Genomic DNA, 56,432 nt, shown 5'->3' on the forward strand with positions numbered 1-56,432 from the left:
GGCCTCGGTCGGCGCCAGCATCGCCAATCCGGATCGCCCCGTCGTGTGCTTCTCGGGCGACGGCAGTGCGATGTATTCGATTCAGTCGCTATGGACCGCGGCGCATCACAAGCTGCCGCTCAACGTCGTCATCGCCAACAATGGCGGCTACCGTATCATCAAGCAGCGCCTGCTCGCTTTCCATGACGACGACAATTATGTCGGCATGGATTTCGTCGATCCGCCCGTCGATTTCGCCGGCGTCGCCAAGGCGCTCGGCTGCGAGGCGATCAAGGTCAGCGATCCCAGAGAGCTGAAGGCGACACTGGCGTCGGCGTTCAATCGGCCGGGGACGAAGTTGATCGAGGTGATGGTGGACGGGAAGGTGTAGCCCCGCTGTCGTCCCGGCGAACGCCGGGACCCATACCGCGTGATCTATCGATCGCGGCTGCTCCCAATCCCGAACGACCAATCCTCGCCAAAACTACTCCCTGGGGTTATGGGTCCCGGCGTTCGCCGGGACGACACGGCGTGTGTGGCGCCTACCCCTTCCTCCCCACCCGATACCCCGCCGCCGGATGCGGCGCATCCAGCCTTGCGCGACCTTCGCCAAACAGCTTCTCCCGCAGCGTGCCCTTTGCGTATTCCGACTTGTACCGTCCGCGCCGCGTCAGCTCCGGCACCAGCATGTCGGCAATGTCCTCGAAGTCGCCGGGCGAGACCGCAAACGCGACGTTGAGGCCGTCGACGTCGGTCTTCTCGAACCAATCCTCGATCTTGTCCGCGACCATGTCCGGCGTGCCGACCACGACAGGGCCGGCGCCGCCGATGCCGACATGCTCGATGACGTCGCGCACGGTCCAGACGCGGTCCGGGTCGCCCCGGGTGACGTTGTCGAGCGCGCTGCGACCGGCGTCGTTCTGGACGTGACGCACTTGCTGGTCGAGCTCGTAGCCGGAGAAGTCGATGCCGGTCCATCCCGACATCAACGCCAGCGCGCCTTCCGGATTGATATGCGACCGGTAGTCGGCATATTTCGCCGCAGCTTCCGCTTCCGTGTTGCCGAGGATGATCGTCATCATGTTGAACATCAGGATCTCAGCCGGATTGCGGCCGACCGCGGCGGCCTCCTGGCGGATCGCCGACACGCGCGGCCCGATGATCTTGGCCGACGGTCCCGACATGAACACGCATTCGGCGTGACGTGCCGCGAATTGCCGGCCGCGCGGCGAGGTGCCGGCCTGGTAGAGCACGGGCGTGCGCTGGGGCGACGGCTCGCTGAGGTGAATGGTGTTGTTGATGCGATAGTTTGCGCCCTCATGGTTGACGCGATGGACTTTGGCGGGATCGGTGAAGATGCCGCGCTTGCGGTCGCGCAGCACGGCGTCGTCTTCCCAGCTCCCTTCCCACAATTTGTAGACCACCTCCATGTATTCGTCCGCGATGTCGTAGCGGTCGTCATGCCCGGTCTGCTTGTCCTTGCCGGCGCCACGCGCGGCACTGTCGAGATAGCCGGTGACGACGTTCCAGCCGATCCGCCCTTCAGTGAGATGATCGAGCGTCGACATCCGCCGCGCGAACGGGTAGGGCGGCTCGAACGACAGATTGCTGGTGACGCCGAAGCCGAGATTTTGCGTTACCGCGGCCATCGCCGAGAGCAGCAGCAGCGGCTCGTTCGACGGCGTCTGCGCAGCGTTGCGCAAGGCCGCGTCAGGGCTGTTGCCGTAGACGTCGTAGACGCCGAGCACGTCGGCGAGGAACAATCCGTCGAAACGGCCACGCTCCAGCGTCCTGGCAAGATCGATCCAGTAGGGCAGGCGGTTATACTCGGCGGTGCGGTCGCGCGGATGGGTCCACAGGCCCGGCGACTGGTGCGCGACGCAATTCATCGCAAAGGCATTGAGCCTGATCTGCTTGGCCATGATCGTTCCCCGGCGCTCTATACTGAGCGCTCTTCGAATGGTAGATGTGCGCCCGAACTTGGCGAAGTTCTTGCATATAACCTGCGCTTGGCAAGGCCAAAATCAGCGGGCTGCCGCCTTTGGCAAGCCAATCTCAAGAGAGCAAGAACGAAATCCCAAGAGAACTACAAGAGAAGTACAAGAGCTATCCAAGTCCCTGCCACTTTCGAAGGCCACCCTGTCTCGGGTAGGGTCCTTCGCCTCGAAGTCCGAAAAGAAAATCATGACCAGAGCCGACGCCATCGCCCGCGCCCGTGAGGATTTCAAATCCGGTGCGTTCCTCGCTGAACTCGACCGCCGCGTCGCCTTCAAGACCGAAAGCCAAAATCCCGCGCGCGGCCCCGAGCTGCGCGCCTATCTGGAACAGGAGATGGTGCCGGCCTTCGCGGCGCTCGATTTCACCAGCCGCATCGTCGAGTCCCCCAGTGGCAAGTCGCCGTTCCTGTTCGCCGAGCATCACGAAAGCGCCTCCGCGCCGACCGTGCTGATCTACGGCCATGGCGACGTCGTCGACGGCATGGAGGGCGAGTGGCGCGAGGGCCGCGATCCCTGGCGCACGACGGTTGCGGGCACGCGGCTCTATGGCCGCGGCACCGCTGACAACAAGGGCCAGCACAGCATCAACATGGCGGCACTCCGCGCGGTGCGCGACGCCCGTGGCGGCAAGCTCGGCTTCAACGCCAAGTTCATCGTCGAGATGGGCGAGGAGATCGGCTCGCCCGATCTTGGCAAGGTCTGCGACCTCAATCGCGACGCGCTCAAGGCCGACCTGTTCATGGCCTCCGACGGGCCCCGTTTGTCCGCCGACCGCCCGACGCTGTTCCTGGGATGCCGCGGCGGCATCCGCATTCATCTGGATGTGAACCTGCGCGATGGCGGCCACCATTCCGGCAATTGGGGCGGCGTGCTCGCCAACCCCGCGACCATCCTGGTCAACGCGATCTCGACGCTGGTCGACGGCCATGGCCGCCTGCAGCTCGACGCGCTGAAGCCGCCGCGCCTCAGCAACCAGATCCGCAGCTATCTCGCCGACGTGCAGGTGGTGCCGACCGAGGACGAGCCGGCGCTTGCCGAGAACTGGGGCGAGGAAGGGCTGTCGGCCGCCGAGCGGCTTTACGCCTGGAACACGCTGGAAGTGCTGGCGATGTCATCGGGCAATATCGAGAAGCCGGCCAACGCCATTCCGGGCCATGCCAACGCCGTGCTGCAACTGCGTTTCGTGGTCGGCACCGAGGTCGGCGGCCTGATCGAGGCGGTCCGCGCGCATCTTGTCCAGGAGGGCTTTCCGATGGTCGAGGTGCGGGCGGCGCAGAGCTTTGCTGCATCGCGGACCGATTTCGACAGCCCCTGGATCAAATGGGCGGCGGATTCGGTGAAAGAGACCACGGGGAAACCGCCGGCGGTGCTGCCGAACTTCGGCGGCTCGCTGCCCAACGACGTATTCTCCGAGATCCTGGGTCTGCCGACGATCTGGGTCCCGCACTCCTATCCCGGCTGCTCCCAGCATGCGCCCAATGAGCACATCCTGCTGCCATTGACGGAAGAAGCCTTGACGGTGATGGCCGGCCTGTTCTGGGATCTCGGGGAATTGCCCAAGCCGCTGACCTGAGCCCATTAACCTCTGCCGCAAGCCAGCCGAAAGTCACATTCTAATCCGGCCCAATCTGTGCTTGCATCCGGGCCGCATCATCCTGAAAGGGGACCAAAAAAGTGAAACATTTCCGTAGCATTGGGCTCGCGCTCGCCGCGACCTTCGCCGTCAGCCAGGCCGGGGCCCAGGAGCTGACAGGCACGCTGAAGAACATCAAGGACACCGGCGCCATCACGCTGGGCTTCCGCGACTCCTCGATCCCCTTCTCCTATCTCGACGACAACCAGAAGCCCGTCGGATTCGCGATGGACATCTGCTACAAGATCGTCGACGCCGTGAAGAAGGAGCTCAAGCTCGACAAGCTCGAGGTCAAGCTCAATCCGGTGACGTCGGCGACCCGTATCCCGCTGATGGCCAACGGCACCATCGACCTCGAATGCGGCTCGACCACCAACAATGCCGAGCGCCAGAAGCAGGTCGCCTTCACCAACACCCACTTCCTGACCGCCAGCCGCTACGTCTTCAAGAAGTCGAGCGGCCTGAAGTCGATCGACGACCTCAAGGGCAAGACGGTGGTCTCGACCGCGGGAACCACCAACATCAAGCAGCTCACCGAGGCCAACGTCGCGAAAAGCCTCGGCGCAAACATCATCCCCGCCAAGGACCACGCCGAAGCCTTCCTGATGGTCGAGACCGACCGCGCGGTCGCCTTCGTCATGGACGACATCCTGCTCGCGAGCCTCGTCGCCGGCTCGAAGTCGCCGGATGACTACGCCGTCTCCAAGGACGCGTTCTCCAAGCCCGAACCCTACGGCATCATGCTGCGCAAGGACGACGCCGCCTTCAAGAAGGTGGTCGATGCGGCGACCGCTGCGCTCTATACGTCCGGCGAGGCCCAGAAGATCTACGACAAATGGTTCACGGCCAAGATCCCGCCGAAGGGCCTCAACCTCAATACGCCGATCTCGGCCGAGCTGAAGAACGAGTTCGCGAAGCCTTCGGACTCGCCGAACCCGGACGACTATAAGTAAGATAACCTCGATATTTCGATCGGGATCATGTCCGGCCACTCTTGACACAGGGGTGGCCGGACATTTGCATAGGCGGCCAGGATATCTCTGACTGGCGCGTTCGCGCGGGGGACACGTGAACTATAACTGGAACTGGGGAATCTTTTTCCAGCCGAACCCGATGGGGACGGGCACCTATCTCGACATGCTGCTGTCGGGCCTGGTGCTGACCCTGAAGACCGCGGCGTTGGCCTGGGTCATCGCGCTGATCACCGGCTCGCTCGTCGGCGTCATGCGCACGCTGCCGTCGAAGGGTGCGAACTGGTTCGGCTTCGCTTATGTCGAATTCTTCCGCAACATGCCGCTGCTGGTGCAGCTGTTCCTGTGGTTCTTCGTGTTGCCGGAACTGCTGCCGAAAGGCGCCGGCACCTGGCTGAAGCAGCTGCCGAACGCGCCGTTCTGGACGGCGGCGATCGGCGTTGGTTTCTTCATGTCGGCGCGCGTCGCCGTGCAATTGCAGGCCGGCATCGGCTCACTGCCGCGCGGGCAGAAGATGGCGGCGACCGCGCTGGGTCTGACCACCGCGCAGGGTTATCGCTATGTGCTGCTGCCGATGGCGTTCCGTATCATCCTGCCGCCGCTGACGTCGGAGTTCCTCAACACCATCAAGAACACGGCGGTCGCTATCACCATCGGCCTGCTCGAGTTGACTGGACAGGCGCGCTCGATGCAGGAGTTCTCGTTCCAGGTGTTCGAGGCCTTCACCGCCGCGACGCTTCTCTACCTCCTCGTCAACGCCGTCGTCGTGACCGCGATGCGCTTCCTCGAGCGCTGGGTCGCGATCCCCGGCTACATCACGGGGAAATAGCGCCATGTTCGGCAATCTCGATTTCGACGTCATCCGCCGCGCGCTGCCCTATTTGTTCTACGAGGGCATGACGTTCACCCTGACGCTGACGGGGCTCGCAGCTCTCGGCGGCCTGGTCTTCGGCACGGCGCTCGCGCTGATGCGGTTGTCCGGCTTCAAGATCCTCGGCCGCATCGCCGGCGTCTATGTCGACTTCATGCGCTCGCTGCCGCTGGTGCTGGTCATCTTCTGGTTCTACTTCCTGGTGCCCTATATCGGGCAATGGCTGACCGGCGCCTCGCGCCCCATCAGCGTCGGCGCGTTCGCATCCTCGCTCATCACCTTCATCATGTTCGAGGCGGCGTACTTCTCCGAGATCATGCGCGCCGGTATCCAGTCGATCTCGCGCGGCCAGCCGGCCGCGGCCAGCGCGCTGGGGCTGACCTACGCCCAGACCATGCGCTACGTCGTGTTGCCGCAAGCCTTCCGCAACATGCTGCCGGTCCTGATCACGCAGACCATCGTGCTGTTCCAGGACACCTCGCTGGTCTACGTCCTCTCGATCACGGACTTCCTGGGAGCGGCGAGCAAGGTCGCGCAGCGCGACGGGCGCCTCGTCGAAATGTACCTGTTCGCAGCTGTCGTCTACTTCACCATTTCCTGTATCGCGTCCTTCGGCGTCCGTCGCCTCCAGGCGCGCATCGCCATCATTCGATAGAGCGTGTCGGTCATGATCGAAATCAGCCACGTCAACAAATGGTACACTCCGAGCTTCCAGGTGCTGACCGATTGCACCACCAACGTCACCAAGGGCGAGGTGGTCGTGGTCTGCGGCCCCTCGGGCTCGGGCAAGTCGACGCTGATCAAATGCGTCAATGCGCTGGAGCCGTTCCAGAGCGGCGACATCAGCGTCGACGGCACCAAGGTCAACGATCCCAAGACCAATCTGCCCAAGCTGCGCTCGCGCGTCGGCATGGTGTTCCAGCACTTCGAGCTGTTCCCGCATCTCAAGATCATCGACAATCTCTGCCTCGCGCAGCAGAAGGTGCTGGGCAGGTCGTCTGACAAGGCGGTGACGAAGGGCATGATGCTGCTGGATCGCGTCGGCCTGAAGGAACAGGCGCAGAAATTTCCCGCGCAGCTTTCCGGCGGCCAGCAGCAGCGCGTGGCGATCGCGCGCGCGCTCGCCATGGACCCGATCGTGATGCTGTTCGACGAGCCGACCTCGGCACTCGATCCCGAAATGGTCAGTGAAGTGCTCGACGTCATGGTCGATCTCGCCCATGAGGGCATGACCATGATGGTCGTCACCCACGAGATGGGGTTTGCCCGCAAGGTGGCGAATCGCGTGATCTTCATGGACCGCGGCGAGATCGTCGAGGACGCGGCGAAGGACGATTTCTTCGGCCAGCCGCGCAGCGACCGCGCGCAGAAGTTCTTGTCGAAGATCTTGTCGCATTAGCCGGTCGTCATCCCGGGGCGCGCGTAGCGCGAGCCCGGGATCCATACCCCGATGGTGGTTATGGATTCCGGGCTCATTCGCTGCGCGAATGCCCCGGAATGACGAAACGAGGGATGATTGCGCCCCTCAATCGGCGTATAACGCCCCAAATCCCCCTTTCTCCCCAGGAGACCTGCCTTGGACCCGATCGCCTACGTCAACGGCTCATTCGTCCCGCTCTCGGACGCCAAGATCTCGGTCCTCGATCGCGGTTTTCTGTTCGCCGACGGCATCTATGAGGTCTCGGCCGTGCTCGACGGCAAGCTGGTCGACAACGCCTCGCATCTGGCGCGGCTTGAGCGCTCGGTCGGCGAGATCAGCTTGAGGCTGCCGGAGACGCTCGAACGCATCACCGAGCTGCAGAAGGAACTGATCGCGCGCAACAAGGTCACAAGCGGCCTCGTCTATCTCCAGGTGACGCGCGGCGCCGACAAGGGCCGCGACTTCCCCTTCCCCAAGGGCGACGTCAAGTCGAGCCTGGTGATGTTCACCTCGGAAAAGGACATCATCAACGCCGCCTCCGCAAAGACCGGCATCAATGTCATCACGGTGCCGGATATCCGCTGGGAGCGGCGCGACATCAAGAGCGTGGCCCTGCTGGCGCAGGTCTTGGCAAAGCAGGCGGCGGCCGAAGCCGGCGCCGGCGAAGCCTGGATGCTGGAAGACGGATACGTCACCGAGGGCGGCTCATCCTCGGCGTTCATCCTGACCAAGGACGACGTCATCGTGACCCGCAAGAACTCCAACGCGATCCTGCCGGGCTGCACCCGCAAGGCCGTGGTGGCGCTCGCCGAGGAACGTCAGCTTCGCGTCGAGGAGCGCTCGTTCACGGTGGCCGAGGCGCTGGCTGCAAAGGAAGCTTTTGCCACCTCGGCGTCACTGTTTGTCCAGCCCGTGGTTGCGATCGACGGCAAGAGGATCGGCGACGGCAAGCCCGGCCCGATGGCGACGAGATTGCGCGAAATCTACGTGGAGTTCGCCAAGGCGACGGCGGTCTGAGCCGCGTACCGCTGCCGTAGGGTGGGCAAAGGCGCACTTGCGCCGTGCCCACGTCTCTCTCGCTCTAGCTGACAGAAGGTGGGCACGCTTCCGCCTTCGCTCTACGAGCTACGGCGGACAAGTCGCTTTGCCCACCCTACGAGACCTGCCTCGGGGCGCGCCCCTTCACGCCGCCGACGCCTTCACCTTCACCGGATGAACCGCGCGGAACGCGATCGCGATCCTGTTCCAGGCGTTGATGGCGCCGATCAGCATGGTCAGGTTCACCGTCTCTTCCTCGGAGAACTGCGCGCGGACCTGCCCGTAGACGTCATCAGGCGCATGCGTCTGCGCGATCAGCGTGACCGATTCCGTCCAGGCCAGCGCGGCGCGCTCGCGATCCGTGTAGAGCGGGGATTCGCGCCAGGCATCGAGCAGGTAGATGCGCTGCTCGGTCTCGCCGCGCTTGCGCGCGTCCTCGGTGTGCATGTTGATGCAAAAGGCGCAGCCGTTGATCTGTGACGCCCGGATCTTGACGAGCTCGATCAGCGATTTCTCGAGCCCCGTGGACTGGATCTGCGTCTCCAGCGCCATCAGCGCTTTGATCGTGTCCGGCGCGGCCTGATAGTAGTTCATGCGGGGTTTCATGGTCGTTCTCCTTGCGGCTGGGTTGAGTCAGTGGGCACCACCGGCTGAGGTCTGGCCGGGCTTCTTCAGGAACAGGACCGCGGCGAGCGCGACGATCAGCGCCATGCCGAGCAGATAAAACGTGTCGCTGAAGGCGAAGATATAGGCCTGCTTCTGCACGATATGGCCAATCGCGACATAGGCGCGATGCGCCGCATCCGCACGGTCGAGGATGCCATGATTGACGAAATATTGCGTGAGCTGTTCCAGCCGTGTGCGGGTGGCCTGCTCGAACACCGAGACCGACTGCATCAGCACGTTGGAGTGATACTGCTCGCGCTTGGTCAGCACGGTCTGGAGCAGTGCGATGCCGACGGCGCCGCCGAGATTGCGCATCATGTTGAACAGGCCCGAGGCCGAGCCCGCGTTCTCCGGCTCGATGCCTGATGTGGCGACCGCCGACAGCGGCGCCATCACCAGCGCCTGGCCGATGGCGCGGACGATGTTGGGCCACAGCAGCTGGTCGGCGGCGTAATCATTGGTCATATAGATGTTCATGAAGTTGGAAGCCGCGAACAGCACGAAGCCGATGCCGATGATGATCCGCGCATCGAACTTCTGCATCAGGCGCGGCACCAGCGGAATCAGCAGGAGTTGCGGCAATCCGGTCCATGCCAGCACCATGCCGATCTGCTCGGAATTGTAGCCCTGGATGCGCGACAGATATTGCGGCAGGATGAAGACCGAGCCGTACAGCGCGATGCCGAGCAGAAAATTTGCGAGCATGCCGAAGCCGAAATTGCGGCGGACGAGCAGGCGCAGGTTGAGGAGCGGCTTCTTCACCGTGAGCTCGATGATCAGGAAGGCGGTCAGCGCGACGGCCGCGATCACTGACAGCCTGACGATGAAGGGCGAGCCGAACCAGTCGTCCTTGTTGCCTTCCTCCAGCACGGTCTGGAGCGTCGATAGCCCGATCGCCATGGTGACGATGCCGGCCCAGTCGCCGTCGCGCAGCAGCGCCAGCTTCATCGGCTTGGGCTCGAGAGCGTACCAGAGCATGCCGACCATCACCGCGCCGGGGACGAGGTTGACGTAGAAGATGTACTCCCAGCCGAAATTCTCGGTGAGATAGCCGCCGATGGTCGGGCCGATCGCCGGCGCGAACGTCGCCGACAGCGCGAACAGCGCAAGGCCGACCGGCTGTTTTGCGCGCGGCAGCAGCGTGATGATCAGCGTGAACGCCATGGGAATCAGGACACCGCCGGTAAATCCCTGCACGGCGCGCAGCACGATCATCTGCGGCAAATCCTGCGCCAGTGCGCAAGCCGCCGAGAGAACCAGGAACAGGACCGCGTTGGTCAGAAGGTAAATCCGGATCGAGAACACCTGCGCCAGCCAGCCGGAGAGCGGGATCACCACGATTTCGGCGATCAGATAGGAGGTCGAGATCCAGCCGCCGTCGTCGATGCCGGCGCCGATCGCGCCCTGGATGTCGGCGAGCGAGGCGTTGACGATCTGGATGTTCAGCACCGCCATGAAGGCGCCGAGCGTCGCGCCGATCACCGCGACCCAGGTTTTTGCGGATACGGCCGGCGTGGTCGGAGCTGCGGGGGCGGTGAGATTGGCGGCGGCGTCGACGGTCGGTTGCAGCGTGCTCATGGAAGCCTCGTCTCGGGTACGGAGACAGGATGCGTTCGGCGAATGGTTTCGATCATCGATGAAGTTGTGGAAGGATCGTCCGGCAGGATTTGATAATCCCGCCGACGCCTTCCGGCTTCAGCCGCCGTTCGGGCGGGACGTGTTGTCGGCGAGGCGCTTCGCCGTCTCGCGCTCGGCCTGCACCGCATGCTTGGTATCGACCGTCGGCACCGCCGACATGCCGGGGCGCAGCAGGCCGGTGAGGCTGTGGTCGTCGAGCACGATCTTCACCGGGACCCGCTGCACGATCTTGGTGAAATTGCCGGTGGCGTTGTCGGGCGGCAGCAGCGCGAATTCGAGCCCGCTTGCCGGCGACAGGCTGTCGACATGGCCGTGCAGGGTTCGATTGCGAAAACTGTCGACGTGCAACTCGACCGGCTGACCCGGCCGCACATGCGTGAGCTGGGTCTCCTTGAAGTTGGCCACCACGTACACCGCATCGAGCGGTACCACCGCCATCAATTGCGTGCCGGCTTGCACGTACTGGCCGACGCGCAGCGAGCGGGCGCCGACGGTGCCCTCGACCGGCGCGGTGATCTCGGTATAGGACAGGTTCAACGCCGCCTGCTGCGCGACGGCGCGGGCCCGTTCGAGCTGGGCCGCCGCCTGGGCGCGCTGGGTGGTGAGCACGTCGATCTTGCGCTGCGCGGCCAGCAGGCCGGATTTCGCGTGCTGCAATTGCGCGCTGCTCGCGCGTAGCGCCGCGTCGGTCTGCTGCGCGCGCTGGATCGTGCCGGAGCCGGTCTTCATGAGGTCGTCGTAACGGGCGCGCTCTTCCTGCGCGAATTTCAGGTTGGCGTCGGCAGCGGTGACATCCGCCGTGCTCTGCTCGATGATCGGCTGTTGCAGTTCGAACTGGGCATCGATGTTGCGCACCGAGGCTTCGCCCGCGGCGACGTCGGCTTTGGCCTGGTCGAGCGCCGCCTTGAAGTCACGATCGTCGATCTTGGCCAGCGCCTGGCCGGCCTTCACCTTTTCGTTGTCACTGACCAGCACCTTGGCGATGTAGCCGGAGATTTTTGGCGCGATGATCGTGGAGTCGGCCTTCACATAGGCGTCGTCGGTTGTCTCGAGGTAGCGGCCGTTGGTCCAGTAGTCGTGCCCGTAATAGACAGCGGTTGCCGTGCCCGCGAGGAGCGCGAGCGCCAGCGCCGCGCGCCGCACCCTGTTCCGGAGCGGGATAGTCGGCGGCGGCTTGGTGCTATCGGGGGTGATTTCAGTTGCCTGCTGAAAAATCTCGGCGCGGGGCATCTCGGACATGGAAGTCTCCTATCGGCGTACCGAGACTATTGGTCTTTCTGGGCCGGGTGATAATCGGCGAAATGCTGGAAGGATTATCCATCGGGGCTGGATAATCCGGCTGGTTGTAATGTCTAGCGGGCCAGACCCGCGCCTGCCCCAGAGCGATTGCCGCGCCCGTCGAGCGATTTGCGCTAACGTATGCGTCCTGCTGGACCCGAGCCTCCAAGCCGGACGAACTCCAAGTTTTTGACAGATAATCGGGGTGAATTCATTGCGATTATCCATCAAAGGCGGATAATCCGCTGCCATGGATCGATTGACCAGCCTCGAAGTCTTCAGCCGGGTGGTAGAGACCGGCGGCTTCTCTGCAGCCGCCCGCAAGCTCAACATGTCGACCACCATGGTGAGCAATCACGTTCAGGCGCTGGAAGACCGGCTCGGGGTGAGGCTGCTTCAGCGGACCACGCGCAAGGTCAACCTCACCGAGATCGGCAAGGCCTATTACGACCGCTGCGTCCAGATCCTCGCCGACATCGAACAGGCCGACGATATCGCCGGCGAATTGCAGTCGGTGCCCCGCGGCACGCTGCGCATCCACGTCGCCACGCATATGGTGCAGTTCGTCGCGCCTGTGGTGGCAAAGCTTCTGTCGACCTATTCGGAGCTCAAGATCGATCTGCGCATGGGCGAAGGTGACGTCGATCTCATCGAGGAAGGCTACGACGTCGCCTTGCGCATGACCTCGCCGCCGGATTCAAGCCTGATCGTCCGCAGCCTCGCCACCTGGCGTCACGTGCTGTGCTGCTCGCACGATTATCTCGAGAAGCACGGCCGGGTGCAGAAGCTCGACGAGCTCGCCGCGCATAATTGTGGCCGGCACCTGAACTATCCGTTTGGCGATGAATGGCGCTTCCTGGATCGCAAAGGCGCACCGGCCTCCGTACGCATCTCGGGCAGCTTCGTCACCAATAGCGGGGAAGCGCTGCGCAAGGTCGCACTGGAGGGGGCCGCAATCTGTCTGATGGCGGGATTTCTCATTCAGGACGACCTCGAAGCCGGTCGCCTCGTGCGCCTCTTGCCGGAATATCGGACGATCGAGCTGTCCATGAACGCGGTCTATCCGCATCGTCATCATCTGTCGGCGAAGGTCAGGACCTTCATCGACCTGCTCGCGCACCACAGCGCCGAGCAGCAAAAGCTGATCAATCCGTATTCATGAGCGACGTCGGCAGTGCCGTAGGGTGGGCAAAGGCGCAACGCGCCGTGCCCACCATCTCCATGAATTCGAAAAGAGGTGGGCACGCTTCGCTTTGCCCACCCTACGATTCCATCAGCGTGGCGGCGGCAATCGTCTGAACGCGTTGTCCAGAACCATGCCGATTGGGAGCAGCCGGCGTCAACCGGTGGCGTGCATCCTCGCCGGCGACGGTGTGTCGAGTTCGGTGAGCAGTCGCTCGACGTCGGCCTTCGCCTTCCCGATCGCAGCGTCCTTGACCGGGCCGTAGCCGCGGATGTCCATCGGCGCTGTTGCGATTGCGACGAGACCTGGCAGATGCGCCGCATCGAGCCCGCCGAGCATCCGCTCGATCAAGCCTTCGTACCAGGCGATCAGTTCGCGCTCGGTGCGCCTTTCCCAGGTGTAGCCGAATGGATCAAACGGCGTGCCACGTAGTCCCTTCAAGCGCGCGAGCATGGCCAGCGGCATCTGGATCCATTGGCCGAAGGCGCGCTTGCGCGGACGCCCACGTGCGTCGCGCCGCGACGGCAGGAAGGGCGGGGCGAGGTGATATTGGACTCTGAAGCCATCCTCGAATTCGCGCTTCAGCTCATCGAGGAATCCGCCCTGCATGTGCAGGCGCGCCACCTCATACTCGTCCTTGTAGGCCATCAGCTTGAACAGGGCCCGGGCGACGGCCTCGGTCAGGGTCTCGCTGTTCAGGACCGCTTCGGCGTGGCGGACCCTTGCGACGGTCGCCCGGTAGCGCGCCGCATAGGCGTCGTCCTGATAGGCGGTGAGGAAATCGGCGCGACGGTCGATCATCTGGTCGAGCGTCTCGGCCCTGGGCGCATCGTCCACCCTCGGCAAGAAGTCCGAATCGGCGGCCGCAATCCGGCCCCAGGCAAAGGCCTGCTTGTTGCGTTCGACGGCGACGCCGTTGAGCTCGATTGCGCGCAGCAGCGCTTGCAGCGAAATCGGCACCAGTCCGCGCTGCCAGGCAAAGCCCAGCATGATGATGTTGGCATAGACGGCATCGCCAAGCAGCCGTTCCGCCAGTGCGTTGGCGTTGATGGTACTGAGATCGCTCTCGCCGATGACTTGGCCAATGGCACGCAGGCGCGCGGGGGAGGCGAGATCGGCGTCGCGAAAGCGGACCACGTCACCGGTCGGCATCTCCGCGGTGTTGACCGCGGCGCGCGTGCCGCGGTGGTAGGTGCCTGAGGCTTTTGGCGAGGAGCTCACCACGAGGTCGCAGCCGATCAGCGCATCGGCTGCGCCCTGGTCGATACGGACCTGATGCAGAGCCGCGGGGCTCGCGGCGAGGCGGATGTAGCCCAGCACGGGCCCGAACTTCTGCGCAAAGCCGGTGAAGTCCAGCACCGAGACGCCGCGGCGTTCGAGGTGCGCGGCCATGCCGATCAGCGCGCCGACAGTAATCACGCCGGTGCCGCCGACGCCGGTGATGAGCAGATCGTAGGGACGGTCGAGCGTTGCCGTCGCGGGCAACGGAAGTGTGGCGGCCCGACCAACCGCGTCGATCTGGCTCGCGCCCTTCTTCCGGCGCGTCGCGCCTTCGACGGTCACAAAACTCGGGCAGAAACCGTTGAGGCAGGAAAAATCCTTGTTGCAGGCTGACAGATTGATCTGGCGCTTGCGGCCGAACGGCGTCTCCTTCGGCTCGACGCTGAGGCAGTTGGATTCCACCGAGCAGTCGCCGCAGCCCTCGCAGACGAGATCGTTGATATAGGCGAAACGCTTGGGGTCGGCCATCTGCCCGCGCTTGCGCCGGCGTCGCTTCTCCGTGGCGCAGGTCTGTTGATAGATCAGGACCGAGACGCCGGAGATATTGCGCAGCTCGCGCTGCACGGCATCCATCTCCTCGCGCGGATGAAGGGTGACGCCGGCCGGCAGGTCGGCAGGCGAGAACTGTGCGGGATCATCCGACACCAGCGCGATGCGCGCCACACCTTCGGCGCGGACGCTGTGGGCAATGGCATGAACGCTGATGGGACCGTCGACCGGCTGGCCGCCGGTCATTGCGACGGCATCGTTGAACAGGATCTTGTAGGTGATATTGGCCTTGGCGGCGATCGCCTGCCGGATCGCCATCGAGCCGGAGTGGTAATAGGTGCCTTCGCCGAGGTTCTGAAAGATGTGCTTGTGGCCAGTGAAGCGTGACGAAGCCGCCCAGTTAACGCCTTCACCGCCCATCTGGATCAGCGACGAGGTCTCGCGGTCCATCCAGCTTGCCATGAAGTGACAACCGATGCCGGCCAGCGCCTTGGAGCCTTCAGGTACCTTTGTTGATGTGTTGTGCGGGCAACCCGAGCAGAAATACGGCGTGCGCGTTGCGCCAGCGACGTTGATGGTGCGTGCGGCCTCTGGCATCAGGGCGGCCGCGCGTGCGGCGAGATTGAGGCCTGGAAACATCGGATCGAGCCGGCGCGCCAGCACGCCTGCGAGCGCGCGAGGCGACAATTCGCCGATCCAGGAGATCAGCCTTGCCCCGGTTTCATCGTGCTTGCCGACCATGCGCTCCGGCTTGCTGCCAGGATAGTCGTAAAAATATTCCTTGAACTGGCTCTCGATGATGCCGCGCTTCTCCTCGACCACGAGGATCTCGCGCTTGCCTTTCACGAAGTCCATGGCGTCATGCAGCGCCAGCGGCCAGACCATGCCGACCTTGTAGACGTCGATGCCGATGCTGCGGCAGGCGGCCTCATTGAGCCCCATTAGCCGCAGCGCCTCCATCAGGTCGAGATGGGCCTTGCCCGTGGTGACGATGCCGTAGGTGGCGCTGGGGATGTCGTAGATGTGACGGTCGATCGGATTGGCCTTGGCGAAGGCGTAGACCGCGTGCTTCTTCGCCTCCAGCCGCTCCTCGATCTGCGGGCCCGGCAAATCGGGCCAGCGGTAGTGCAGTCCATCAGGCGGCGGCGTGAAGTCGGGCGTGCGGAAGTGGCGGGGCGGCTGCAGCGCGACGGACGCACCCGACTCGACGATCTCCGAGATCGCCTTGAAGCCGACCCACATGCCGGAGAAGCGACTCAGCGCATAGCCATATTCGCCGAACGCGAGGTATTCGCTGACGCTCGCGGGATGCAGCGTCGGCATGAACCAGCTCATGAAGGCGACGTCGGACTGGTGCGGCATCGAGGAGGAGACGCAGCCATGGTCGTCGCCGGCGACCACCAGCACGCCGCCATGCGGCGAGGAGCCGTAGGCGTTGCCGTGCTTCAGCGCATCGCCGGAGCGATCGACGCCCGGGCCCTTGCCGTACCAGAGGCCGAACACGCCATCGACCTCGCGATCTCCTTGCGTCTCGACCTGCTGCGAGCCGAGCACCGCGGTCGCGGCGAGGTCCTCGTTGACGGCGGGGAGGAATTCGACACGGTCCCGCTTCAACCGCTCCTGGATGCGCCAGAGCTCGAGGTCGATGCCGCCGAGCGGCGAGCCGCGATAGCCCGAGATGAAGCCGGCCGTGTTGAGGCCGCTGGCCCGATCGCGCCTGACTTGATCGAGCGCGATGCGGACGATGGCCTGTGTGCCCGTGAGGAAGACGCGGCCGTGTTCGCGATCGTAGCGATCGGAGAGTTCGTAGGGGTCGAGTGACGGAAAGGCGTCCATGCGGACCTCCCGCGGCATCCTTGCCGAATGAGCGGAGGGTAGGCCCTGATGGTTGGTAGGTCTTACCTATCTTTCCTAGCTGCAACCAGATTCTGGTAAGTTATCCCGAACTAGGCTATCATGCGGTAGAATAAACCGAATTGGGTCGATCGATGATCGAAGACCAGGACGCGCGGATTCTCGCTCATCTCCAGAAGGATGGCCGTGCCACCAACCAGCAACTGGCGGACGAGGTCGGCATGTCCACGTCGGCCTGCTGGCGCCGGGTGCGCGCGCTGGAGGAGGTCGGCATCATCCAGGGTTACGCGGCGCTGGTCGCGCGCGAGCCGGCGGGCTTTGCGATGTCGGCCATTCTCCACGTCTCGCTGGAACGGCACGACGCGAAGTTCGTCGACGAGTTCGTCGCGCGGGTAACCAAACGCCGCGAGGTGCTGGAGTGCTTTGCGACCACGGGCGATGCCGATTATCATTTGCGCGTCGTCGTGCAGGACATGGCCGCCTACAACAGATTCCTCGACGAGTTCATGTTCCGCATTCCCGGCATCCGCTATGTCCGCAGCAACGTGGTGTTGAAGGAGATCAAGTCGAGCGTGGCGCTGCCGTTTTGACATGCGGGAGGTGCCGGAGGGTGGGCAAAGGCGCATAGCGCCGTGCCCACGATCCCTCCATGATCGAGAGAGGTGGTGGGCACGCTTCCGCCGTCGCTCTTCGAGCTGGCGGACAAGTCGCTTTGCCCACCCTACGGCACCGGTGCTACGGGGCTGCTATTGCCCCTCCCGCACAAACCTGTTCCGCAACGTCCCGACACCGGTGATGTCGATCTCCACGACGTCGCCGTGCTTGATGTCGGGCGAGGCACCGTCCGTGCCCATCCAGATCACGTCGCCGGGCCACAAGGTAAAATACTTGGTCAGCTCGACCAGGAACGGCACCACGCCAAAGATCATGTCGCCGGTAGCGAAGCGGTTGGTCTCCTTGCCGTTGACCCGGACGATCGTTTCCATCTGTTCGAGATCGGCCTCGGTCTCGATCCACGGCCCCATCGGCTTGAACGTGTCGGCGTTCTTCGAGCGCCACAGGCTGCGGTCGGCCTTCTGCCAGCTGCGCTCGCTGACGTCGTTGCCGATGGTGTAGCCGAACACGCAATCCATCGCGTTGTCCTTGGTGAGATGTTTCACCTTCTTGCCGATGACGACGACGAGCTCGCCCTCGTAGTGGATTTTCTCCGTCGCGAAGGACGGGATCACGACCTCCTCGTCATGTGCGATCAGCGCGTTCTGGGCGCGATAGCCGATCTCGGGACGGTCAGGCACGGCCGGCACGGTGCCGGCCTTGTCGGCGGCTTCCTTCAGGTGCTTGAGGTAGTTCAAGCCGACGCAATAGAAGGTGCGCGGGATCAGCGGCAGCTCGATCTTCACGTCCGACAACGAATGCGTGCGCGAGCTACGTTGCCATTCGCCGAAGGGATCGCCCTCGACCGCGACGACCTTGTCGCCCTCGACGATCCCCCACGAGGTCTTGCCGGTCTCAGTAAACTTCAGCCAGCGCATGCTAAGTCCTCGTTGCTATTCCGCGGCATCGCGCGGCGGCATCTTCCAGGCGCCGGCGGCGGGCCGCTTCAGCCCGAGATTTTCGCGCAGCGTCTTGCCGCGATAGTCTTTCTGGAACAGGCCCCGGCGTTGCAGCTCCGGGACGACATGCTGCACGAAATCGGCGTAGGAGCCGGGCACATAGGTCGCCGCGATGACAAAGCCGTCGCAGCCGCGCTCGACAAACATTTCCTCGAGCCTGTCCGCGATCTCCTTGGGGCCGCCGACCATGGCGTCCTGCACCTGGCCGCGGCCGGAGAAGGTGACGAAGTCGCGCGCGCTCGGATTGCTCTTGCCGGAATTCTTCAGCACGCCGTCGCGGATGCCCAGAATGCCCTGCATGCTCTTCAGCTCGTCAGTGGTCAGCGGCTCATCGAGATCCTTGGAGGCGAAGTCGTAGTTGAGTGCTTCGGCAAGCAGCGACAGCGCGTCGATCTGGAGCGGCAGCTTGTTGATCAGCGCCATCTTGTCCTCGGCCTCGGCCTTGGTCGCCGCGCAGACCGGCGTCGTCAGATTGCAGAGGAACATCTGGTCGGGATCGCGGCCGGCCTTGGCGGCCTCGTTGCGCACGGCCGCGTAGCCGTCCTTGGCGCCCTGAAGATTGCGCGCGGCGGTGAAGATCACCTCGCCCCATCGCCCGGCAAAGCGCTGGCCACGGCCGGATGCGCCGGCCTGGATGATCACGGGGTGGCCCTGCTGCGAGCGCGGCACGGTGAACGGCCCGCGTGACCTGAACGCCGCGCCCGTGTGGTCGAGCCGCTTCACCTTGGTCGGATCGGCAAAGCGGCCGGTCTTCTTGTCCATGATCAACGCGCCGTCTTCCCATGTGTCCCAATGGCCAAGCACCACCTCCATGAATTCGTCGGCCTTGTCGTAGCGGGAATCATGTTCGGGATGGGAGTCGCGCCCCATGTTGAGGGCTTCACCGTCATTGAGCGAGGTCACGACGTTCCAGCCGGCGCGTCCGCCGGACATGAGGTCGAGCGTTGCGAAGCGGCGGGCGACGTCGAACGGCTCGTAATAGGTGGTCGAGCAGGTTGCTCCCAGCCCGAGCCTCTCAGTGACCATGCCCATCGTGGTCAGCACGATCAGCGGATCCATCTTCACGCAGCGGATGCCGTATTCGACGGTATGGGCGTGGTCGTTGCCGTAGCGGTCCGGCATCGCCAGGCGGTCGTCGAAGAAGGCCATGTGGAACTTGCCGGCTTCGAGAATCCTGCCGATCTCCTGATAGTAGTCCGCCGACATCGAATCGTCGCGCGAATCCGGATGCCGCCAGGAGCTCGGCAGGTTGGTGCAGTTCTGCGCCTGGAGGAAGCCGACCAGGACCATCTGTCGATTCATGCTGCTGTTCTCCCGATGCCGTCAGGCCAGATCGAGGACGGTGTCGAGCCGGTATTCCCGCGCCAGCGCGCGCAGCTTTTCCCAGGTGGCATCCTCGATCTCGATGCCGTCGCGCAGACGCTGCTGCTCGCGCAGGCCCTCGATCTCGCCGGGATAGTAGACGCCATTGCTGCCCTCGGACGGCGGCGTCGATTTCAGATAGCGCGCGAACTCGGCGACCTCGCGTTTGAACTCCTGCAGCGGGCGGAATGCGGCGACATTGAACACCGCCATGAAGCATCCGTCATTGTGCCGCCCCGTAGGCTCGACGCCGAAGCCGAGGCCGGTGAGCAGGCCGCACAGCACCTCGACCATGGCGGCGAGGCCGCTGCCTTTGTAGCCCTCGGTGCCGCCGAGCGGCAGCAGCGCGCCGCCCTTGCGGTATTGGGTCGGATCGGTGGTGTGCCGTCCCTCGGCATCGATGATCCAGCCCGTCGGAATCTCCTCGCCGCGCGCGACCGCGAGCTGGATCTTGCCGGCTGCGACAGCTGAAGTCGCCATATCCAGATAGAACGGCGCATCGAGATCGGACGGCACCGCGATCGAGATCGGGTTGGTGCCGAGCCGCGCCTCCTTGCCTCCAAACGGGGCGACGTGTTTCGGCGAGCGGCCGGAATCCGCCGTGGCAATCCCGATCATGCCTGCGCGCATCGCCATCAGGGGGTAGGCGGCGAGGCGGCCGACATGGCTTTGCCGGAACACGGTGCAGGCAGCGACATTCGCCGTCCTGCCTTTCTCGATCGTCAGCGCCATCGCCTTGGCGTTGACGTGGAAGCCAAAGCCCCAATGGCCGTCGATCACGGTCGTGGTCGGCGATTCCTGGACGACGGTCCATTTGGCGCCGGGAACGATGTGGCCGGCCTTGATGCGGTCGAGATAGGTGGGAACGGCGATCACGCCGTGGGAATCATGGCCGGCGAGATTGGCGTTGACGCAGCCGATCGCGACGGCGTCGGCTTCTTCCTCGGAGGCTCCGGCGGCGCGGAGCAGGGCAGCGCTGACGCGCGTGAGGCGATCGGCCGTGACGATCGGCATGGCGTTCCCCGGGGTCTTTGCCCTTGGCGGGCACTGATTGTTGGAGGCCATCGTCTCAAAGCGCGGCTGTGATATCAATCTCCCGTAAACCAATACAGGGCTGCAAATTCGTAAAGAGGTCGCGCCTCTTGCTGAGGATTCGTCCCGTGCGGCGGTATTTTCGATAGTTTACCCCCGGTCGTTCGCAGCTCGTTCACTTTGATCGATTGTTTGCAGCGCGCAATAACGACCACTTAGGCGATGGCCCCTCATAAAGGTACCCGGGAGAAATAGGCAGAAATGCCCGGGAGCTGAGATCGTGCCGACGACACTCGCGCGCACCTTTGCGGCGTTGAGCGCCATCAACGAAGCGATTCTCTATGCGAAATCGCCGGACGAGCTGTACCAGAAGGTCTGCGACGCCGGGTTTTCGAGCGGGGATTTCTTGGCTGTCGCCGTGTTTCTGGTCGGACCGGACGACCGGCGACTCCATTTTGCGGCCGGCTGTGGCGACGACGTTGCGCGGCTGCGCTCGATCGAGATCACGACGGTTGCCGGCACACCCGAAGGCTCGGGCGTCGGCGGCGAGGCATTTCGAGATCAGAAGCTGTGCGTCAGCAACGATTATCTGAACGACCCCCGTTCGCTGGCGTGGCGCGCGGGTGCCGCTTCGGCCGCCATTGGCGCGGCTGCGGCGCTGCCGCTGCTCTGCAACGGCAAGAGTGTCGGCGTGCTCTACGTGACCCGCCGCGAAGCCGGCTCGCTGAACGAGCAGATGGTGTCGCTGTTCGGGCGCATGTCGGCCAACATTTCCTATGCGCTGGACAATTTCGCGCGCGAAACCGCGCGGCAGACCAGCGAACGGGCGACGCGGCGACTCAACCGCATGTTCGGCGCCATCAGCGCCACCAACGAAGCCATCCTGCGCGCCAAAACCGAGCAGGAGCTTTATCAGCTCGTGTGTGACGCCTCGGTTCACGGGGGCAAATCGCTGGCGACCATCGTGTTGCTCCGCGAACCGGATTCGCATTGGATGAGTCCGGTCGCGTCCACCGGCCAGAACCTCGCACTGATCACCCAGGCGCGCTATTCGATCGATCCGGAGAATCCCTACGGCAAGGGAATATCCGGCGAGGTGTTCCGGACGCAGAAGGCCATCGTCGAGGACGATCTCGCCAGCCGCACCAGAGGCTCGCCGTGGGAGCAGGCCAACGTCAACACTGGCGTTGCCGCCTGCGTGGTCGCGCCGCTGATCAGGCACGGTGAAAGTGTCGGCGTGCTCTTGTTCTTCATCAGCCGCTCCTGGGCCAAGGACGAGGAGATCGTCGCGCTCCTGCTGCGTATGGCGGAGAACGTCTCGTTCGCGATCGATAATTTTGGCCGCGAGTCCGAGAAGGCCAAAATCGCCGCCGAAGAGGAACGGCTGGCACGCATGTATGCGGCGCTAAGCGCCACCAACGAGGCGATCCTGCGGGCGCGGTCGCGCGCCGATCTGTTCGACCTCGTTTGCGAGGCGACGGCGAAGGGCGCCAAGTTCACTTCGGCCAACATCGCACTGGTCGACCCTCACGCCGGGCTGCTGCGCGTCGTCGCCTGTTACGGACCTAACGCCGATCAGGTTCGCAACTTCAAATTCTCGATCTCCGAGGAGGTGCCGGAAGGGCGCGGATTGACCGGCATCGCGTTCCGCACGCGCCAGCCCGCCGTCAGCAACGACGTGCTCGCCGACGAGCGCATCGCGCCGTGGCACGCCAGTGCCCGCCGCAACGGGATCGCGTCCTCCGCGGCGTTGCCGCTCTTCAACGGCGACCGTGTCGAAGGCGTGTTCCTGTTCAACTCTCCGGAGTGCGGCACGTTCACACCCGAATTCGTCGAATTGCTGCGCAAGCTCCAGGCCAACGTCGCCTTCGCACTGGAAGGCTTCGATCGCGCCGAGGAGAAGGCGCAGGTGGACAAGCAGCGCAATCGCCTGAGCGGAATGTTCGAAGCGCTCAGCGCAACCAATGAAGCGATCATGCGCGCCAAGACGCGCGAGGACCTGTTCGAGGCCGCGTGCCAGGCAGCTATTCTCGGCGACGTGTTCGCGTCGGCAACGATCGGGATCATCGACGCGGAAAACGAGCTCGTTCGCGTCGTCGCGGTGAAGGGGCGACTGCAGCAGCAAATGGTTGGACGGACCTGCAGCATTTCCGTCGACCATCCCGAAGGCGAGGGGATCATCGGCACCTCGCTCCGGACTCGCCGGCCCAGCGTCATGAACGACTATCTGAACGAGCCGCGGTCGGCATACTGGCGGGCGAAGGCGATCGAGGACGGAACGCGGGCCGCCGCCAGCTTCCCGCTTCTAAAGGCGGGCCAGGAGCCGATCGGCATCCTGCTTTTCCTCGCGCCCGAGGAGGACACATTCACGCCCGATCTGGTCGAACTGCTCGGGCGCCTTGCCGAAAACGTGTCCTTCGCGCTCGACAATTTCGACCGCGCCGAGGAGAAGGTCCGGACCGATGCCCAGAAGGAGCGCCTGACGCGCATGTTCGCGGCTCTGAGCGCGACCAACGAAGCGATCATGCGGGCGAAGTCGCGCGCCGAGCTGTTCGAGCTCGTCTGCCTTGCCGCGTCGAACGGCGCCAAGTTCACCTCGACCACGATCGCGCTGGCCAGGGCCGACAGCGACCAGCTGGAGATCGTGGCGAGCGCCGGGCCGTCTTCCGACACCACGCGCAACGTTCGCCTCTCCATCGACCCCGAGCGTCCCGAAGGACGCGGGATGAGCGGCACGGCGTTCCGCACGCGCCAGCCCTGCATCAGCAACGATTATCTCAACGACGATCGCGTCAGCGCATTCCACGCCGTTGTCCGCGGCGACGGGGCGCGGTCGGGCGCGGCATTTCCGCTCATCGTGCACGACCAGGCCGTCGGCGTCATGATCTACATGTCGACCGAGCCGGCTACCTTCACGGTCGAGTTCGTCGAGCTGTTGCAGCGTCTGGCCGACAACGTATCCTTTGCGATGGAGAATTTCGATCGCGCCGACGAGAAGAACGAGGCGGACGAGCGGATCGAGTACCTCGCCTCGCATGACAGCCTGACCGACCTTCCGAATCGCGAGACCTTCAACGGGCTCTTGCGCGAGGCGATCGAAACGGCGGAGCGCCACGATTACCGTTTCGCGGTGCTGTTCATCGATCTCGACCGCTTCAAGGTCATCAACGATTCGCTCGGCCATGAGGCCGGCGACCTGCTCCTGCTCGAAGTGGCAAATCGCTTGCGCGGCGCGCTGCGGGAAAGCGACGTCGTGGCGCGCCTCGGCGGCGACGAGTTCGTGGTGATCCTCGACCAGTGCGGCGAGATCGACGACGTCCAGCGCATCGCGACCGGGCTGCTCGCTGCACTCGCCGAGCCCATGGAGCTGGCCGGACACGAGTGCCACACCACGGCCTCGATCGGTATCGCGATGTATCCGGCCAACGGCTCCGATGCGCAGACCCTGACCAAGAACGCCGACATGGCGATGTATCTCGCCAAGGAGGACGGCAAGAACGGCTACCGCTTCTTCTCCAAGGAAGTGACGACGCAGTCGATCGAGCGGCTGTCGCTGGAGAGCGCGCTGCGCCGCGCGCTGGAGCGCGAGCAGTTCTCGCTGAATTACCAGCCCAAGGTCGACGTGGCGACCGGCCAGATCACCGGCGTGGAAGCGCTGCTGCGCTGGGCGCATCCCGATCTCGGCAACATCTCGCCGGCTCAGTTCATCCCGCTTGCGGAGGAGACCGGCCTGATCGTGCCGATCGGCCGCTGGGTGCTGAGGGAAGCCTGCGCGCAGGCCATGGCCTGGCAGCGCCGCGGCCTGTTGCCGTTGTCGATGGCGGTCAACCTGTCGCCGCGGCAGTTCGCCGACGAGCATCTGTTGCAGGACGTCGACGAGGCGCTGGCGGCCAGCGGCATGTCGCCGGTGCTGCTCCAGCTCGAGGTCACCGAGAGCATGATGATGCGCAATGTCGGCCGCGCGCTCAAGGTGCTCGATGCCATCCAGAGCCGCGGCATCCGCCTCGCCATCGACGATTTCGGCACCGGCTATTCGTCGATGTCACTGATGAAGCACTTCCCGATCGACACGATCAAGATCGACCGCTCCTTCGTACGGGACCTGCCGCAGGATTCGGAAGACCAGGCGATCGCACAGGCCATCATCAGCATGGGCAAGGCGCTCGGCATGACCGTCGTCGCCGAAGGCGTCGAGAACGCCGAGCAGGAGGCGTTCCTGCGCACCCATGGCTGCGACGAGATGCAGGGCTTCCTGATTTCGAAGCCGCTGCCAGCCAAGCAGATGGCCGCGCTGTTGCGGCCGATGGTCCTGCCTATCGCGCCGCCGCTCCAGCCGGAGCCGGACGTTGCGGCCATGGAAGCTGCAGCGTCACGGCTGAAACGCGCTGTCGTCTGACGGCTGCGGGTGCAGCGCGCGGGCGTCGTGTTCCCCGCCCTCGGCCTTGCTCGGAAAATCCTGCGGTCCCGTCAGCGATGTCTGTTCGACGAACAGCGCGAGAATCGTGTGCGCGCCATCGGCGAAGCTCGCGCCCTCGTTCAAACCGAGTTCGGCGCACCATGCGCAGCTCATCGGCTCCCGGTCATCGAACACTGCCATCGCGGGTCCCCACCACCAGGCGGGCGCAGGCGAGCGCTCGTCCGCGGGCACAATGTGCCAGCGGGCAAACTCCTCCATCACGCGCTCGAACTCCAGGCGTGCGGCCTGATGCATTCGTTCCATGCTCCCAGGAATCCGCGACCGATGACGGGCCTTCGCGCCGAAATGATCGTGACCTGACGCTCGGAAAAATCGGCTCGCGCATTCGGACGAGCCAGGCATGCCGGCATCGTCGCCGGCAGCGAAGGCCCAGTCTAGCCGTTCACGCCACCGCTGAGCAAGGCGCGGGTGCCCCGATTGCCTAACGCGGTCTGAACGGATGCGCCTTCTGGTGCCAGGCCCAGGCGGTGCGGATGACCGTAGCCAGGTCGGAATGGCCAGGCACAAAGTTCAGCACCTTTCGCGCAGCGGAGGGATCCGCAACCAGATAGGTCGGATCGCCGGCGCGGCGCGGCTTGATGGTATGCGGCACCTCGCGGCCGGTCTCCTGCCTGATCGCGTTCAGGATCTCGCGCACGGAAAAGCCGGAGCCGGTGCCGAGATTGAAGCTGCCGCCGGCATGCCCCTCTTCCAGGAGCTTCAGGGCCGCGACATGCGCCGCGGCGAGGTCGGTGACGTGGATGTAGTCGCGGATCGCGGTTCCGTCGGGCGTGTCGTAGTCGTCGCCGAACACCGCGAAGTCGACATGGCCCTGCAGCGCCATCATGGCCCGGGGAATGAGATGGGTTTCATTGTCGCGCAGCTCGCCGATGCCGCCGGCCGGATCGGCGCCGCTGGCGTTGAAATAGCGCAGGCAGAACGCGCCGAAGCCGTAGGCCGAGCGGTAATCGGCGAGCATCCGCTCGATCATCCATTTTGACGCGCCATAGGGGTTGATCGGTACGCAGGGAAAGTCTTCCGGCAGCTCCTTGGAATCGGCATTGCCGTAGACGGCGCCGGTCGAGGAGAACACGATGCGATGGCAGCCTGCGTTGCGCATCGCCTGCAGCAGCGACAGCGTGCCCTGAACGTTGTTGATGTAGTATTTCTGCGGATCGGTCATGGACTCGCCGACCAGGCTGGCCGCCGCGAAATGCATCACCGCCGTGATTTTGTGGTCGGCGAAGGCGCGTGCCAGCGCCGTGCCGTCGAGCAGATCGCCCGTCACCAGGGGGCCGGCAACGAAGCTGCGATGACCTGTCGAGAGATTGTCATAAACGACGGGCTGATAGCCGGCGGCGGTCAATGCGCGGCAGGCATGCGAGCCAATGTAGCCCGCGCCCCCAGTGACGAGGACAGTCGGTCGGTCGGTCATATCGTCTTATGCTCTTCTCTTAGCGGAGTGGTCGGTTGCGGCTGAAGAGAAGATAGAGCGCGCGGGGGTTGGTGGTCAAATAGCGCCAGAACAGGCGGCGCGGCTCGAGCAAGGTGCGCCACGCCCATTCGAGTCCGACCTTCTGCATCCATTGCGGCGCGCGGGAACGGCTGCCCGACAAAAAGTTGAACAGGCCGCCTGATGTCTTGATAACGCCAACATTGGTGAGGTACGGCGTGAACTCTTCCACGAATGCCTGCTCGTTGGGCACGCCGAGCGCGACCCACAGATAGTCCGGCGCAAGCGCATTGATCTCCTCGACCTTGGCGCGCAGCGCCTCGCCTCGCAGATAGCCATGGCTGCGCCCGATGATCTTGAGGTCCGGATACAGCTTCTGGACGTTCTCGACGGCCACGATGTTTTCGGCCTCGCTGGCGCCGAACATGTAGAAGGTGCGGCCGACCGCCTCCGCCTTGCGCGCGACGACGTGGAACAGGTCCGTGGTCGCGACGCGCTCGGGCAGGGGAAACCAGGATTGCAGCCTCGAGGCCGCCACCAGCGGCTGGCCGTCGGCATTGATCAGGTCGGCGGCGCGGAACAGGCGCTCGGTCTGCGGTTCCGTCGAGCAGCGCGCCAGCACCTCGCCATTGGCCGAGGTCAGGAATAACGGGCGGCCGATGCGATTGTCGGGATCGGTCGCCTCGATCATGAAATCGGCGGTCGCTTCCAGATCGATCGCGGCCATGCGGAGCCCGCCGACGGTGATTCGCGGCACGTCGGCCGTTGCTGCCCGTCCGTCGAGGTTGACGCGACGCTCAAGCATATTGTCTGCCTCGCTGGCGCGTTTGGATTGCAGGGGTGAGCTCGTCCAGCACGACGCCGACGAGCTTGCGCTCGGCGCGGCCCAGCGCGGTCAGGATCTCTTCCAGGCTGTCGTTGATGTCGAGGCTGGTTGGCAGCACCGCCACCAGCGCGTCGGTGTCGTCGAGCAGCTTGCGGCCGCCGGCCGAGAGCGGCATCGCGGGGCCGTCGAGGATCACGAGGTCATAGCCGCCTGCGGCACGCGCCTGCGCAATCGCCTTGCGGATCGCGTCGGCAGCCTTGCCGGCATCACCCTCGCCGGCCGGCAGCACCGAAATGCCGTTGACCGTCTTGATCTCGCGTGCGGCCTTGCTGCCGATCGAGAGCCAGCCGAGCCTGCTCGGCTCGCTCTTGCCGGGGCGGCTGACCTTGTTCGAGAGCGCGCGGGCCTGATGGTCGGCATCGATCATCAGCACGCGGGCGCCGTCGCGCGCCGCCGCGAGCGCGAAATTCAGCGCGATCACGCTGCGTCCGGTGGTGTCGCCGGCGCCGACCAGCGCGATGACCGGCATCGTCTTGTCGCCGGCGCGCCGGGCCACGGCAGCTCGCATATCGCGCCAGGCGTTGAGCAGTTTCGTCAGGGGAAAGCCGGGCCGCAACGTCGGCCAGCCCAGCCGGGTGAGGTCGACGCCGCCGCCGGTGGCGAGAATGGCTCCGAGCGTGTGGATGACGTCGGCCTCCTGGAGGCGCGCGATCAGCGGCTTTTCGATCAGGGGCTTTTCGACCATCGCAGGCTGCAGCGATGGCGCGGCAAGTTCGGGCAGGGCCTGCGCCACTTCCTGAGGTCGCGAGACCTGCGGAGGCTGCGGAGCTTCCGGAGCCGGCAAAGCCTCGGGAGTGCGCGTTCTCTCCGGTGCCGGCTTGCGCTCACGGCGGGCCGGTGCGGGCGCCGGTGCGCCGACGAGCAGGAGTTCGACCGCGGCGAACCAGCTTGACGCCGCGAGCGCGCCGAAGACGAAGCCGATCATGGCGAACAGGCTCATGGCGGGCGGGAACGAGCGCCGCTGCGGCACCGTCGCTTCGCCGATGACGCGGGCCGCCGAGGTGTTCAGCGTCTCCTGCTCCTCGGTCTCGCGCGAGCGCTTGAGGAAGGATTGATAGACGTCGCGGCTGGCATCGGCCTCGCGCTCGAGTTCGCGGAGGCGGACGGCGGCCTGGCTGAGCTGCACGCTCTGCCGCTTCTGCGCTTCCATGGCCCGGTTCAGCGAGGCCTCATAGTCGCGGGCGCGCGTCAGATCGTTCTTGGCCGACTGGGCGAAGCGATCGATCTCCTCGCTGATGGTGCGCTTGAGATCCTCGACCTGCTTCTCGGTCTGGCGCAGCGCCGGATGCCGCGGCCCGAGCTCGCCGGCCTGCTCAGCATATTTCTTGCGGGCATCGGCATATTGCGCGCGCAAATTCGCGATCGTCGGCGATTGCAGCGCTTCCGGGATCGCGCCGGCATCGGCAGCGGTACGGCGGCTCGCCTCGATCTGGTCGAGCCGCGCCTGCGCATCCATCGTCGCCGCGCGGGCCGCGGAAAGCCGCTGGTTGCTGGCGGAAAGCTGCTGATCGCTGATCAGTGCATCCTGAGTGCCGACGAAATTGTTCTGGGCCTTGTAGGTCGCGAGCGCGGTCTCGGCGTTGCGCAGCCGCTCGCGCAGCTCCTTGAGGCGGCCGGAGAGATCGTTGGTGGCGCGCCGTGCGGCCGAAGCCTGTGAGTTGCGGGATTCGGTGAGGTAGGCATTGGTCAGCGTGTTGGCGAGCATCGCCGCTTTCGCCGGATCCGTCGACCAGACCTCGATGTCGACGATGAAGCTCTTCTCGGTCTTGCGGATCGTGATGTGCCGGTTCAGCGCCTCGAGCGCCGCAAGCTGCACTTCCTTGTTGTCCGCCGCGGAGGGAGCGCGGGGCTGCAGGCCGATCAGGCCGAGCAGTGACGACATCAGGCTCTGGCCGTCGCTGCCGCCGCCGAATTCCGCGTCCTTGTCGAGACCCGCCTGCTGGATCACCTTGAGCAGCACGCTGTTGGAGGTGATCAGCCGCGCCTGGCTCTCCACCACCATGGACATGCCGGAGACGTCCTGCGCGCGCGGCGTGAGCTCACGATCGACGAGCTGAAGCTCGCGCGGATCGACATAGAGCTGGGCGGTGGCGGTGTAGCGGGGCGTCAGGCTCTTGCCCACGGTAACGGCAAGAGTTGCGCCGAGCAGGGCAGCCGCGGCAATCGCGATCTTGCGTCGCCAGAGCAGATTGGCGAGTTCCAGCACGTTGAAGCCGGCCTGGGGCCGCTGTTGCGGCGACTCCGGTCCGGCCCGATCTATCGGCTGGTTATAGTCAAGCATGATCCCCAGCTTTCATTCCAACTGCCGCAGGCTGAGGGGCTACTCTTCGCTCTACGCCATGCACCCGGGATATAGGTGCCCAATCAACGCAACAGGGAAAATTAACCATACTCATTGAGGGACTATTCACCGAAATGGCAAACAAAGCGTTTAAGCGCATGCCACTCCGCAGTGCGTCCTCGTGACGCCAGCGATGCCGGGGCTCCCTTGAGATTAACAGTTCGTTACCGCGCACGGCTTGGCCGCGAGGCTCGGCTTGTTCTGCAATGAGCCGCGCGCGCGCCATGACAGTCAGCTCTTCCGCAGGATGACGTGATAGTCGCCGCGACGGACGTCGGTCCCACGCGAGAGCATGGTATTCAGCACGGCCGCGCCGGCGTCCACGAGCGCCGCGAACAGCGGCTTGCGCCGGCGCATCTCGGGATAGCGCGGACTTTCGACCTCGCGGCGGTAGATCATCTCAAGGCCGTTGGCAGCCGCGAAGGCTTCGAGCCGGGGCAGCGTCACCAGCGGATGGAAGAAGGTCGGGAATGGCGGCTCACCGGGCATGCCGGCATCCTTGATGCCGCGGATGTGCCGGTAGAACCAGACGTGAAACCAGTGCGGCGAGTATTTGGTGACGATTCCGGAGAGCGAGCGGGGATTGGGCGCGCCGATCAGGATCAGCCCGCCGCGCTTGAGCGCATCGCGGAAGTTCAGGAGCGCGGCGTCGACATGGGGCAGATGCTCGATCACGTTGTAGCAGATCACGAGATCGAAGGTCTCGCGTCCGAAGCGATAGGTCTGCACGTCGCCGAGGATCGCCTCATCTGCGTAGGTGTTGTTGCGGACCTGGTCCTCGTCGATGTCGACGACCGTGACCTTGCTGCGTCCAGGCAATTCCGGCGGCAGGACGCTGCACGAGCCGCCGCCGGCTTCATAGATGGCGAGCTGGCCTTGCGGCAGTTCACGGCGCAGCACGTCGTGAACGGCGAGCAGGCTGTCGCGGGCTTCGCCGGGGACGAGATCGTGAAGCGCCTGGACGGGGGCCGCGGCCGCGGGAATCTGGATCGCCGTGGCTGTCGCAAAATCGATCGTGGCTGGCTTGTTCATATTTTCTGACCGCGCTTGTTCTATTCAAATTTACAGGAAAAATATCGCGAGCCCGAAGAGCAAATCCGATGCCGCGCCGTCTCACCGGTCGCAGTGCTTACGGTCGGGTTAATGCGCATGCGCATTAACTACGGCATTGTTCATGTTGGGTCTTCGTCGGCGCATGGACCGCGAATTGCAGTACTACATGCGCATGATTTCGCGGGAGAAACAGACGAAAGCAGTTAAACGCATGATGTTGTCTTGGGACCGCCGGGAGACCCGCGTGAGGCGCCATCAACTGGCCGTTCGTTTTGGGACGCATCTGTCCCGCGACGATGTGCCGTCGCGGGACGTACGAATGAAGCAGGGCTTTTTCAATATATCTCGGACATCTAGAACGTCATGACATTGATCCCGACAGACCTGTCTGCCACGCGTATCTCGGATGCCGTGCGCGATCCCAACCGGGAGATCGCGGCGAGCTCCGGGGTCATCGACCTGTCGGTCGGTATCGTCGTCTGCATTCCCTGCTTTCGCCGGCCGGAGCACCTGCGGCTGACGCTGGAGTCGCTGGCGAACCAGCGGACCCCGCGGTCCTTTGCCGTCGTCATGGTCGAGAACGATGCCACGCAGCGCGAGAGCGCGCCGGTTGCCGCGGAATTTCTGGCCGCCGGCAGGCTGCAGGGCGTCTGCCTCGTCGAGAAGCGGCAGGGCAATTGCCAGGCCATCAATGCTGCGTTCGAGACGGCGCAGGCACTGTTTCCTGCCGCAACCCGCTTCCTGATGATCGATGACGACGAGATCGCATCAAGCGACTGGCTCGAGCTGATGGTCCGTACCGCGGAGGCGACTGGCGCCGACGTGGTCGGCGGGCCGGTGCTGCCGATGTTCGACGATGACAGCAAGCCGTGGCTTTCGCGTCATCCCGCCTTTTGTCCCGCCTACGACTATTCCGGCGCTGTGCCGCTGATCTATGGCTGCGGCAATTGTCTGATCACGCGCGCCGCCTTCGAGCGGTTCGACCGTCCCGCGTTCGACCTGCGCTTCAATTTCCTCGGCGGCGGCGATTGTGATTTCTTCGTGCGGTGCCGTGATGCCGGCATGATCTTCCACTGGACGGCGGAGGCCGTCATCACCGAGACCGTGCCGCAAAGCCGCACCAGCCTCGGCTGGATCGCCAAGCGTGGCCTGCGCATCGGCGCGATCAATTACCGCGTGCAGTACAAGGCCGCGCAGGGCGCGGCGGCGCGAGCGGGGGTGTTCGCGCAGATGCTCGGGCGATTGCCGCTCTCGCTGGTTCGGTCCGCAGGTTTGTTGACGTCGTCGAAGGCCGTCGTCGCGATGCATCCGGTGATGGTCGCGCTCGGCTCGATGCTCGCGGCATTCGGGATCGAGCCGAAGCCCTATGAGGCCTCGAAGATCGTGTCGTGACGATTAGATGCCGAAACGGGCGAGGGCGGTCCTGGCCGCGGCGCGCGGCAACGCCTTGAGCGAGCGCCGGCCGACCATTCCGAGATAGCCAAAAGCCTGGCGATATCGGCCGAAGCGAACCGCCTGCATCGCCGAATAGGTGATGAGATGAAGTTCGGCGGCGAGGCGCAGTCCGGCCGCCATGCCCTCGGGCAGGCGTGCCAGGATCAGTCCGTCGTCGAATACCCTCGCGATGGCAGGGAAGAAGTCCTTCGGCGTCCTCACCGCCGCGTTCATGGTGTTGGCGGTGTGCAGGCGATAATCGAGCAGCAGTTTTGGCGCGAACTCGAACTCGCCGATTGCGGCGAGGCGACACCAGCAGTGCCAGTCCTCACAATAGCGCAGCGATGTGTCGAAACCGCCGATGGCCCGGAAAGCTTCCGCGCGTGCCAGCGCAATACCGCCATTGACGATGAAATTGCCGGCGGCGAGCCGCGTCAGCACGTCGCCGGACGGCTTCCGGCGCCCTTTCAGCAGGCCGCGCCGGCCGATCTGGTGTCCCTCGCTGTCGATCGTGTTGTAATCGCCATAGACGAGCACCGCCCGCGGAGCCCCGCGTGCCGCCTCCAGCAGGGCCGCCACTGCGCCGGTGCGAAGGCGGTCGTCGGCATCGAGGAACAGCAGCCATTCGCCGCGGGCATATCGCGCACCGAGATTGCGCGCTGCCGACACGCCGGCGGAATCATTCGTCATCAGGCGCAGCCGCGGATCGCGAATGCCGCGGACGATGGCGGTGGTGTCGTCGGTCGAGCCGTCGTCCACGACGATCACTTCGCCCACCTCGCCCTGCGCCAGTGCGCTGGCCAGGGTTTCGCCGACATAGGCCGCAACGTTCTTGGCGGGAATGACGACGGACACCGACGAGGTCGAGCTCGACGGCAGGGGCTGGCGTCCCGCCGGAACGAGGCGCGTGGTGGCCGGCAAATCGAGAACGTCTTCGGCGGTGATCTGAGCCACGGCTCGCCTTTAAGAGTCTGTTAACCAGGACGCATGCGCTGAATGGATGATGCGATCGATCGCAGCATGGGCAGGCCCAGCGAATGATACTCGCATTACAGCCTGATCGTTGCCGGGAAGGCCTGCGCGGCGCCGGTTTCGTCAATTAGCGTTAAGCCGCTGGCATTAAGCCTGTGGCAAATTTGGAAGAGAGTGACAGCCGGTCCCATGCGAGAATGCGCATCCGGTTGCCGCGGATGGAATCCAGTGCCCGCAAAGACATTCGAACACGACCCAGATGCGATGATCCTCAACCTCTTCTATGAGGACAAGGACGATCGCTGGTTTCCCGGCGACCGGCATCTGCGGCGCATGGCGCGCCGCTTGCTGCTCGGCGAGCCGCGCATGAGCGGCCAGCTTCGCGTGTTCCTCAATCTCTGTGCGGGGCTCGACCGGCTCGGCATCCGCTACCGCGTCAACGACTACGGCTACATCGCGCGGCATCCTGAAGAGCTGGCCTGCATCGTCGGCCGCACCTTCCTGCTCGACAAGTTCGCGTGGAAGAACCCGATCCTGCTCGGCGTCGCCGCCCACAATCATCCGCTCGACGATCCTGATTTGTTCAAGCGGCTGCCGGTGAAGAAAGTCGTGGTACCCGGCCCCTGGTACGTGGACATGTACCGGCCGTACTGGCCCGAGACGGAGGCCTGGCCGGTCGGTATCGACACCGATCTATGGGCGCCGTCGCAGGCCTCGCAGAAGGCCGTCGACGTGCTGATCTACGACAAGGTCCACTGGGATCGCGAGCGTTTTGCGCCGGAGTTGATCGAACCCGTCCGCGCCCGCCTGCGAAAGGAGGGGCGCTCCTTCGCGGAGCTGCGCTATGGCAGCTACAAGGAGGAAGATTATCAGGCGGCGCTGGCGGCCTCGCGCGCGATGATCTTCCTGTGTCAGAACGAGAGCCAGGGCATCGCCTATCAGCAGGCCTTGTCTTGCGGCGTGCCGGTATTCGCCTGGGATCCGGGCGGCCCGTGGCGAGACCCCGATTACTATCCGCACCGCGTGCAGTTCGCGCCGGTGTCGTCGGTGCCGTATTGGGATGAGCGCTGCGGGGCCAAATTCGTCGACGTCGCCGGGTTCGAGGCGGGGTGGGACGACTTCTGGGAAGGGTGCGCTGCGGGCGTGTTCGATCCGCGCGGCTATGTCCTGGACAGCCTCACGCTGGAGCAACGGGCGCTGCAATACTACGAGATCGCGCGGAGCATCGTGCGGCAGCCGGCGGCGTCGCTGGCCCCCGCTAACCCGGTCGATGGACGCTCGATGGGATTGAGCCCGGACCTGGAGCTTCCCCGGCGTCACCAGGTGTCCTGAACCATGGACCGCAGCGCCGCCGACATCACCCTCGATGCCCGATCGTTGGGCCGCGCCTTCCGCGACGGCCTGGCGGAGCTGAATGCCGTGCGGGCCGCGCGTTGCATCGTAGCCGTCGCGTCGCTGCTGCTGGTGCTGGTGACGCTCGATCCGTTCCCGGACCTGCGCAATCCCGATGTCACCACCGTCGTCGGCGGACGAATGGCGCTGGCCTATATTTCCTGGGGACTGCTCGCTGCGGTCGCGGTGCTGTTCGTCGCCACCACGGATGCGCCCGCGCTGAAGACCCTGGTGACACCGCTTCATCTCTGCCTCGTGGGCTGGCTGGTGATCAACATCGTCCTCTCTGAGAGCCGCGGCGTTTCCATCCAGCGCTTCGTGCTCGCCGCCAGCGTGACGTCGCTCGCCGTCCTGCTGCCCTTGCTGCCGCCGACGCAGCGCAGCTTCAATCTGTGCCTGGGTACGGCCGCGCTGGTGCTGCTCGCGCTCTGCTATCTCGGTGTCTTCCTCGCGCCGCACTATTCGATCCACACCGCGTTCGATATCGGCGAGCCGCAGCTTGCCGGCGACTGGCGCGGCAGTTTTGGCCATAAGAACATCGCCTCGCCCGTGATGACCATCCTGGTCTATGTCGGCATCTACCTGACCGCCGTCGGCTCGTTCGTGATGGGACCGGCGATCGCCGCGCTGGCCGGCGTCTTCCTGATCTTCACCGGCGGCAAGACCTCGTCGGTGCTGTGCCTTGCGATCTACGCGCTCGCGTCGCTCGTCTACGTGACGCCAAGCCTGTGGCTGAAGCGGATCATCTGCTTCGTGCCGCTGATCGTGATGAACCTGCTGACGGTCGGCAGTGTCTTGAGCCCGGCGTTGGGAGCGATGACGCGCTTGCTGCCGCTCGATCCGACCTTCACCGGCCGCTCCGCGATCTGGGAGTTCGCGCTCGCGGCCGTCGCCGAGAAGCCGATCATCGGTCACGGCTATGCGGCCTTCTGGGATGATGTCACGGCGCGGCAGACCGCCCAGGGCGCCGAATGGGCGACGTCGGCGGCGCACAGCCACAACAGCTATCTCGACCTCGCGGTCACCATCGGTCTGCCGGGGCTGCTGCTCGTGATTCTCGTGTTCGTGCTTGCACCGCTCGGCAATTTCCAGTCAGCCCAGGCTCACAGCCGCAGTGGGGCGCTGGCAAAGCTGTTCCTGACCGTGTGGCTGTTCGGCCTGTACTACGGCGCGACCGAGACCTTCCTGCTCGAACGGCAAAATCCGATCTGGTTCATGTTCGCGCTCGCGGTGGCGGGCCTGCATTTCCTCGCCAGGTTCCAATGCGTCGAGCCGATGGAACCGGAGCGCTGACAGCTTGTCGCAGCCGGGGCGATGGTGGCATCGGCTTAACGATTGAGCGGCTACGTCTCTTGTGATGTGCGACAAGCATAATCTATCTCGAAACATTCAGTAATCGTATGCCCCGCAGATGACGTTCCTCAGCGTCGAGCAACCAGATGGCCTCGTGTCCAGCACGTCGAACGTCGCTGTCGATTTCGTGCGTGACTGGCGGCAGGCCGCGTCGCGTCTGAACGCCGGGCATCGCACCGCATTCCAGCATGGTTACTGGCTCGATGCATGGTATGAGGCGTTTCACGATTTTGCGCCGCTGATCGCGATGATCTCGGATGCCGCCACCGGCAAGGATATCGCGGTCGTGCCGATGGTCAGCCACATCAGGCGCGGCATCCGCATCGTCGAATTCGCAGATCTCGGCGTCTCCGACAACAACGCGCCGATCCTGGCGCTCGATGCCGCGTTGGACGCGGCGGCGATGGATGCGATCGGCGGGGCACTGGTCGAGGCGATGCGCGCCTTGCCGGATCGCTTCGACTTGCTTCGCCTGAGGAAGATGCCGGCCCAGGTCGGCGACAAGCCGAATCCGCTGGTGTCGCTCGGGCGGATCGGATCCTCATCGCTCAACGGCAATGTCGTGCTGCTGGGCGACGACTATGAGGACTACCAGGCCTCGATCAAGCGCATGCAGATGCCGCGTTGCTGGCGCGTCTTCAGCCGGCACGAAGGAGCGCGGTTCGAGATCGCCGCGGACGTTGCGCGCGCGCATGAGCTCCTTGACGTGACGGATGTCCAGCAGCAGGCGCGCATGCGTCAGCTCGGCTCGCGGTTCGTCCTCAACGACGACGCCCATGCGCGGTTTTACCGCGAGGTCGCCCGCCAGGGCGTCGCGGAAGGTTATGCGGTCGTCACAGCGCTCGTCTGCGATAAGGGTATTGTCGCCACCGCGTTCGGCGTCAGATCCGGCGCGACCTACTACCTCTTGCGCATCAGCCACGCCGGCAATTCATGGTCGAGCTGCTCGCCGGGGCTGCTCGTCGCCGAGCGCACGATGGCGGCGCTGCATGCAGAGGGCGTGCGCCGTTTCGACCTCAGCATCGGCAACCAGGATTACAAGCGGCGCTTCGGTGCCGAGAGGGTGCCGCTGACCGACGTCAGCATCGCGCTGTCCTGGCGCGGCGTTCCTTTCGCATGGCGCGACCATGCCGCGCAGGGCCTGCGCCGCCATCCCGCGGCGGCCGCCCTTGCGGCGCGCGCCATGGGCAAGGGAACACGCTGAAGCGGCACTCCCGACGGGAATGCCGCGACGCATCGGCGCTACCGATCAGCCATGGAGCTCAGCCGTGGAGCTTCCTGGCGGTCTCCGCGATCTGGCGTCCCTGATAGCGCGCGCCGGCGAGCTCGTTGGCGCTGGGCTGGCGACTGCCGTCGCCGCCGGTGATCGTGGTGGCGCCGTAGGGTGCGCCGCCGGTGACTTCGTCGAGCTTCATCTGGCCGGCAAAGCCGTAGTTCATGCCGACCACGACCATGCCGAAATGCAGCAGGTTGGTGATGATCGAGAACAGCGTCGTCTCCTGGCCGCCATGCTGGGTCGCAGACGACGTGAAGGCGCCGCCGACCTTGCCATGCAGTGCGCCCTTGGCCCAGAGCCCGCCGGCCTGATCGAGGAAGTTCGCCATCTGCGAGGCCATGCGGCCGAAGCGGGTGCCGGTGCCGACGATGATCGCATCGTAATTGGCGAGATCCTCAATCTTGGCGACGGGGGCGGCCTGATCGACCTTGTAATAGGAGGCTTTGGCGACCTCGGCCGGCACCAGCTCCGGCACGCGCTTGACGTCGACGGTGGCGCCGGCCTCGCGCGCGCCTTCGGCGACGGCGTTGGCCATCGCCTCGATATGGCCATAGGCGGAATAATAGAGGACGAGAACTTTGGTCATGGTGGTCTCCGTTGGGGGGATTAGTTTGAATGGTTGCTTGAGGCGTGGATGGCCGGGACATAGGCTGGCGGAAGCGACGCCGTCCTTCAGACGGCTATGCCCGGCCATGACGGCGAGAGCGTTTACGCCGCGTCGACGAGCACGAGCTCGGTGTCCTCGAGCGCGGTGATCTTCAGCCGGTCCTCGTCGCGGATCGCGGCGCCGTCGCGGGCGTTGACGCGCACGCCGTTGATCTCGACTGAACCTGCCGCAGGCACCAGGTAGAGATGCCGCGCCTTCTGCGGCGCGTACTCCGCGCTCTCGCCGGCCTTCAGCGTAGTTGCGAGCACCCGCGCATCGGCGCGGATCGGCAGCGCGTCTGCATCGTCATCGAAGCCGCTCGCGATGGTGACGAGCTTGCCGGAACGATCCGCTTTCGGAAACGGCTTCGAGCCCCAGGTCGGCTGTCCGCCGCGCGTCGTCGGCTCGATCCAGATCTGGAAGATCCGCGTCTGGGTCGGCTCCAGATTGTACTCGGAGTGGCGGATGCCGCTGCCCGCGCTCATCACCTGCACGTCGCCCGCTTCAGTGCGGCCTTCGTTGCCGAGGCTGTCCTGGTGCGTGATCGCGCCCTCGCGCACATAGGTGATGATCTCCATGTTGGCGTGGGGATGAGCGGGAAAGCCGGTGTTGGGCGCGATCTCGTCGTCGTTCCACACCCGCAATGCGCCGTGACCCATGTTGTTGGGGTCGTAATGGCCAGCGAAGGAGAAATGATGCTTGGCCTTGAGCCAGCCGTGATCGGCGCCGCCGAGTTTATTGAAAGGTCTGAGTTCGATCATCTGCGTAATCCCTGTGTGGGTGGTTGGCGCCTCGATCAGGCGCCAAACCCGCCGTCGACATTGAGCACGGTGCCGGTGACGAAGGAGGCTTCCGGGCTCGCGAGGAAGACGATTCCGGCGGCGACTTCCTCGGGACGGCCGAAGCGCTGCAGCGCGTGCTGCTTGCGCTGGGTCTCGGCGAACTCGCCGCCATCCTTCGGGTTCATGTCGGTGTCGATCGAGCCGGGCTGCACCACGTTCACGGTGATGCCGCGCGGTCCGAGGTCGCGTGCCGCGCCCTTGGTGTAGCCGACCACGGCGGCCTTGGTGGCGACGTAGTCGGCAAGACCCGGAAACGAGGCGCGGTCGGCCAGCATCGAGCCGACGGTGACGATGCGGCCGCCTTCACCCATCAGCTGCGAGGCGGCGCGGATTGCCGCGATGACGCCGTGCACGTTGACCTGATCCTGGCGGGCGAGGGCATCCGTGTCGGCATTTGCGTCGTCGATGCCACCGCCAGCGGCAACGCCGGCATTGTTGACGAGGATGTCGAGATGGCCGAATTCCTTGGCGACGTCGTTGACGAGCTGCGCGACGTCCTTGGCGGAAGCCTGGTCCGCCCTGAAAGCGCGGGCCCTGACGCCCTTGGCCTTCAACTCGGTGACGACGGCTTCCGCCTTGTCCGGCGAGGCCACGTAGCTGATGGCGACATCCGCGCCTTGGTCTGCGAGAGCGCGGGCAGAGGCCGCGCCGATGCCGCGCGAACCGCCGGTGACGAGGGCGACCTTGCCTGAGAGCTTCTTGGTCATTGGATTTCTCCATTGCGTAGGTTTGCGATTGACCCTTGGATAAGCCTCCGCTTGTGGTATAGAAATAGAAACTGTTGAAACGCATTGTTTCCATAGATGCCCCGATTGGATAGCCCTGATGGCAAAACTCCCTGATTTCGAGGCGCTCGCGATCTTTGCGAAAGTTGTGGAGTTACGGTCGTTTGCGGGGGCCGCGAGCGAGCTCGTCATGTCCAAGGCCACGGTGTCCAAGGCGGTGACACGGCTGGAGGAGCGGCTCGGCGCCCGGCTGTTCAACCGCACCTCACGCCGGCTTGCGCTGACCGATGCCGGGCACAAGCTCGCCGAGCGTGCGACGCGGCTGCTGACCGACGGCGAAGCGGCGGAGAACGAGGCGCTGGCGCAATCGGTGGCGCCGCGAGGTCTGGTGCGGCTCGCCGTGCCCATGACGTTCGGCATCAAGGCGGTGGCGCCGCTGCTGCCTGAGTTCTTCGAGGCCTATCCGGAAGTCTCGGTCGATCTGCATTTGAGCGATGCGACCGTCGACCTGATCGGCGAGGGTTTTGACATGGCGGTGCGGATCGCGCGGCTGCCGGACTCCTCGCTGATCGCGCGGCGGCTCTTCACCATGCCGCGTTTCACCGTGGCCGCGCCGTCCTATCTGAAGAAGCACGGCCGGCCGACGCATCCGATGCACCTGGCCGAGCACAAATGCTTCAGCTACGCCTATATGTCGACGCCCAACATCTGGCACTACACCAATTCCGCCGGCGAGCAGGCCAGCGTGCGCCCGGGTGGACAGCTCCGCGTCAACAACGGCGAAGCCGTGATGCCGGCGCTGATCGCGGGCCTCGGCATCGCCGAGCTGCCCGAGTTCATCGTTGGCGAAGCGATCTCATCGGGCGCCGTCGAAGTGATCCTGAAGGATTGGAAGCAGGCCGAAGGCGCCGTGCACCTGGTGACGCCGCCCGGCGGCCCGCGTCCCGCCCGCGTCGAAGCCCTCGGCGATTTCCTCGCGGCCAAGTTGCCGGGCACCTGCAAGCGGCGGACGCGTGGGAAGGTCAAGGCGTCGTAGGAAAGCGAGCGGCATCAATGACGGTGTTCGACTACGCCACCTTCACGCCGTCGATCGCGACGATACGCAGGCTTGGCTTCAGCGTTTCTTCCAGCTGCGACTTCAATACGTGAACGCGAGGGTCTCTCGAACGCTTCGCACAAACCGCATATTGATGGACCGATTGCGCCAATGCGCGGCGCGCTTCCGGCGTACGCGTCACTTCGGGCCTTGCAAGCCGCAGAACGATCGCGGCGAGATTCACCAGCATCTCGTCCAGGGCGACATCGATGGTTCCAATGTTTGGCATCACGAACTCCCTCAAGAGGGCAACAGCGGCTCCAGGCATGCGTTCCGGGCTCGGCCGAACATGGCTAACGCTTCGTAAAAATCTTGTTCTTGCCGATCGCGGCGCTAGGCTGGGTGCGAAACAAGAAAATTCGGGGAGAGGGACCTGCCATGGATCGACGCGACGTCCTGCGCGCCGCTGCTGCACTGCCGTTGCTGCGCGCTGCGTTACCCGGACCGGCCTCTGCGCAAACCTACCCCGCCCGCAACATCACCATGATCGTGCCGTTTCCCGCGGGCGGACAGGCCGATCTCGCCGCGCGGCCGGTGGCGATGGCGCTGGAGCGGATCCTCGGCAAGGCCGTCATCGTCGACAACCGTGCCGGAGGCGGCGGCGGCTCGGTCGGCAATGCCGCGGCGGCACGCGCCGAGCCCGATGGCTACACGCTGCTGATGACGCTGTCCTCGCTCGCGGTGCTCCCCGAGGCCGACCGGCTGTTCGACCGTCCCGCCGCCTACGAGGTCTCGCAGTTCATGCCGATCGCGCGCGTGCTCGCCGATCCCACGCTGCTGGCGGTGCCGGCCTCCGCGCCATGGAAAACGGCGCAGGATTTCGTCGAGGACGCGAAGAAGCGGCCGGGTCAGATCACCTACGGCTCGTCAGGCCCTTACGGGACGCTGCATGTGGCGATGGAGATGTTCGCCAACAGTGCCGGCATCAAGCTGCTGCACGTGCCGTTCCGTGGCGCGGGTCCCGCGCTCACCGCAATCCTCGGTGGGACCGTGCAGGCGATCGCCGCCGCGCCGGGGACGCTGAAGCCGCAGGTCGACGACGGCAAGCTCCGCGTGCTCGGCAATTGCGGCGCCCAGCGCATCGCGAGCTTTCCCGATGTGCCGACCTTCCAGGAGCTCGGCTACAAGGACGTCGAGATGTATATCTGGGCCGGGCTGTTCGCACAGAGCTCTCTTCCCGCGCCGATCGCGACCCGCCTGCGCGAGGCGATGGCACAGGTGATGGCGAGTCCCGAGGTGCTCAAGGCCTTCGAAACCTCGGGCAGCCTCGTCGCCTATCAGGATGCGCCGGCCTTCGCCGAATTCGTCGCGACCGACAGCAAGCGGCTGATCGCGGCGGTGAAGAAGATCGGCAAGGTGGAGTAGGGCTTCGCTTCAAGTTGTCTGTTTAAGCATGATCTTTCGGAAAACCGCTGCGCACTTTTCCGGATCATGCTTTAGAATTCGCTGCGGACAACGCCCCGAAGGGTATGCCGGTCATATCCCGGCGCGAACGCGCCCTCGTAGGATGCCTTGAACGATGTCGCGGCCGTGAGGTCCCATCGGATCTCGGCACCGGTGAGCGCCACCGTGCGCGCGCGCTCGACGCCGGTGATCGCGAACGGAATGCCGGGCGCGCCTTCGAGCGCAGCGGTAATGGTTGCTGCGTTGCCGGAAAACTCATGGCGTACGGCAAGGGTCGCGCCGAACTGCGCCGCGTGACCGTTCGGCATCATCATGCGGTGATGGGTGCGCAAGCCGGCCGTGCCGTAGCCGACGTCGAAGCTGCCGGCGCGCACCAGCTGATTGACGCCGGGCGCGCCGGTCTCGGAGAAGCTGCCCTGGCGCGTTGAATACCAGTCGGCCTTGGCGAACGGCTCGGCCGCAAAACCCCATCCGGTCTCGAAGGGACGTGCGATGCCGAACGACGCGGCAAAGGTATTCGCCCGCGAGGAAGCCGTTGCAGTCTGTCCCAGGAACGAGATCGTGCGGGAGGATTCCAGCGCCGCGAAGGAATAGCTGATGGCGGATGCGAGATTGAATCCTCCCGCTTCACCGCGTGCGTAGAAGCCGGCATGACCGGCATTGGCGTCGATGCGGTCGGCCCGGCCCGCCATGCGCAACTGACCGGTCGATGCGCCGATCGCAAGGCCGGCCGTGAAGCCCGGCAGGTTCCAGAGATCGGCGCCGAGGGCCGCGCCGCCAACGGCCGTGCTGGTCCCGAAAGCAATGTTGCTCGCCGCCACCTTGTCCCAATTTCCGTAGCCGCCGAACCAGATGCTCTGCACCGGTGCAGCGCGGCGACCCCGCAGCGCCTTGTCGATCGGGTCCACCGGCGCCTCGGCGTAGGCTGTGGCTGACATCCGCACGCTCTCGCCGCGCGACTGCGTGCCGGCGTTCCACATGAAGCTCTGGAACATGTCGGCCTGGTCCGCGGTGAAGCGGCGACCGTCGGCGTGAATCTGCCCGGCGAGATCGTCGAGGCCGGCCTTGATGCCTGATGTATTGAGCGCGGCGAGCGTATTGATCGCGGTGCCGAGCGGACCGGATGCGCCGCCGGACTGCGCCTGATCCAGCGCGCCGGCCACCGCCGTCTGGTTCGGGGTCAGGCCCGACAGCGTTCCGAAGCCGCCGATCTGTTGCAGAAGGAAGTAGACATTGCTGGCATCGTAGCTGAGTTGCCCCGAGACCAGCGGGCTGCCCGAGGTCGTGAGCGTCGCGAACGTGCCGGTGACGCCGCCGGTCGCGGTCAGGATCGTATATTGGGTGTTGGCGAGGAAGCCCGCGCCGAGCGGCACGATCTGCACCGTGCCGCCATTGAGTGTCGCCGTCCCGGTCGCTGCGATCTTGTCGGACTGGCCGCCGGGATTGATCTCGACCTGAAAGGTCGAGCCGGCGTTGAAGGTCACGTTGCCGCTGACATTGAGGGTCCCGATTGAATTGCCTGATACGACCATGCCGCCATTGTTGACGACGATGCCGCCGACCGTGCCGGTGCCGCCGAGATAGCCGCCGTTGACGGTGACGACCGATGGCAGCGTGCCGTTCACGATCAGGCCGCCCGCGTCCACCGTGGTGGCTCCGTTGAAGGCGGTGGTGCCGGTCAGCGTCCAGACCGAGGTGCCGGTCTTTGTCAGTTGCTCGAACTCGTCGAATTGAAGGCCGGCTCCGAGATTGCCGAGATCGAACGAGGCGCTGCCGCTGCTGCCAAGGTTCAGCGTGTCGGTGCCGGTCCCGCCGCGAACATTTCCGGTGATCGTCGAGCCCGGGGCGAGGCCCAGCAGGTCATCGCCTCCGGACAGGTCGATCGCTCCGCTGCCGCCGCCGGAGATGGTTCCGGCATTGAGGACAGTGTCGGTGCCGGAAGAGCCCTGGATGGCGATGAAGAAGCCGCCCGAAATCGTGCCGCCATTGATGAGGGTATTGCCGCCGGCAATGAGCTGCACGCCGGTATGGCCGCCGCCGATCGATCCACCCTGATAGACAAGGACGACATTGTCGCTGGACGTGCCGCTGATCCGCAGTCCCGTCGTGTTTCCTCCGGTGCCGACGACCGTCCCGCGAATGTTGACGAGATTGCTGTTCGAATTGTCGATGACGATGGCCGCTTCGGCGTTGCCCGTACCTTCCGCGATCCCGCCAGCCGCGATCGTCACATTGTTGTGGCTTGATCCGTTGGAGAGCAGCACGGCTCCGCTGTAGGTCGAAGCTGTCGCCTGATCGTTGACGGTGACATGCGAAGCGATGGTGCCGTCGAACACGATCGCGGGAATCCCGGCGCCCGGCAGGAGCGACGTCAAGGTACCGTCGCCGACGTTGACCGTGACGTTGCTGCCGCCGGTGGCGTTGATGTGGTCGGTGTTGCCGAGGCCGGTGCAGGTCGCGACATCGCCCGAATTGAGCGCGCCAATCGTGCCGGTGCCGGCCACAGTGCAGGCCGCGAGCGCCGGGACGGCTGTAAGGACGGGCAGCGCGGCAAGCACCAGCGGCGCCAGCGCCGCAGTCACGAGCAGCCTGTTACGCAGGATGGCGGCCGTTGTGGTGTTTTGCGCACAGGCCGGTATTGCAGTCGGCATCGACGGATTCCCTCATTCCAGCGCAATTGCTAGCGGGGCCGTCGCCGCGGTTCTTGGCGTTATGCGAAATGCCCTATGGCCAAAGGCGCAAGCCCGCCGGTTTGCGCTGGCCCTGTTGCGGCGGTGCCACGGACCGTGGCGCCGCATGTCGCCCGGGCAAGTGGACAACAGCGCAGGGGATGACGTTGCGGGCAACCCGAATATTTAGGGTGAATTGGGTTCCGAAGCCATTTTCACATTTTGTTGTTGGTTCAGAACCGGGTCCTGCCTCATTGATTGATGAAAATCGACGGGAATCGAGAAGGATCGGGACATGCGAACAGAGCGGATTGCGCTGGGTGTGGCGCTCGCGGTCGGCGGCATCGTCGCGCAGGGCGCTGCATGCGCCCAGGAATATCGCGGCACCATGGAACAGCAGATGGCATGTACGCCGGACGTCTGGCGTCTGTGCAGCGACCAGATTCCGGACGTGAGCCGGATCACCGCCTGCCTGCAGCAGAACACGCCGCAGCTGTCGAGCGGCTGCCGCGCCGTGTTCCAGTCCAACAACCAGATGCCGCCGCAGCAGCAGGTCCCGCGCAATCGCGCCGCACCGCCGCCGCGCTATAACAATGCGCCGCCGCCACCTCCGCAGCGTCCCTATGACGATTACGACGATTAGGCTCTGAAGAGAGCAGGATCCGGAAAATTGCGCAGCGCTAGGCGCGACGATGCGGTCGTGCCGCCGGGTCAGCGCTCGGTCTTGCTGTCCGATTCAGGTTGTCCAAGCACCATCCGCAGGACGACACCGAAGAGAATGGCTGCGACCGGCCAATGGAACCAGATCTTGTTGCCAGTGAAAAGATTGATCAGAATCAGGAAGGCCGACACCGTGAGGGCCGCTGCCAGCGGGCGGGGCAGCTTTGCGAGCCAATCCGAGACGACATTCGTCGCCGAAGACAGCTCGCGCCTGTTGTCCATTCGCGGAGCACGCGCTCGCTCTGAGGGCGCTGCGCTTGCCTCGATCGGGACGCTTCCCGGCACCGCCGTTTGGCTACCCAGGGTCAGCCGATAGCTGGTCAGGGGCGCGATGTTCTTCAGGGGACGCTGGCCGAGACAGTCGAAGCCAACCGACAATTTGTTGTGCACCTGGTCGTAGACGGAGCTCGAGATCACGACGCCGCCGGGCTCAGCGAGCTCTTGCAGCCGCGATGCGATATTGACCCCGTCGCCATAGATGTCGGAGCCGTCCACCATGACGTCGCCGAGGTTGATGCCGATGCGAAACTGCATCGGGCTCGCCTGCGGCGCGTCCGCGGCCTGACTGGAGATTTCCTGCTGAATCTCGACCGCGCATTGCACGGCCTCGACGACGCTGGCGAACTCGGCGATCACGGCATCGCCCCAGGTATTCACGATGCGGCCGTCATGGCGCTCGACCAATCGCGCGATGGCGGTGCGGTAGCGGCGGAGCGTCTCCAGCGTTCCGGTCTCGTCCGCTTCCATGAGACGAGAATAGCCGTACACGTCAGCGCACAGCACGGTGGTCAGTCGTCGTTTCACCTTGTCGTCGGTCATCGGCGCCATGCTAGCCTCCCTGATCGGCAAATGCATCAGGGATCGTATCCGGTGCCGCCTTACGGCCTGACCTCGCAGACATCGACCCATTCGGCGGCGGTTAGCTCGGCCATCCGGTCGGGCGTGATGCGCACCGCGCTGTGGGTCGAGCCGGCGGCCGGGACCACGACGTCGAAAGCCTTCAGGGAGACGTCGCAATAGATCGGCAGCGGCGACTTCAGCCCGAACGGGCAGACGCCGCCGACCTCATGGCCGGTGATGTCGGCGACCTCCTCCAGCCCCAGCATCTTCGGCTTGCCGCCGAACTGCGCCTTGACCTTCTTGTTGTCCATGCGCGAGGTGCCGGCGGCGACGATCAGGATCACGCGTTCGCCGACGCGCAAGCTCAGCGTCTTGGCAATCATTCCGGGCTCGACCCCGTAGGCTTCGGCCGCCAGCGGCACCGTGGCCGAGCTGATCTGTGATTCCATCACGGTGATGTCGGGGGCTTTCTCGGCGAAAAAGGCGCGAACGGATTCCAGGCTCATTCCGGGCAGCTCATTTCAGACTTTGCGGGCGGCGATGCCTAAGCAAACATTGGCAGCTCGGAGAGCGCGCGGACGCGGTGGTCCGGCGCAAAGCCAAGCTCGTCCATCTGGGTGCGGATCGCCTTGAACATGGTGAGCGGTGCCATGAGTTCGTTCTCGACGCAAGCCAGCGCCATGGCTTCCGGTGTCACCCGCTCGATCCAGGCGACGTTCAGGCCGAACGACTTTGCTCCCGCCACGTCCCATGGATTGGAGGACACGAACAGAGTCTCGCTCGGTGCGGTGCCGAGCACTTCCCCGATCAGCAAGTAGGCCTCCGGGCTCGGCTTGAAGATCTTCTTGGCATCGACGCTGATGGTGGCATCGAGCAGACGATCGAGGCCGGAATTGCGCACCAGTGCATTCAGCATGTCCGGGCTGCCGTTGGAGAGGATAGCGAGCTTACGCGGCTTGAGCGCTGCAAGCGCGCTTGTCGCGTCCGGATAGAGGTCGAGATGCAGATATTTCTCGATGACGCGCTCGAACGCCTCGCTCTCATAGGCCAGCCCGAGCACGCGCAGCGTATAGGCCAGCGAGTCGCGGGTGACCGCGGTGAAATCCTGGTAGCGCTGCATCAGCGAGCGCAACCAGGTGTATTCGAGCTGCTTGATGCGCCAGACCTGCGTGATGATCTCGCCATAGCCGGGAAACGCATCCTCAGTGACCTCAGCCACCGACTGGATGTCGTAGAGCGTTCCGTAGGCGTCGAAGACGACGGCTTTGATGGTCATCGGCTGTCCTTCCGGGATCGTTGTGGGCACAAGAACTCCGCTTGGGGGAGTACGCGTTGTCGTCAGCTTACCAAGGCACAGCGGAAGTTTGCCAAACTGCAGGCACGGCATCGAAGTGTGATCAGCATCACAGAGCCAATGCTTGCCTTTCATCAGGCTCGACGTAGGCTGCGCACACTTTGATCGGGGCCTACGATGGGCGCTCTTCGCTGGTTTTCATTATTCTTTTTCATCTGGCTGACCTGCGGTTCGGCGCAGGCCGAGCGTCGCGTGGCGCTGGTGATCGGTAACTCGGCTTATGAAAAGGTCGCCCGGCTCGGCAATCCCTCCAGCGACGCTGCGCTCGTGGCGGAAACCTTGAAGGCTGCCGGCTTCGATCTTGTCGACCTGCGTCATGACCTGAAAGTAGCCGATATGAGGCGGGCGCTGCGGGACTTTATCGAACAGTCCCGCGATGCCGAGGTTGCGGTCGTTTACTATGCAGGTCACGGCATCGAGGTTGATGGGGTCAATTATCTCGTCCCGATCGATGCTGTCCTCGAACGTGACACTGACATTTATGACGAGGCAATGTCGCTGGATCGGGTGTTGGTCGCTATCGAGCCTGCGAAAAAGCTGCGGCTGGTGGTTCTTGACGCATGCCGTGACAGCCCGTTCTCGAAGGTGATGAAGCGGACCCTCGCTTCCAGGGCGATTGGGCGCGGCCTCGCAAAGGTAGAACCGTCAGGCCCCAACACCCTGATTGCCTTCGCATCGAAGGCAGGTTCAACAGCGCTGGATGGTGACGGCAAGAATAGTCCGTTCACGGCGGCGATGGTTCACCACGTCACCAAGCCGGGCCTGGATCTGCGAAAGGCTTTTGGTTACGTCCGCGACGAAGTTTTGAAGTCTACCGCCAACAGGCAAGAGCCATACCTCTACGGCTCACTTGGAGGCGATGATCTATCGCTTGTCCCGGCAGTGGCGGCGCCGTCACCAACAGGACCGCAGGCGGATCCGCAGACGGCAATCCGAAGGGACTACGAACTGGCGCTGCAACTCGGCACCCGCGATGGCTGGGAAGCCTTTCTGTCTCAATATCCGGATGGTTTCTATGCCAACCTTGCGAGAGCGCACGCGAAAAAAATCGCTGCAGAAGAGGCGCGGGCAGCTGCCGCTGAAAAGGCGAGGCTAGCGGAGCAGGAGAGGGTTCGACTTGCCGCAGAAGGTGCAAGACAGTTCGAGATAGAAAAAGCAGCTGCGGCTGCCAAGGCAGCTGAAGAGGCCCGCATCGCTGCCGAGAAGGTCAAGCAGGTCGAGCAGGACAAGGCTGCTGCGGCTGAAAGAGCTCGTCTGACAGCCCAGGAGAACGCGGCGCGGGAACTCGCAACTCGAGAGAATGCCTCGCGAGAAAAGAACCAGCAAGTCGCTGCTCTACCACCTCCCGTCGAGACGGAGCAGATCAGTGCCGACACAGCTCGCGCGCTGCAAGCCGAGCTACGTCGCGTGGGATGCAATGTGGGCGTTGTCGACGGCGTTTGGGGTGAGCCCTCGCAGAAAGCCCTCGACCTCTTCAACAAGCACGCTGGCATGAAACTGAATGTGAGCGTCGCCACTACCGACGCGCTGGACGCCGTCAGAAACAAGGGCGGGCGAATCTGTCCGCTGACTTGCGAGAACGGCTACCGCGCAGAGGGGGACCGCTGCACGAAAATCACCTGCCGCAAGGGCTACGTCCTGAACGACGAGAATGAGTGCGAGAAGAAGGGAGCGTTGCCTGAAGCAAAGAAAAAGCCAGAGCTGCAGCACCGCGAAGCAAGACCCTCTTCGTCCTCCGCCGTCACGCGCGCTGATGCGGCTCTATCTAACGGCACCTACCAGAAATGCATGGGCCCCATCACGGGATGTTATGCAAGGGCTATCCAGCAGATGGATCCGCAAAGAGCCAAGATCTGGTGCAGTCGGCAGCCGACGTGCTGAATCACCAAGGCGGAGAAAAATGAAAGTTGCTTGTGGTCGGGCTGTCGTCGGCGCAGTCGCGTTTTGAACTCGCATCAGCTCAAATGGATGGAGTCGTTCCACGGTCGAGGCGCAAGGCGTATGCTCTCAATGATCGATTTGCTTTCTTTCTCAGTCAAATTCTTGGGTAAAGTCTGACTTGACACTGAAACGAGGGGGCCGGGTGATGTCGAGGATTCTTGCAGTTCTTTTTGTTGTGATGTTTCCGCTGGTGTTTGGGGTCGAAGCGAGGGCTCAGGTGCACAGTTCAGCAGCCAAGATGAGCTCTGACAACGGACAATGCCCCACCGGCAGTTGCGCCATGGACGGTTCGGCTTTTGCAAAACACCGCAAATATTGTTCGCCAGCCAACTGTCTGAATAACCGTTTTAACAGGAAGCAGACGCAGAGGTCGAGGTTGCATGGCGTTCGATGCAACCATTCAAGCTAGCCAGTCGGCTGGCGTCCTCGCCGCGTCCAGGTCGCGCGCTCGGCGAAGACCTGGCTGACCTCCGCCATGTGCTCGGTGCCCCACGTGCAGAGCGGCACGAGAGCCTGGGCCAGACTGTGACCCAAGGGAGTGAGGCTGTAGTCGACCCGCGGGGGCACTTCCTTGTAGTCGGTCCGCTTCACGAGACCGTCAGCCTCCAGCTCCTTCAACTGCTGGATCAGCACCTTGTCGCTGACGTCGCGGATGGCGCGGCGGAGCTCGCCGTAGCGGGTCGGGCCGTCCTGGGCGACGAAGTACAGGATCAGCGGCTTCCACTTGCCGGCGACGACCCGCAAGGTTGCATCTAAGCCGCAGGTGAAGCCGGGCAAAGTCGGCGTGCAGCTCTGGACCGGTGTTGGAGACTGCGCAGGCGGGAAAGTCGTGTCTGACATTTTTTTGGGTACTTACCAAAAGGTGCATACTTGTCGATAGGTGGGTATGCCGCCAGCTCAGTGCAACCTCAGTGAAGGAGCACATCATGAGCAGACTACAAGGCAAGACGGCAGTGGTGACCGGCGGCGGCACCGGCATCGGATTTGGAGCGGCGAAACGGTTCATCGACGAAGGCGCGTTCGTCTACATCTTCGGGCGGCGGCAGGAGCAGCTCGACGCCGCCGTGGCGAAGCTCGGATCCTCGGCGCGCGCCGTCAGGGGCTCGGTGACGGATCTGGCCGACCTCGACCGGCTCTATGAGACGGTGAAGAAAGAACGCGGCGGGCTCGACATTCTGTTCGCCAATGCCGGCACCGGACTATTCGCCCCGCTCGGCGAGATCACGGTCGAGCATTACGATCACATCTTCGACGTCAATGTGAAGGGACTGGTTTTCACGGTGCAGAAGGCCCTGCCCCTGATGACGAAGGGATCGTCGATCATCCTGACCGGTTCGAGCACGGGCGTGATGGGGACGCCGCAGTTCAGCATCTACAGCGCGACCAAGGCCGCGGTTCGCAATCTGGCGCGGAGTTGGGCGCAGGATCTGCGCGGCACCGGCATCCGCGTCAATGTGCTGTCGCCGGGGCCGACCAAGACGGAGCTGGCACTGGAGATCGTCGGAGAGGAAGCCTTCGACGCGCTTGGAAGCACGACGCCGCTCGGCCGCGTGGCAGCCCCGTCGGAGACGGGCGCGGTCGCCGCGTTCCTGGCTTCGTCGGACAGCAGCTTCATGACCGGCAGCGAAGTGTTCGTCGACGGAGGCCTCGCTCAGATCTGAGAGTTTGAGCATGAGGGCTTCGGTCACCCGAAGCCCTCATGCGCGGTGCTGATGAGAAGCGCTTCAGATCCCCAGCAGTTTTCGCGCGTTGGCCTTGAGCACCTTCGGCCGGATCTCGTCGCGGATCTCGATCTTGGCGAAGTCCGACAGCCAGCGGTCGGGCGTGATCACCGGCCAGTCCGAGCCGAACAGCATCTTGTCCTGCAGAATCGAGTTGATGTAGCGCACCAGGATCGGCGGGAAGTACTTCGGCGACCAGCCGGAGAGGTCGATATAGACGTTCGGCTTGTGGGTCGCGACCGACAGCGCCTCTTCCTGCCAGGGGAAGGAGGGGTGGGCGAGGATGATCTTGAGGTCGGGGAAATCAGCCGCGACGTCGTCCATGTACATCGGGTTGGAATATTTCAGCCGCATCCCCATGCCGCCGGGCATGCCCGAGCCGACGCCGGTCTGGCCGGTGTGGAACAGCGCGACCGCGCCGCCATTGTTGATCTCTTCGTAGAGCGGATAGGCCATGCGGTCGTTGGCGTAGAAGCCCTGCATGGTCGGGTGGAATTTGAAGCCGCGCACCCCGTATTCCTCGATCAGCTTGCGCGCCTCGCGCGCGCCGAGCTTGCCCTTGTGCGGGTCGATCGAGACGAAGGGGATGAGGACGTCGAGATGGTCGGAAGCGGCCTCGATCATCTCGTAATTGTTGTAGCGGCGGAAGCCGGTCTCGCGCTCGGCATCAACCGGGAAGATCACCGCGGCGATGTTCTTGGAGCGGTAATAGGCCGCGGTCTCCGGCACCGTCGGCGGATGCTTGTTCGGCGACTTGAAGTATTCCGCCATCTGCGCCTGGAAATCGTCATAGCCGTCGTCGGGGTGGCAGCCGCAGGGCTCCTCGGCGTGGGTGTGGATGTCGATGGCGACGACATCGTCGATGTTGGGCAGCTTCAGCTTCGGCATGGGGTTTCCTCCCGACGGGTTGCCGAATTGATTATATCATATAACGAATTTGGCAAGGCGTCGTCGACAAGGCGTCGTCGACAAGGCGTCGTCGAAAGGTCTGATTCCCCAGCGATGAATCGGGCCGATTCGGCCGCTTCGACTGTGCATGGGGTTGTTTTCGCGAATTTGCCGGTTCGGAACCGGGCAGTTAACATTGACATCACCTCCCGCCATGCCTTAAGAACCGCCCCGTCCCGGGCGGTCGTCCGCCGGCGGGAAAAATCTCATTTTGCCACATTCGCGCGTGCCGAAACGGTAGTGCCGAACACGGCCTTTCGAACGTTCAGGATTCCGCCATGAAGGTCCGTAACTCGCTGAAATCGCTGCGCGGTCGCCATCGCGCCAACCGCCTGGTCCGCCGCAAGGGCCGGGTCTATGTGATCAACAAGGTGCAGCGCCGCTTCAAGGCTCGTCAGGGCTGATATTGCCCTGCCGGACGCCCGCGCGCGCCCCGCAAGACCACGGTCTCACACGAGTTTGACGCCGCCTTTGCTTTGCAAGGGCGGCTTTGCGCGTTTAGACTTCGACCATGGCAGTGAGATTCCTCTTCGCGCGCACCTTGTGTCTGGCCCTTGTGCTGGGAACCTCCGGCCTTGCTCCGGCCCTGGCACAGCAGGTTGATCCACCCGGCAAGCAGAAGAAGCTCCCGGAAGCGCCGGCCAAGCTGCCCAAGGTCGATCGCAACAAGAATCTCGAATTCCTGTTCGGCGCGTTGAAGGCGGCGCCCGACGAGGCCAGCGCCAAGCATGTCGAGGCGCGGATCTGGGCAATCTGGCTGCAGACCCCGAGCGACACCGCCGCGCTGTTGATGGCCCGCGCCAAGACCGCGGTCGACGCCAAGAAGATCGAGGTCGCGATCAAGCTGCTGGATTCGGTCATCAAGCTGAGGCCCGACTACATCGAGGCCTGGAACCGGCGCGCCACGCTCTACTACATGCAGAATGACTATGGCCGTTCGCTCGCGGATATCCAGCAGGTACTGATCCGGGAGCCGCGCCATTTCGGCGCGCTCGCGGGCCTCGGCATGATCATGCAGGAGGTCGGCGACGAGAAGCGCGCGCTCGAGGCCTATCGCAAGGCGCTCGCCGTCAATCCGCACCTCGAAAAGATTCCCGACCAGGTCAAGGCGCTGACCGAGAAGGTCGAAGGCCGCGATATCTAGAGCACGATCCGGAATAGTTCGGGAGGATCGTGCTCGCGCAATAGCGGATAGTTTGATCATCTTCCGAGCGATGGCGCCTTACGTGGATTAACCACGATTGGAAGCGCGGCATCGTGAGGACTATTGCCGGCGCCGCCAGGGGCCTACCTGCATGGCAGGAGCAAAAGCCATGAAGCGTTTGATCTTTGCGGGTAGCTTGCTGCTCGCGTCGGGGACGGTGAGCTTCGCCGACGGACTTTTCTGGGTGGTCGGCAACCGCGCCACCGGAAAATGCAACATCGTGACCAGCAATCCGGTCATCATCGGCGATATCTGGTTCGGCGACGGTCCCTACAAGTCGAGGGCCGATGCCAAGCTTGCCCGTTCGACGATCCGCGCCTGTCCCGCACTTACCCCGGACGAGGAAAAGGACGAGGACGGAGCGAACTAGTCTGCGTGCCAAGCATGATCCGGACCCGAAGGGCCGCGTTCGCGAAAAGTGTGCAGCGGTTTTCCGACGAGATCATGCTCGATAGAGAGCCTAAAGTGCGGTCCACCGCACTTTAGTGCAGAGCGTTGCCGCCGCGCTCGACCAGGCCGCGATCGGCGGCTGCGGCGTAAGCCTTTGCAAGCTCCGATTCCAGGTGCTCGTTGATCAGCAGCAGCGCCCGCAGGGCACCGCGCAGATCGCCGTTGCAGCTCGCCACGATCTCGTCGATCGCAGTGTCGTTCGATCTGAAGCTCATCGAAAATCCTCCGGTTCAAATCAGGACAAATCCTGCCGGTCTTTCCCGCATCCCCTGAGGTTGCCCTGGGGCCTGCGAGGAGGATCGGCGCCCACCCGCGCCTAGATGGCGGAACCGACCATGGCGATTATAAGGAAGCCGCGATGACGGCTGCATGAAGCTGTTCCGAGGCTTGCGCGGCCTCCTGGAATGTTGTTGATTCCATTGAGTTTTCACGTTCTTCAATTATGCACATATCCACAGCCCCGGCAGTTTCGGCGCAAATCCGGAAAGCCGGCGGAGCGAAACTGCCACCCGTAACGCCCGTAACTGCCCTGTGCCCAGGATCACCCGGATTCTCTCCATGATCGTGATGTCAGTCGTGACGGCGCTGGTTCTGCTGGCGCTGGTCACGCAGGCTGGAATCGTCGCCGTGCAGCGCGCCTTTCCGCCGCAGGGCGGGATGGTCGAGGTCGACGGCGCGACGCTTCACGTCGTCGATATCGGTCCGCGCGATGCAGGCCTGCCGATCGTGATGCTGCACGGCGCCAGCTCCAATCTCGAAGCGATGCGGCGCCCGCTCGGGGACCTGCTCGCCAAGGATCATCGCGTCATCCTGGTCGACCGTCCCGGCCATGGCTGGAGCACGCGCGCGCGGCGCCAGGATTCCACGCCGCAGATCCAGGCCCGGATGATCGACGAGGCGCTTGGCAAGCTCGGGATCGATCGCGCGATCTTCGTCGTGCATTCCTGGAGCGGCGCGCTCGGCGCGCGGATTGCGCTCGATCATCCCGGCCGCGTCGCCGGCCTGGTCATGCTCGCCCCCGTCACCCATCCCTGGCGCGGCGGTGTCGGCCGTTACAATGAGTTCATCGCAACGCCGGTGATCGGTCCGCTGCTCGCCTACACGATCACCCTGCCGCTCGGCTATTTCGTCGCTGAGGCCGGCGCGCGCAACGTGTTCCTGCCGCAAATGATGCCGGATGGATTCGTGCAGGACTCCGCGACGCCGCTGCTGCTGCGCCCGCGCGAGTTCATCGCCAATGCCTATGATCTGGTGACGCTGAAGGAGGCGGTGACTGCGCAAGCCGCGCGCTATGGCGAGATATCGGCGCCAGTCACGATCATTGCCGGCGAGCCCGACAAGACGGTGAAGACCAACATTCACGCGCGCCCGTTCGCAGCCATGGTGCCGAATGCGAAGCTGATCGTGCTGCCCGATCTCGGCCACATGGTGCAGAACGCCGTGCCGGAGCTCGTGAAGACGGAAATCGAAACGATGATCGGGAAAATCGCCCCGGCGCAGGCGGCCGCCGATTAGGGCGTCTTCGAGCGAAGTGGCTGCTCCCGTAGAGCTCTCGTAGGGTGGGCAAGGCGCACTTGCGCCGTGCCCACGATCTGCGTGTGACTGGGGAGGATTCGTGGGCACGTCGCGCAAGAGCGCGCCTTTGCCCACCCTACGGGACCGTGCCTGTGTCGGCCCCTGTCAATCCGCTCCGCTAAAAATATTCCACTTTACCGAAATTCGGTTTCGGCGCATGTGTCGTCCATCCCGGCTCGACCTTGAGGGGCGATCGCGCGTCGTCACGTTTCGCGAGCTGGGTTGCGGTGGACGCGGCAGCGTCGGCACGAGAGGCGCGGGCAGGGCGGGTCGTCCCTGTGAGCCCGAAACCGCGTGCAGACGAGCGACGCTGAACGCGTACGGCAAAACCGTGTGGTCCTGGCCGTCGTTGCTACGGTCAAGTCCTGCGAAGGTGCGAGCGAGCCCAACCGGGCAGACTGCATCATCCAATTCGCGGGGCGAGGGAGGCCAGAGGGAACTCGGCTCCCGGGAGAGCACGGCATAAGCCGTCCGACCACCGCGCAGGGAAGGCCGAGTGATCGGCACCACCTGTATGCTGCTGTGCGGTTCTTCCTGCGTGCGCTTTTCGCGCAGCGGACCGCGGGTGCGAGCTGGCACCCGGCCTTCCCTGCGCCCTCTTGGCTATGAGGGTGGCGAGATCAAGCAAAGCTCGGGCGAAATCCGCCGCGAGGACGAGAAGGCATGTCCGCGACTTGAGCTGTGTGCCACAATCTCGATCTCGTAGGGTGGGCAAAGCGGAAGCGTGCCCACGCCTTGTTGCTCATGGAGGGAGATCGTGGGCACGGCGCTACGCGCCTTTGCCCACCCTACGGCACTGCAGCTGGGATGTGCATTGGAGCATCGCGATGCCGCCTCATACTCGTCATTGAGGGGCTCTTGCGACGAAGCAATCCAGAGTCTTTCCGAGGAGGGATTCTGGATTGCTTCCGCCTTCGCCGAGGCTTCGGCGGACAAGTCGCGGCGCTTGCAACGACGCCGTGAAGAAAACGCATCAAACAAAAAGCCGCAGCTTCGGTTCTGACCCGGTCAGAACCGAAGCCGAAGCTGTCGACGGATCCGTGCTTACTGCTTGATCTTCCCGTCCTTGTCGAACTGCGCGACATAGGCCCAGAGATTGTTGATCTCGGTCTCGTTCTTGATGCCGGCGAACGCCATCTTGGTGCCGGGGATCTTGGCCTTGGGGTCCTTGATGTATTCCTTGAACACGGCCTCGTCCCAGGTGATGCCGGAATTCTTGTTCGCGTCCGTGTAGCTGTAGCCCTCGACCGTGCCCGACTTGCGGCCGTTGAGACCGTTGAGCTCGGGGCCGACCTTGTTCTTGGCGCCTTCGCCGATCGCGTGGCAGGCCAGGCATTTGTTGAACGATGTCTTGCCGGCCGCGACATCCTGCGCCA

The 56,432-nt window shown here is 64.3% G+C and carries 50 protein-coding genes (2 of these 50 cut by a window edge); 24 read left to right on the forward strand and 26 right to left on the reverse strand.

Annotated elements, in window-relative coordinates; genetic code table 11:
• Positions 1-370, forward strand: partial view of a thiamine pyrophosphate-binding protein gene (locus tag XH81_RS23375; protein ID WP_028140039.1) — the end only. 1,292 nt of this gene lie to the left of the window's left edge; the window shows 370 of its 1,662 coding nt (coding positions 1,293-1,662); the start codon falls outside the window, past its left edge; it ends in the stop codon at positions 368-370.
• A 151-nt stretch (positions 371-521) separates the two neighbouring features.
• On the opposite strand, the gene XH81_RS23380 is transcribed toward XH81_RS23375, so the two are convergent.
• Positions 522-1,901 (reverse strand): LLM class flavin-dependent oxidoreductase, encoded by a 1,380-nt coding sequence (locus XH81_RS23380; protein ID WP_028140040.1) that lies wholly within the window; start codon positions 1,899-1,901, stop codon positions 522-524.
• A 262-nt stretch (positions 1,902-2,163) separates the two neighbouring features.
• On the opposite strand from XH81_RS23380, the gene XH81_RS23385 reads away from it, so the two are divergent.
• The 6 genes from XH81_RS23385 (at position 2,164) to XH81_RS23410 (ending at position 7,888) form a co-directional block, all read left to right on the forward strand.
• Positions 2,164-3,549 (forward strand): M20 family metallopeptidase, encoded by a 1,386-nt coding sequence (locus XH81_RS23385; protein ID WP_028140041.1) that lies wholly within the window; start codon positions 2,164-2,166, stop codon positions 3,547-3,549.
• A gap of 101 nt (positions 3,550-3,650) precedes the next feature.
• Entirely contained in the window at positions 3,651-4,562 is a 912-nt protein-coding gene (locus XH81_RS23390) for an amino acid ABC transporter substrate-binding protein (protein WP_028140042.1), read from the forward strand.
• A 115-nt stretch (positions 4,563-4,677) separates the two neighbouring features.
• A complete protein-coding gene (locus tag XH81_RS23395) occupies positions 4,678-5,409 on the forward strand; it encodes an amino acid ABC transporter permease (protein WP_038947549.1) in 732 nt (243 codons plus the stop codon).
• Positions 5,410-5,413: 4 nt separating this feature from the next.
• Entirely contained in the window at positions 5,414-6,106 is a 693-nt protein-coding gene (locus tag XH81_RS23400) for an amino acid ABC transporter permease (protein ID WP_028140044.1), read from the forward strand.
• 12 nt (positions 6,107-6,118) lie between these two features.
• The gene (locus tag XH81_RS23405) at positions 6,119-6,850 is read left to right on the forward strand and encodes an amino acid ABC transporter ATP-binding protein (RefSeq protein ID WP_028140045.1); all 732 of its coding nucleotides are present in this window, start codon (positions 6,119-6,121) and stop codon (positions 6,848-6,850) included.
• A gap of 177 nt (positions 6,851-7,027) precedes the next feature.
• The gene (locus XH81_RS23410) at positions 7,028-7,888 is read left to right on the forward strand and encodes a D-amino-acid transaminase (RefSeq protein WP_028140046.1); all 861 of its coding nucleotides are present in this window, start codon (positions 7,028-7,030) and stop codon (positions 7,886-7,888) included.
• Positions 7,889-8,053: 165 nt separating this feature from the next.
• Here XH81_RS23410 and XH81_RS23415 read toward each other — a convergent pair whose 3' ends face one another.
• From XH81_RS23415 to XH81_RS23425, 3 genes are all read right to left on the reverse strand, one after another.
• Positions 8,054-8,515 (reverse strand): carboxymuconolactone decarboxylase family protein, encoded by a 462-nt coding sequence (locus tag XH81_RS23415; RefSeq protein WP_028140047.1) that lies wholly within the window; start codon positions 8,513-8,515, stop codon positions 8,054-8,056.
• A gap of 27 nt (positions 8,516-8,542) precedes the next feature.
• Positions 8,543-10,153 (reverse strand): MDR family MFS transporter, encoded by a 1,611-nt coding sequence (locus XH81_RS23420; RefSeq protein ID WP_028140048.1) that lies wholly within the window; start codon positions 10,151-10,153, stop codon positions 8,543-8,545.
• A gap of 117 nt (positions 10,154-10,270) precedes the next feature.
• Positions 10,271-11,452: an HlyD family secretion protein gene (locus XH81_RS23425; RefSeq protein ID WP_271596380.1), complete on the reverse strand. Its 1,182-nt coding sequence runs from the start codon at positions 11,450-11,452 to the stop codon at positions 10,271-10,273.
• 289 nt (positions 11,453-11,741) lie between these two features.
• Between XH81_RS23425 and XH81_RS23430 the strand changes: the two genes are divergently transcribed.
• Positions 11,742-12,653 carry a LysR family transcriptional regulator gene (locus XH81_RS23430; protein WP_028140050.1) on the forward strand — a complete coding sequence of 304 codons (912 nt, stop codon included), beginning with the start codon at positions 11,742-11,744 and terminating at the stop codon, positions 12,651-12,653.
• A 177-nt stretch (positions 12,654-12,830) separates the two neighbouring features.
• On the opposite strand, the gene XH81_RS23435 is transcribed toward XH81_RS23430, so the two are convergent.
• Positions 12,831-16,280 (reverse strand): indolepyruvate ferredoxin oxidoreductase family protein, encoded by a 3,450-nt coding sequence (locus XH81_RS23435; RefSeq protein WP_028140051.1) that lies wholly within the window; start codon positions 16,278-16,280, stop codon positions 12,831-12,833.
• A gap of 152 nt (positions 16,281-16,432) precedes the next feature.
• Here XH81_RS23435 and XH81_RS23440 point away from each other — a divergent pair, with 152 nt between their 5' ends.
• Positions 16,433-16,888: an Lrp/AsnC family transcriptional regulator gene (locus tag XH81_RS23440; RefSeq protein ID WP_028140052.1), complete on the forward strand. Its 456-nt coding sequence runs from the start codon at positions 16,433-16,435 to the stop codon at positions 16,886-16,888.
• A gap of 156 nt (positions 16,889-17,044) precedes the next feature.
• Here XH81_RS23440 and XH81_RS23445 read toward each other — a convergent pair whose 3' ends face one another.
• From XH81_RS23445 to XH81_RS23455, 3 genes are read right to left on the reverse strand one after another with little or no spacing between them, the layout of a single operon-like run.
• Positions 17,045-17,830: a fumarylacetoacetate hydrolase family protein gene (locus XH81_RS23445; protein WP_028140053.1), complete on the reverse strand. Its 786-nt coding sequence runs from the start codon at positions 17,828-17,830 to the stop codon at positions 17,045-17,047.
• 15 nt (positions 17,831-17,845) lie between these two features.
• Positions 17,846-19,213 (reverse strand): LLM class flavin-dependent oxidoreductase, encoded by a 1,368-nt coding sequence (locus XH81_RS23450; RefSeq protein WP_028140054.1) that lies wholly within the window; start codon positions 19,211-19,213, stop codon positions 17,846-17,848.
• 21 nt (positions 19,214-19,234) lie between these two features.
• A complete protein-coding gene (locus XH81_RS23455; RefSeq protein WP_028140055.1) occupies positions 19,235-20,287 on the reverse strand; it encodes an Ldh family oxidoreductase in 1,053 nt (350 codons plus the stop codon).
• Positions 20,288-20,585: 298 nt separating this feature from the next.
• Between XH81_RS23455 and XH81_RS23460 the strand changes: the two genes are divergently transcribed.
• A complete protein-coding gene (locus XH81_RS23460; protein ID WP_028140056.1) occupies positions 20,586-24,701 on the forward strand; it encodes a bifunctional diguanylate cyclase/phosphodiesterase in 4,116 nt (1,371 codons plus the stop codon).
• Here XH81_RS23460 and XH81_RS23465 read toward each other — a convergent pair.
• The 5 genes from XH81_RS23465 to XH81_RS23485 all read right to left on the reverse strand — a co-directional run bounded on the left by XH81_RS23465 (position 24,675) and on the right by XH81_RS23485 (position 30,473).
• Complete coding sequence (locus XH81_RS23465; protein ID WP_028140057.1) at positions 24,675-25,016, reverse strand: hypothetical protein; 342 nt, start codon at positions 25,014-25,016, stop codon at positions 24,675-24,677. The genes XH81_RS23460 and XH81_RS23465 overlap by 27 nt on opposite strands.
• A gap of 187 nt (positions 25,017-25,203) precedes the next feature.
• Positions 25,204-26,196 (reverse strand): UDP-glucose 4-epimerase GalE, encoded by a 993-nt coding sequence (gene galE / locus XH81_RS23470; protein WP_028140058.1) that lies wholly within the window; start codon positions 26,194-26,196, stop codon positions 25,204-25,206.
• A gap of 19 nt (positions 26,197-26,215) precedes the next feature.
• Entirely contained in the window at positions 26,216-27,019 is an 804-nt protein-coding gene (locus XH81_RS23475; protein WP_028140059.1) for a WecB/TagA/CpsF family glycosyltransferase, read from the reverse strand.
• Positions 27,012-29,381 (reverse strand): exopolysaccharide transport family protein, encoded by a 2,370-nt coding sequence (locus XH81_RS23480; protein ID WP_028140060.1) that lies wholly within the window; start codon positions 29,379-29,381, stop codon positions 27,012-27,014. Before XH81_RS23480 ends, XH81_RS23475 begins: the two co-directional genes overlap by 8 nt.
• Before the next feature lie 291 nt (positions 29,382-29,672).
• Positions 29,673-30,473 carry a class I SAM-dependent methyltransferase gene (locus XH81_RS23485; protein ID WP_028140061.1) on the reverse strand — a complete coding sequence of 267 codons (801 nt, stop codon included), beginning with the start codon at positions 30,471-30,473 and terminating at the stop codon, positions 29,673-29,675.
• A 384-nt stretch (positions 30,474-30,857) separates the two neighbouring features.
• Here XH81_RS23485 and XH81_RS23490 point away from each other — a divergent pair, with 384 nt between their 5' ends.
• Complete coding sequence (locus tag XH81_RS23490) at positions 30,858-31,886, forward strand: glycosyltransferase family 2 protein (RefSeq protein ID WP_028140063.1); 1,029 nt, start codon at positions 30,858-30,860, stop codon at positions 31,884-31,886.
• A gap of 3 nt (positions 31,887-31,889) precedes the next feature.
• Here the strand turns inward: XH81_RS23490 and XH81_RS23495 are convergent, their stop codons facing one another.
• On the reverse strand, positions 31,890-32,882 hold the full coding sequence (locus XH81_RS23495; RefSeq protein WP_028140064.1) for a glycosyltransferase: 993 nt from the start codon (positions 32,880-32,882) through the stop codon (positions 31,890-31,892).
• A 246-nt stretch (positions 32,883-33,128) separates the two neighbouring features.
• Here XH81_RS23495 and XH81_RS23500 point away from each other — a divergent pair, with 246 nt between their 5' ends.
• The 3 genes from XH81_RS23500 to XH81_RS23510 all read left to right on the forward strand — a co-directional run bounded on the left by XH81_RS23500 (position 33,129) and on the right by XH81_RS23510 (position 36,849).
• On the forward strand, positions 33,129-34,232 hold the full coding sequence (locus tag XH81_RS23500; RefSeq protein WP_038974648.1) for a glycosyltransferase: 1,104 nt from the start codon (positions 33,129-33,131) through the stop codon (positions 34,230-34,232).
• Positions 34,233-34,235: 3 nt separating this feature from the next.
• Positions 34,236-35,585, forward strand: a complete 1,350-nt coding sequence (locus XH81_RS23505) for an O-antigen ligase family protein (protein WP_028140065.1) — start codon at positions 34,236-34,238, stop codon at positions 35,583-35,585.
• A 118-nt stretch (positions 35,586-35,703) separates the two neighbouring features.
• Positions 35,704-36,849: a GNAT family N-acetyltransferase gene (locus XH81_RS23510; protein WP_271596381.1), complete on the forward strand. Its 1,146-nt coding sequence runs from the start codon at positions 35,704-35,706 to the stop codon at positions 36,847-36,849.
• 58 nt (positions 36,850-36,907) lie between these two features.
• Here the strand turns inward: XH81_RS23510 and wrbA are convergent, their stop codons facing one another.
• From wrbA to XH81_RS23525, 3 genes are all read right to left on the reverse strand, one after another.
• Positions 36,908-37,507 (reverse strand): NAD(P)H:quinone oxidoreductase, encoded by a 600-nt coding sequence (wrbA, locus tag XH81_RS23515; protein WP_028140067.1) that lies wholly within the window; start codon positions 37,505-37,507, stop codon positions 36,908-36,910.
• Positions 37,508-37,629: 122 nt separating this feature from the next.
• Entirely contained in the window at positions 37,630-38,328 is a 699-nt protein-coding gene (locus tag XH81_RS23520) for a pirin family protein (protein WP_028140068.1), read from the reverse strand.
• A 35-nt stretch (positions 38,329-38,363) separates the two neighbouring features.
• Positions 38,364-39,116 (reverse strand): SDR family NAD(P)-dependent oxidoreductase, encoded by a 753-nt coding sequence (locus tag XH81_RS23525; RefSeq protein WP_028140069.1) that lies wholly within the window; start codon positions 39,114-39,116, stop codon positions 38,364-38,366.
• 118 nt (positions 39,117-39,234) lie between these two features.
• Here XH81_RS23525 and XH81_RS23530 point away from each other — a divergent pair, with 118 nt between their 5' ends.
• Positions 39,235-40,170, forward strand: a complete 936-nt coding sequence (locus XH81_RS23530) for a LysR family transcriptional regulator (protein WP_028140070.1) — start codon at positions 39,235-39,237, stop codon at positions 40,168-40,170.
• A 31-nt stretch (positions 40,171-40,201) separates the two neighbouring features.
• Here the strand turns inward: XH81_RS23530 and XH81_RS23535 are convergent, their stop codons facing one another.
• The gene (locus XH81_RS23535) at positions 40,202-40,459 is read right to left on the reverse strand and encodes a hypothetical protein (protein ID WP_028140071.1); all 258 of its coding nucleotides are present in this window, start codon (positions 40,457-40,459) and stop codon (positions 40,202-40,204) included.
• A gap of 149 nt (positions 40,460-40,608) precedes the next feature.
• On the opposite strand from XH81_RS23535, the gene XH81_RS23540 reads away from it, so the two are divergent.
• Positions 40,609-41,595 (forward strand): tripartite tricarboxylate transporter substrate binding protein, encoded by a 987-nt coding sequence (locus tag XH81_RS23540; RefSeq protein WP_028140072.1) that lies wholly within the window; start codon positions 40,609-40,611, stop codon positions 41,593-41,595.
• Between the two features lie 71 nt (positions 41,596-41,666).
• Here XH81_RS23540 and XH81_RS23545 read toward each other — a convergent pair whose 3' ends face one another.
• On the reverse strand, positions 41,667-44,285 hold the full coding sequence (locus XH81_RS23545) for an autotransporter outer membrane beta-barrel domain-containing protein (RefSeq protein WP_049801869.1): 2,619 nt from the start codon (positions 44,283-44,285) through the stop codon (positions 41,667-41,669).
• A 313-nt stretch (positions 44,286-44,598) separates the two neighbouring features.
• On the opposite strand from XH81_RS23545, the gene XH81_RS23550 reads away from it, so the two are divergent.
• Positions 44,599-44,946 carry a hypothetical protein gene (locus XH81_RS23550; protein WP_095424777.1) on the forward strand — a complete coding sequence of 116 codons (348 nt, stop codon included), beginning with the start codon at positions 44,599-44,601 and terminating at the stop codon, positions 44,944-44,946.
• A gap of 68 nt (positions 44,947-45,014) precedes the next feature.
• On the opposite strand, the gene XH81_RS23555 is transcribed toward XH81_RS23550, so the two are convergent.
• From XH81_RS23555 to XH81_RS23565, 3 genes are read right to left on the reverse strand one after another with little or no spacing between them, the layout of a single operon-like run.
• Positions 45,015-45,842, reverse strand: a complete 828-nt coding sequence (locus XH81_RS23555) for an adenylate/guanylate cyclase domain-containing protein (protein WP_152103768.1) — start codon at positions 45,840-45,842, stop codon at positions 45,015-45,017.
• 59 nt (positions 45,843-45,901) lie between these two features.
• Positions 45,902-46,369 (reverse strand): YbaK/EbsC family protein, encoded by a 468-nt coding sequence (locus tag XH81_RS23560; RefSeq protein WP_271596382.1) that lies wholly within the window; start codon positions 46,367-46,369, stop codon positions 45,902-45,904.
• A 38-nt stretch (positions 46,370-46,407) separates the two neighbouring features.
• Positions 46,408-47,139 carry a haloacid dehalogenase type II gene (locus XH81_RS23565; RefSeq protein ID WP_271596383.1) on the reverse strand — a complete coding sequence of 244 codons (732 nt, stop codon included), beginning with the start codon at positions 47,137-47,139 and terminating at the stop codon, positions 46,408-46,410.
• 195 nt (positions 47,140-47,334) lie between these two features.
• On the opposite strand from XH81_RS23565, the gene XH81_RS23570 reads away from it, so the two are divergent.
• Complete coding sequence (locus tag XH81_RS23570) at positions 47,335-49,098, forward strand: caspase family protein (RefSeq protein ID WP_095424779.1); 1,764 nt, start codon at positions 47,335-47,337, stop codon at positions 49,096-49,098.
• 465 nt (positions 49,099-49,563) lie between these two features.
• On the opposite strand, the gene XH81_RS23575 is transcribed toward XH81_RS23570, so the two are convergent.
• Entirely contained in the window at positions 49,564-49,935 is a 372-nt protein-coding gene (locus tag XH81_RS23575) for a winged helix-turn-helix transcriptional regulator (RefSeq protein WP_442868204.1), read from the reverse strand.
• A 149-nt stretch (positions 49,936-50,084) separates the two neighbouring features.
• Here XH81_RS23575 and XH81_RS23580 point away from each other — a divergent pair, with 149 nt between their 5' ends.
• Positions 50,085-50,819 carry an SDR family NAD(P)-dependent oxidoreductase gene (locus tag XH81_RS23580; protein ID WP_028140078.1) on the forward strand — a complete coding sequence of 245 codons (735 nt, stop codon included), beginning with the start codon at positions 50,085-50,087 and terminating at the stop codon, positions 50,817-50,819.
• A gap of 63 nt (positions 50,820-50,882) precedes the next feature.
• Here the strand turns inward: XH81_RS23580 and XH81_RS23585 are convergent, their stop codons facing one another.
• Positions 50,883-51,767: a 4-hydroxyphenyl-beta-ketoacyl-CoA hydrolase gene (locus XH81_RS23585; protein ID WP_018321552.1), complete on the reverse strand. Its 885-nt coding sequence runs from the start codon at positions 51,765-51,767 to the stop codon at positions 50,883-50,885.
• Between the two features lie 338 nt (positions 51,768-52,105).
• Between XH81_RS23585 and ykgO the strand changes: the two genes are divergently transcribed.
• From ykgO to XH81_RS23600, 3 genes are all read left to right on the forward strand, one after another.
• Positions 52,106-52,231: a type B 50S ribosomal protein L36 gene (ykgO, locus tag XH81_RS23590; RefSeq protein WP_006611362.1), complete on the forward strand. Its 126-nt coding sequence runs from the start codon at positions 52,106-52,108 to the stop codon at positions 52,229-52,231.
• Between the two features lie 107 nt (positions 52,232-52,338).
• The gene (locus XH81_RS23595; protein ID WP_038947517.1) at positions 52,339-52,971 is read left to right on the forward strand and encodes a tetratricopeptide repeat protein; all 633 of its coding nucleotides are present in this window, start codon (positions 52,339-52,341) and stop codon (positions 52,969-52,971) included.
• A 169-nt stretch (positions 52,972-53,140) separates the two neighbouring features.
• Entirely contained in the window at positions 53,141-53,401 is a 261-nt protein-coding gene (locus tag XH81_RS23600; protein ID WP_028140081.1) for a hypothetical protein, read from the forward strand.
• 112 nt (positions 53,402-53,513) lie between these two features.
• Here the strand turns inward: XH81_RS23600 and XH81_RS23605 are convergent, their stop codons facing one another.
• Complete coding sequence (locus tag XH81_RS23605) at positions 53,514-53,696, reverse strand: hypothetical protein (protein WP_152103589.1); 183 nt, start codon at positions 53,694-53,696, stop codon at positions 53,514-53,516.
• Positions 53,697-54,039: 343 nt separating this feature from the next.
• Between XH81_RS23605 and XH81_RS23610 the strand changes: the two genes are divergently transcribed.
• Both XH81_RS23610 and XH81_RS23615 read left to right on the forward strand, forming a co-directional pair.
• Complete coding sequence (locus XH81_RS23610) at positions 54,040-54,996, forward strand: alpha/beta fold hydrolase (protein WP_038947515.1); 957 nt, start codon at positions 54,040-54,042, stop codon at positions 54,994-54,996.
• A gap of 556 nt (positions 54,997-55,552) precedes the next feature.
• Positions 55,553-55,762 (forward strand): hypothetical protein, encoded by a 210-nt coding sequence (locus tag XH81_RS23615; RefSeq protein WP_212429181.1) that lies wholly within the window; start codon positions 55,553-55,555, stop codon positions 55,760-55,762.
• 338 nt (positions 55,763-56,100) lie between these two features.
• Here XH81_RS23615 and cycA read toward each other — a convergent pair whose 3' ends face one another.
• A protein-coding gene (gene cycA / locus XH81_RS23620) for a cytochrome c-550 CycA (RefSeq protein ID WP_028140083.1) crosses the window boundary here: on the reverse strand, positions 56,101-56,432 show its 3' portion. The gene runs 64 nt beyond the window's last position; only the last 332 of its 396 coding nucleotides appear in the window; its start codon lies off the right edge, out of view — the gene reads right to left on this strand; it ends in the stop codon at positions 56,101-56,103.

Origin of the sequence: Bradyrhizobium sp. CCBAU 25360, assembly GCF_028128695.1 — a bacterium.
In the GTDB taxonomy this organism is placed as follows: domain Bacteria; phylum Pseudomonadota; class Alphaproteobacteria; order Rhizobiales; family Xanthobacteraceae; genus Bradyrhizobium; species Bradyrhizobium ottawaense.

Excerpts from the sequence above, each read along its gene's own strand:
- XH81_RS23380 (WP_028140040.1), bottom strand. The coding sequence starts at position 1,901 with ATGGCCAAGCAGATCAGGCTCAATGCCTTTGCGATGAATTGCGTCGCG.
- XH81_RS23385 (WP_028140041.1), top strand. The coding sequence starts at position 2,164 with ATGACCAGAGCCGACGCCATCGCCCGCGCCCGTGAGGATTTCAAATCC.
- XH81_RS23400 (WP_028140044.1), top strand. The coding sequence starts at position 5,414 with ATGTTCGGCAATCTCGATTTCGACGTCATCCGCCGCGCGCTGCCCTAT.
- XH81_RS23405 (WP_028140045.1), top strand. The coding sequence starts at position 6,119 with ATGATCGAAATCAGCCACGTCAACAAATGGTACACTCCGAGCTTCCAG.
- XH81_RS23415 (WP_028140047.1), bottom strand. The coding sequence starts at position 8,515 with ATGAAACCCCGCATGAACTACTATCAGGCCGCGCCGGACACGATCAAA.
- XH81_RS23420 (WP_028140048.1), bottom strand. The coding sequence starts at position 10,153 with ATGAGCACGCTGCAACCGACCGTCGACGCCGCCGCCAATCTCACCGCC.
- XH81_RS23425 (WP_271596380.1), bottom strand. The coding sequence starts at position 11,452 with ATGTCCGAGATGCCCCGCGCCGAGATTTTTCAGCAGGCAACTGAAATC.
- XH81_RS23430 (WP_028140050.1), top strand. The coding sequence starts at position 11,742 with ATGGATCGATTGACCAGCCTCGAAGTCTTCAGCCGGGTGGTAGAGACC.
- XH81_RS23435 (WP_028140051.1), bottom strand. The coding sequence starts at position 16,280 with ATGGACGCCTTTCCGTCACTCGACCCCTACGAACTCTCCGATCGCTAC.
- XH81_RS23440 (WP_028140052.1), top strand. The coding sequence starts at position 16,433 with ATGATCGAAGACCAGGACGCGCGGATTCTCGCTCATCTCCAGAAGGAT.
- XH81_RS23445 (WP_028140053.1), bottom strand. The coding sequence starts at position 17,830 with ATGCGCTGGCTGAAGTTTACTGAGACCGGCAAGACCTCGTGGGGGATC.
- XH81_RS23450 (WP_028140054.1), bottom strand. The coding sequence starts at position 19,213 with ATGAATCGACAGATGGTCCTGGTCGGCTTCCTCCAGGCGCAGAACTGC.
- XH81_RS23455 (WP_028140055.1), bottom strand. The coding sequence starts at position 20,287 with ATGCCGATCGTCACGGCCGATCGCCTCACGCGCGTCAGCGCTGCCCTG.
- XH81_RS23465 (WP_028140057.1), bottom strand. The coding sequence starts at position 25,016 with ATGCATCAGGCCGCACGCCTGGAGTTCGAGCGCGTGATGGAGGAGTTT.
- galE (WP_028140058.1), bottom strand. The coding sequence starts at position 26,196 with ATGACCGACCGACCGACTGTCCTCGTCACTGGGGGCGCGGGCTACATT.
- XH81_RS23475 (WP_028140059.1), bottom strand. The coding sequence starts at position 27,019 with ATGCTTGAGCGTCGCGTCAACCTCGACGGACGGGCAGCAACGGCCGAC.
- XH81_RS23480 (WP_028140060.1), bottom strand. The coding sequence starts at position 29,381 with ATGCTTGACTATAACCAGCCGATAGATCGGGCCGGACCGGAGTCGCCG.
- XH81_RS23485 (WP_028140061.1), bottom strand. The coding sequence starts at position 30,473 with ATGAACAAGCCAGCCACGATCGATTTTGCGACAGCCACGGCGATCCAG.
- XH81_RS23490 (WP_028140063.1), top strand. The coding sequence starts at position 30,858 with ATGACATTGATCCCGACAGACCTGTCTGCCACGCGTATCTCGGATGCC.
- XH81_RS23505 (WP_028140065.1), top strand. The coding sequence starts at position 34,236 with ATGGACCGCAGCGCCGCCGACATCACCCTCGATGCCCGATCGTTGGGC.
- XH81_RS23510 (WP_271596381.1), top strand. The coding sequence starts at position 35,704 with ATGACGTTCCTCAGCGTCGAGCAACCAGATGGCCTCGTGTCCAGCACG.
- wrbA (WP_028140067.1), bottom strand. The coding sequence starts at position 37,507 with ATGACCAAAGTTCTCGTCCTCTATTATTCCGCCTATGGCCATATCGAG.
- XH81_RS23520 (WP_028140068.1), bottom strand. The coding sequence starts at position 38,328 with ATGATCGAACTCAGACCTTTCAATAAACTCGGCGGCGCCGATCACGGC.
- XH81_RS23525 (WP_028140069.1), bottom strand. The coding sequence starts at position 39,116 with ATGACCAAGAAGCTCTCAGGCAAGGTCGCCCTCGTCACCGGCGGTTCG.
- XH81_RS23530 (WP_028140070.1), top strand. The coding sequence starts at position 39,235 with ATGGCAAAACTCCCTGATTTCGAGGCGCTCGCGATCTTTGCGAAAGTT.
- XH81_RS23535 (WP_028140071.1), bottom strand. The coding sequence starts at position 40,459 with ATGCCAAACATTGGAACCATCGATGTCGCCCTGGACGAGATGCTGGTG.
- XH81_RS23540 (WP_028140072.1), top strand. The coding sequence starts at position 40,609 with ATGGATCGACGCGACGTCCTGCGCGCCGCTGCTGCACTGCCGTTGCTG.
- XH81_RS23545 (WP_049801869.1), bottom strand. The coding sequence starts at position 44,285 with ATGCCGACTGCAATACCGGCCTGTGCGCAAAACACCACAACGGCCGCC.
- XH81_RS23550 (WP_095424777.1), top strand. The coding sequence starts at position 44,599 with ATGCGAACAGAGCGGATTGCGCTGGGTGTGGCGCTCGCGGTCGGCGGC.
- XH81_RS23555 (WP_152103768.1), bottom strand. The coding sequence starts at position 45,842 with ATGACCGACGACAAGGTGAAACGACGACTGACCACCGTGCTGTGCGCT.
- XH81_RS23560 (WP_271596382.1), bottom strand. The coding sequence starts at position 46,369 with ATGAGCCTGGAATCCGTTCGCGCCTTTTTCGCCGAGAAAGCCCCCGAC.
- XH81_RS23565 (WP_271596383.1), bottom strand. The coding sequence starts at position 47,139 with ATGACCATCAAAGCCGTCGTCTTCGACGCCTACGGAACGCTCTACGAC.
- XH81_RS23570 (WP_095424779.1), top strand. The coding sequence starts at position 47,335 with ATGGGCGCTCTTCGCTGGTTTTCATTATTCTTTTTCATCTGGCTGACC.
- XH81_RS23580 (WP_028140078.1), top strand. The coding sequence starts at position 50,085 with ATGAGCAGACTACAAGGCAAGACGGCAGTGGTGACCGGCGGCGGCACC.
- XH81_RS23585 (WP_018321552.1), bottom strand. The coding sequence starts at position 51,767 with ATGCCGAAGCTGAAGCTGCCCAACATCGACGATGTCGTCGCCATCGAC.
- ykgO (WP_006611362.1), top strand. The coding sequence starts at position 52,106 with ATGAAGGTCCGTAACTCGCTGAAATCGCTGCGCGGTCGCCATCGCGCC.
- XH81_RS23595 (WP_038947517.1), top strand. The coding sequence starts at position 52,339 with ATGGCAGTGAGATTCCTCTTCGCGCGCACCTTGTGTCTGGCCCTTGTG.
- XH81_RS23600 (WP_028140081.1), top strand. The coding sequence starts at position 53,141 with ATGAAGCGTTTGATCTTTGCGGGTAGCTTGCTGCTCGCGTCGGGGACG.
- XH81_RS23605 (WP_152103589.1), bottom strand. The coding sequence starts at position 53,696 with ATGAGCTTCAGATCGAACGACACTGCGATCGACGAGATCGTGGCGAGC.
- XH81_RS23610 (WP_038947515.1), top strand. The coding sequence starts at position 54,040 with ATGATCGTGATGTCAGTCGTGACGGCGCTGGTTCTGCTGGCGCTGGTC.